57 protein-coding genes and 5 tRNA genes (1 of these 62 running past the window's edge) are annotated in these 57,671 nt (G+C 42.4%); 28 read left to right on the forward strand and 34 right to left on the reverse strand.

Translation table 11 applies throughout. The annotated features are described in order from the left end of the window. Positions 1-85: 85 nt before the first annotated feature. The 7 genes from EAG18_RS10420 to dnaQ form a co-directional block, all read right to left on the reverse strand. Positions 86-162: transfer RNA gene (locus tag EAG18_RS10420), tRNA-Asp, on the reverse strand. Between the two features lie 49 nt (positions 163-211). Beyond that, a tRNA-Asp gene (locus tag EAG18_RS10425) sits at positions 212-288 on the reverse strand. A 32-nt stretch (positions 289-320) separates the two neighbouring features. Continuing rightward, a tRNA-Asp gene (locus tag EAG18_RS10430) sits at positions 321-397 on the reverse strand. Between the two features lie 32 nt (positions 398-429). Beyond that, positions 430-506, reverse strand: a tRNA-Asp gene (locus EAG18_RS10435). A 30-nt stretch (positions 507-536) separates the two neighbouring features. Then, positions 537-613, reverse strand: a tRNA-Asp gene (locus EAG18_RS10440). Between the two features lie 110 nt (positions 614-723). Next, a complete protein-coding gene (locus tag EAG18_RS10445; RefSeq protein WP_125252322.1) occupies positions 724-2,094 on the reverse strand; it encodes a TIGR03503 family protein in 1,371 nt (456 codons plus the stop codon). Positions 2,095-2,144: 50 nt separating this feature from the next. Further along, positions 2,145-2,855 carry a DNA polymerase III subunit epsilon gene (gene dnaQ / locus EAG18_RS10450; RefSeq protein WP_125252323.1) on the reverse strand — a complete coding sequence of 237 codons (711 nt, stop codon included), beginning with the start codon at positions 2,853-2,855 and terminating at the stop codon, positions 2,145-2,147. Between the two features lie 69 nt (positions 2,856-2,924). Between dnaQ and rnhA the strand changes: the two genes are divergently transcribed. Beyond that, positions 2,925-3,395, forward strand: a complete 471-nt coding sequence (rnhA, locus tag EAG18_RS10455) for a ribonuclease HI (protein ID WP_125252324.1) — start codon at positions 2,925-2,927, stop codon at positions 3,393-3,395. Positions 3,396-3,457: 62 nt separating this feature from the next. Here the strand turns inward: rnhA and EAG18_RS10460 are convergent, their stop codons facing one another. After that, positions 3,458-4,207 carry a class I SAM-dependent methyltransferase gene (locus EAG18_RS10460; RefSeq protein ID WP_125252325.1) on the reverse strand — a complete coding sequence of 250 codons (750 nt, stop codon included), beginning with the start codon at positions 4,205-4,207 and terminating at the stop codon, positions 3,458-3,460. Between the two features lie 52 nt (positions 4,208-4,259). On the opposite strand from EAG18_RS10460, the gene gloB reads away from it, so the two are divergent. Continuing rightward, positions 4,260-5,027, forward strand: a complete 768-nt coding sequence (gene gloB, locus EAG18_RS10465) for a hydroxyacylglutathione hydrolase (RefSeq protein WP_125252326.1) — start codon at positions 4,260-4,262, stop codon at positions 5,025-5,027. Positions 5,028-5,250: 223 nt separating this feature from the next. Then, positions 5,251-6,825, forward strand: coding sequence for a LysM peptidoglycan-binding domain-containing protein (locus tag EAG18_RS10470; protein ID WP_125252327.1), 1,575 nt, complete (start codon positions 5,251-5,253; stop codon positions 6,823-6,825). A gap of 49 nt (positions 6,826-6,874) precedes the next feature. Here the strand turns inward: EAG18_RS10470 and EAG18_RS10475 are convergent, their stop codons facing one another. From EAG18_RS10475 to EAG18_RS10485, 3 genes are read right to left on the reverse strand one after another with little or no spacing between them, the layout of a single operon-like run. Further along, complete coding sequence (locus EAG18_RS10475) at positions 6,875-7,318, reverse strand: flavodoxin (RefSeq protein WP_125252328.1); 444 nt, start codon at positions 7,316-7,318, stop codon at positions 6,875-6,877. Continuing rightward, positions 7,318-8,052: a tRNA pseudouridine(65) synthase TruC gene (gene truC, locus EAG18_RS10480; RefSeq protein ID WP_125252329.1), complete on the reverse strand. Its 735-nt coding sequence runs from the start codon at positions 8,050-8,052 to the stop codon at positions 7,318-7,320. Before truC ends, EAG18_RS10475 begins: the two co-directional genes overlap by 1 nt. Next, complete coding sequence (locus tag EAG18_RS10485; RefSeq protein WP_275557268.1) at positions 8,052-8,399, reverse strand: YqcC family protein; 348 nt, start codon at positions 8,397-8,399, stop codon at positions 8,052-8,054. Before EAG18_RS10485 ends, truC begins: the two co-directional genes overlap by 1 nt. Positions 8,400-8,525: 126 nt before the next feature. On the opposite strand from EAG18_RS10485, the gene EAG18_RS10490 reads away from it, so the two are divergent. Continuing rightward, a complete protein-coding gene (locus EAG18_RS10490) occupies positions 8,526-9,554 on the forward strand; it encodes a DUF3549 family protein (RefSeq protein ID WP_125252330.1) in 1,029 nt (342 codons plus the stop codon). Continuing rightward, a complete protein-coding gene (locus EAG18_RS10495) occupies positions 9,555-9,860 on the forward strand; it encodes a DUF3301 domain-containing protein (RefSeq protein ID WP_125252331.1) in 306 nt (101 codons plus the stop codon). Positions 9,861-10,826: 966 nt separating this feature from the next. Here EAG18_RS10495 and EAG18_RS10500 read toward each other — a convergent pair. Further along, positions 10,827-11,459, reverse strand: a complete 633-nt coding sequence (locus tag EAG18_RS10500; RefSeq protein WP_125252332.1) for a GNAT family N-acetyltransferase — start codon at positions 11,457-11,459, stop codon at positions 10,827-10,829. Positions 11,460-11,957: 498 nt separating this feature from the next. On the opposite strand from EAG18_RS10500, the gene EAG18_RS10505 reads away from it, so the two are divergent. The 3 genes from EAG18_RS10505 (at position 11,958) to EAG18_RS10515 (ending at position 13,310) form a co-directional block, all read left to right on the forward strand. After that, a complete protein-coding gene (locus EAG18_RS10505) occupies positions 11,958-12,185 on the forward strand; it encodes a DUF2789 domain-containing protein (protein ID WP_125252333.1) in 228 nt (75 codons plus the stop codon). Positions 12,186-12,276: 91 nt separating this feature from the next. After that, entirely contained in the window at positions 12,277-12,537 is a 261-nt protein-coding gene (locus EAG18_RS10510; protein WP_125252334.1) for a hypothetical protein, read from the forward strand. Further along, complete coding sequence (locus tag EAG18_RS10515) at positions 12,537-13,310, forward strand: Zn-ribbon-containing protein (RefSeq protein ID WP_125252335.1); 774 nt, start codon at positions 12,537-12,539, stop codon at positions 13,308-13,310. The genes EAG18_RS10510 and EAG18_RS10515 overlap by 1 nt, the downstream gene beginning before the upstream one ends. A gap of 43 nt (positions 13,311-13,353) precedes the next feature. Here the strand turns inward: EAG18_RS10515 and syd are convergent, their stop codons facing one another. Continuing rightward, positions 13,354-13,905: a SecY-interacting protein gene (gene syd, locus EAG18_RS10520; RefSeq protein ID WP_125252336.1), complete on the reverse strand. Its 552-nt coding sequence runs from the start codon at positions 13,903-13,905 to the stop codon at positions 13,354-13,356. 115 nt (positions 13,906-14,020) lie between these two features. Between syd and queF the strand changes: the two genes are divergently transcribed. Then, positions 14,021-14,866 carry an NADPH-dependent 7-cyano-7-deazaguanine reductase QueF gene (gene queF / locus EAG18_RS10525; RefSeq protein WP_125252337.1) on the forward strand — a complete coding sequence of 282 codons (846 nt, stop codon included), beginning with the start codon at positions 14,021-14,023 and terminating at the stop codon, positions 14,864-14,866. Between the two features lie 106 nt (positions 14,867-14,972). On the opposite strand, the gene EAG18_RS10530 is transcribed toward queF, so the two are convergent. The 4 genes from EAG18_RS10530 to EAG18_RS10545 are packed head-to-tail and all read right to left on the reverse strand — an operon-like array spanning position 14,973 to position 22,052. After that, a complete protein-coding gene (locus EAG18_RS10530; protein ID WP_125252338.1) occupies positions 14,973-15,836 on the reverse strand; it encodes a peptidylprolyl isomerase in 864 nt (287 codons plus the stop codon). Between the two features lie 2 nt (positions 15,837-15,838). Continuing rightward, complete coding sequence (locus EAG18_RS10535) at positions 15,839-16,660, reverse strand: transporter substrate-binding domain-containing protein (RefSeq protein ID WP_125252339.1); 822 nt, start codon at positions 16,658-16,660, stop codon at positions 15,839-15,841. Beyond that, on the reverse strand, positions 16,657-20,316 hold the full coding sequence (locus tag EAG18_RS10540; RefSeq protein WP_125252340.1) for a translocation/assembly module TamB domain-containing protein: 3,660 nt from the start codon (positions 20,314-20,316) through the stop codon (positions 16,657-16,659). Before EAG18_RS10540 ends, EAG18_RS10535 begins: the two co-directional genes overlap by 4 nt. Continuing rightward, positions 20,316-22,052: an autotransporter assembly complex family protein gene (locus EAG18_RS10545; RefSeq protein ID WP_125252341.1), complete on the reverse strand. Its 1,737-nt coding sequence runs from the start codon at positions 22,050-22,052 to the stop codon at positions 20,316-20,318. The genes EAG18_RS10540 and EAG18_RS10545 overlap by 1 nt, the downstream gene beginning before the upstream one ends. Positions 22,053-22,291: 239 nt before the next feature. On the opposite strand from EAG18_RS10545, the gene EAG18_RS10550 reads away from it, so the two are divergent. Beyond that, positions 22,292-22,621, forward strand: coding sequence for a ribonuclease E inhibitor RraB (locus tag EAG18_RS10550; protein ID WP_125252342.1), 330 nt, complete (start codon positions 22,292-22,294; stop codon positions 22,619-22,621). Positions 22,622-22,777: 156 nt separating this feature from the next. Here the strand turns inward: EAG18_RS10550 and EAG18_RS10555 are convergent, their stop codons facing one another. From EAG18_RS10555 to pyrC, 3 genes are all read right to left on the reverse strand, one after another. Further along, complete coding sequence (locus EAG18_RS10555; protein WP_275557269.1) at positions 22,778-24,544, reverse strand: DEAD/DEAH box helicase; 1,767 nt, start codon at positions 24,542-24,544, stop codon at positions 22,778-22,780. 78 nt (positions 24,545-24,622) lie between these two features. Next, complete coding sequence (locus tag EAG18_RS10560; RefSeq protein WP_125252343.1) at positions 24,623-24,931, reverse strand: H-NS histone family protein; 309 nt, start codon at positions 24,929-24,931, stop codon at positions 24,623-24,625. Between the two features lie 167 nt (positions 24,932-25,098). Continuing rightward, positions 25,099-26,136, reverse strand: coding sequence for a dihydroorotase (gene pyrC / locus EAG18_RS10565; RefSeq protein ID WP_125252344.1), 1,038 nt, complete (start codon positions 26,134-26,136; stop codon positions 25,099-25,101). A 191-nt stretch (positions 26,137-26,327) separates the two neighbouring features. On the opposite strand from pyrC, the gene EAG18_RS10570 reads away from it, so the two are divergent. The 4 genes from EAG18_RS10570 (at position 26,328) to EAG18_RS10585 (ending at position 31,338) form a co-directional block, all read left to right on the forward strand. After that, the gene (locus EAG18_RS10570; RefSeq protein WP_125252345.1) at positions 26,328-28,706 is read left to right on the forward strand and encodes an EAL domain-containing protein; all 2,379 of its coding nucleotides are present in this window, start codon (positions 26,328-26,330) and stop codon (positions 28,704-28,706) included. A 284-nt stretch (positions 28,707-28,990) separates the two neighbouring features. Next, complete coding sequence (locus EAG18_RS10575) at positions 28,991-29,878, forward strand: LysR substrate-binding domain-containing protein (RefSeq protein ID WP_125252346.1); 888 nt, start codon at positions 28,991-28,993, stop codon at positions 29,876-29,878. 181 nt (positions 29,879-30,059) lie between these two features. After that, positions 30,060-30,824, forward strand: coding sequence for an ElyC/SanA/YdcF family protein (locus EAG18_RS10580; protein ID WP_125252347.1), 765 nt, complete (start codon positions 30,060-30,062; stop codon positions 30,822-30,824). 145 nt (positions 30,825-30,969) lie between these two features. Beyond that, positions 30,970-31,338, forward strand: coding sequence for a hypothetical protein (locus EAG18_RS10585; protein ID WP_125252348.1), 369 nt, complete (start codon positions 30,970-30,972; stop codon positions 31,336-31,338). Between the two features lie 115 nt (positions 31,339-31,453). Here EAG18_RS10585 and EAG18_RS10590 read toward each other — a convergent pair whose 3' ends face one another. From EAG18_RS10590 to EAG18_RS10610, 5 genes are all read right to left on the reverse strand, one after another. Continuing rightward, on the reverse strand, positions 31,454-33,079 hold the full coding sequence (locus EAG18_RS10590; RefSeq protein ID WP_125252349.1) for a methyl-accepting chemotaxis protein: 1,626 nt from the start codon (positions 33,077-33,079) through the stop codon (positions 31,454-31,456). A 199-nt stretch (positions 33,080-33,278) separates the two neighbouring features. Beyond that, on the reverse strand, positions 33,279-33,470 hold the full coding sequence (locus EAG18_RS10595; RefSeq protein WP_125252350.1) for a hypothetical protein: 192 nt from the start codon (positions 33,468-33,470) through the stop codon (positions 33,279-33,281). A gap of 39 nt (positions 33,471-33,509) precedes the next feature. After that, positions 33,510-33,677 (reverse strand): DUF1328 domain-containing protein, encoded by a 168-nt coding sequence (locus EAG18_RS10600; protein ID WP_125252351.1) that lies wholly within the window; start codon positions 33,675-33,677, stop codon positions 33,510-33,512. 10 nt (positions 33,678-33,687) lie between these two features. Next, positions 33,688-34,134 (reverse strand): PA2169 family four-helix-bundle protein, encoded by a 447-nt coding sequence (locus EAG18_RS10605; RefSeq protein WP_125252352.1) that lies wholly within the window; start codon positions 34,132-34,134, stop codon positions 33,688-33,690. 173 nt (positions 34,135-34,307) lie between these two features. Next, complete coding sequence (locus EAG18_RS10610) at positions 34,308-35,192, reverse strand: mechanosensitive ion channel family protein (protein ID WP_125252353.1); 885 nt, start codon at positions 35,190-35,192, stop codon at positions 34,308-34,310. A 236-nt stretch (positions 35,193-35,428) separates the two neighbouring features. Between EAG18_RS10610 and EAG18_RS10615 the strand changes: the two genes are divergently transcribed. The 5 genes from EAG18_RS10615 (at position 35,429) to EAG18_RS10635 (ending at position 38,435) form a co-directional block, all read left to right on the forward strand. Continuing rightward, a complete protein-coding gene (locus EAG18_RS10615) occupies positions 35,429-35,992 on the forward strand; it encodes a BON domain-containing protein (RefSeq protein ID WP_125252354.1) in 564 nt (187 codons plus the stop codon). Positions 35,993-36,053: 61 nt separating this feature from the next. Continuing rightward, positions 36,054-36,629 carry an outer membrane beta-barrel protein gene (locus EAG18_RS10620; RefSeq protein WP_125252355.1) on the forward strand — a complete coding sequence of 192 codons (576 nt, stop codon included), beginning with the start codon at positions 36,054-36,056 and terminating at the stop codon, positions 36,627-36,629. 801 nt (positions 36,630-37,430) lie between these two features. Further along, entirely contained in the window at positions 37,431-37,760 is a 330-nt protein-coding gene (locus tag EAG18_RS10625) for a DUF883 C-terminal domain-containing protein (protein WP_125252356.1), read from the forward strand. After that, complete coding sequence (locus EAG18_RS10630) at positions 37,760-38,197, forward strand: hypothetical protein (RefSeq protein ID WP_275557270.1); 438 nt, start codon at positions 37,760-37,762, stop codon at positions 38,195-38,197. The genes EAG18_RS10625 and EAG18_RS10630 overlap by 1 nt, the downstream gene beginning before the upstream one ends. Beyond that, positions 38,181-38,435, forward strand: a complete 255-nt coding sequence (locus EAG18_RS10635; protein WP_125252357.1) for a hypothetical protein — start codon at positions 38,181-38,183, stop codon at positions 38,433-38,435. The genes EAG18_RS10630 and EAG18_RS10635 overlap by 17 nt, the downstream gene beginning before the upstream one ends. A gap of 20 nt (positions 38,436-38,455) precedes the next feature. On the opposite strand, the gene EAG18_RS10640 is transcribed toward EAG18_RS10635, so the two are convergent. The 6 genes from EAG18_RS10640 to EAG18_RS10665 form a co-directional block, all read right to left on the reverse strand. Further along, the gene (locus EAG18_RS10640) at positions 38,456-40,414 is read right to left on the reverse strand and encodes a response regulator (protein WP_125252358.1); all 1,959 of its coding nucleotides are present in this window, start codon (positions 40,412-40,414) and stop codon (positions 38,456-38,458) included. Between the two features lie 57 nt (positions 40,415-40,471). After that, the gene (locus EAG18_RS10645; protein ID WP_125252359.1) at positions 40,472-40,921 is read right to left on the reverse strand and encodes a response regulator; all 450 of its coding nucleotides are present in this window, start codon (positions 40,919-40,921) and stop codon (positions 40,472-40,474) included. Further along, positions 40,911-42,395: an ATP-binding protein gene (locus EAG18_RS10650; protein WP_275557271.1), complete on the reverse strand. Its 1,485-nt coding sequence runs from the start codon at positions 42,393-42,395 to the stop codon at positions 40,911-40,913. The genes EAG18_RS10645 and EAG18_RS10650 overlap by 11 nt, the downstream gene beginning before the upstream one ends. Then, the gene (locus EAG18_RS10655) at positions 42,392-42,607 is read right to left on the reverse strand and encodes a histidine kinase (RefSeq protein WP_125252360.1); all 216 of its coding nucleotides are present in this window, start codon (positions 42,605-42,607) and stop codon (positions 42,392-42,394) included. The genes EAG18_RS10650 and EAG18_RS10655 overlap by 4 nt, the downstream gene beginning before the upstream one ends. Before the next feature lie 16 nt (positions 42,608-42,623). After that, positions 42,624-44,027, reverse strand: coding sequence for a sigma-54 dependent transcriptional regulator (locus tag EAG18_RS10660; RefSeq protein ID WP_125252361.1), 1,404 nt, complete (start codon positions 44,025-44,027; stop codon positions 42,624-42,626). Between the two features lie 154 nt (positions 44,028-44,181). After that, a complete protein-coding gene (locus tag EAG18_RS10665) occupies positions 44,182-45,789 on the reverse strand; it encodes a diacylglycerol kinase family protein (RefSeq protein ID WP_125252362.1) in 1,608 nt (535 codons plus the stop codon). Between the two features lie 361 nt (positions 45,790-46,150). Between EAG18_RS10665 and EAG18_RS22355 the strand changes: the two genes are divergently transcribed. Continuing rightward, complete coding sequence (locus EAG18_RS22355) at positions 46,151-46,390, forward strand: hypothetical protein (RefSeq protein WP_125252363.1); 240 nt, start codon at positions 46,151-46,153, stop codon at positions 46,388-46,390. Positions 46,391-46,495: 105 nt separating this feature from the next. Further along, positions 46,496-47,077 carry a DNA endonuclease SmrA gene (smrA, locus tag EAG18_RS10675; RefSeq protein ID WP_125252364.1) on the forward strand — a complete coding sequence of 194 codons (582 nt, stop codon included), beginning with the start codon at positions 46,496-46,498 and terminating at the stop codon, positions 47,075-47,077. A 63-nt stretch (positions 47,078-47,140) separates the two neighbouring features. Here smrA and EAG18_RS22360 read toward each other — a convergent pair whose 3' ends face one another. After that, entirely contained in the window at positions 47,141-47,272 is a 132-nt protein-coding gene (locus EAG18_RS22360) for a hypothetical protein (protein WP_263972618.1), read from the reverse strand. A 100-nt stretch (positions 47,273-47,372) separates the two neighbouring features. Continuing rightward, the gene (locus tag EAG18_RS10680) at positions 47,373-48,299 is read right to left on the reverse strand and encodes a glyoxylate/hydroxypyruvate reductase A (protein WP_125252365.1); all 927 of its coding nucleotides are present in this window, start codon (positions 48,297-48,299) and stop codon (positions 47,373-47,375) included. A 115-nt stretch (positions 48,300-48,414) separates the two neighbouring features. Here EAG18_RS10680 and EAG18_RS10685 point away from each other — a divergent pair, with 115 nt between their 5' ends. The 6 genes from EAG18_RS10685 (at position 48,415) to EAG18_RS10710 (ending at position 55,514) form a co-directional block, all read left to right on the forward strand. Beyond that, positions 48,415-50,136: a lysophospholipid acyltransferase family protein gene (locus EAG18_RS10685; RefSeq protein WP_125252366.1), complete on the forward strand. Its 1,722-nt coding sequence runs from the start codon at positions 48,415-48,417 to the stop codon at positions 50,134-50,136. A gap of 82 nt (positions 50,137-50,218) precedes the next feature. Then, positions 50,219-50,701 carry a TlpA disulfide reductase family protein gene (locus tag EAG18_RS10690; protein WP_125252367.1) on the forward strand — a complete coding sequence of 161 codons (483 nt, stop codon included), beginning with the start codon at positions 50,219-50,221 and terminating at the stop codon, positions 50,699-50,701. 109 nt (positions 50,702-50,810) lie between these two features. Further along, positions 50,811-52,874, forward strand: a complete 2,064-nt coding sequence (locus EAG18_RS10695) for a TonB-dependent receptor (protein WP_125252368.1) — start codon at positions 50,811-50,813, stop codon at positions 52,872-52,874. Positions 52,875-52,934: 60 nt separating this feature from the next. After that, the gene (locus tag EAG18_RS10700) at positions 52,935-53,213 is read left to right on the forward strand and encodes a peptidylprolyl isomerase (protein ID WP_125252369.1); all 279 of its coding nucleotides are present in this window, start codon (positions 52,935-52,937) and stop codon (positions 53,211-53,213) included. Between the two features lie 92 nt (positions 53,214-53,305). Beyond that, entirely contained in the window at positions 53,306-53,569 is a 264-nt protein-coding gene (locus tag EAG18_RS10705; protein ID WP_125252370.1) for a GrxA family glutaredoxin, read from the forward strand. Between the two features lie 130 nt (positions 53,570-53,699). Further along, positions 53,700-55,514 (forward strand): DEAD/DEAH box helicase, encoded by a 1,815-nt coding sequence (locus EAG18_RS10710; protein WP_125252371.1) that lies wholly within the window; start codon positions 53,700-53,702, stop codon positions 55,512-55,514. Between the two features lie 216 nt (positions 55,515-55,730). Here the strand turns inward: EAG18_RS10710 and EAG18_RS10720 are convergent, their stop codons facing one another. Beyond that, on the reverse strand, positions 55,731-56,561 hold the full coding sequence (locus EAG18_RS10720) for a M90 family metallopeptidase (RefSeq protein WP_125252373.1): 831 nt from the start codon (positions 56,559-56,561) through the stop codon (positions 55,731-55,733). Between the two features lie 111 nt (positions 56,562-56,672). Here EAG18_RS10720 and EAG18_RS10725 point away from each other — a divergent pair, with 111 nt between their 5' ends. After that, positions 56,673-57,671, forward strand: the 5' portion of a protein-coding gene (locus EAG18_RS10725) for a DEAD/DEAH box helicase (RefSeq protein ID WP_125252374.1). The gene runs 1,338 nt beyond the window's last position; 999 of the gene's 2,337 nt are visible here — the first part of the coding sequence; its start codon is at positions 56,673-56,675; its stop codon lies off the right edge, out of view.

Here is a 57,671-nt window from a genome sequence, read left to right on the forward strand (position 1 = left end):
CCGGTATTCTAACCCGGTATTCTAACCAACTGAACTACCACTCCGCAGAGATATCTTAATGACATTATTTCACTCGTTTTGGTGTTGGCGGAGTGGACGGGACTCGAACCCGCGACCCCCGGCGTGACAGGCCGGTATTCTAACCAACTGAACTACCACTCCAGCGAGTAAACAAGCTGTCATAAAGCTTGAATATAGTTATGCGATACATTGGCGGAGTGGACGGGACTCGAACCCGCGACCCCCGGCGTGACAGGCCGGTATTCTAACCAACTGAACTACCACTCCACTGAGTATTCGCATTTTTTGCTTCGAAGCGTTGGCGGAGTGGACGGGACTCGAACCCGCGACCCCCGGCGTGACAGGCCGGTATTCTAACCAACTGAACTACCACTCCATAAGAAGCAAATGCACGTTTGTAATAAGTATTGGCGGAGTGGACGGGACTCGAACCCGCGACCCCCGGCGTGACAGGCCGGTATTCTAACCAACTGAACTACCACTCCAGCGCGACTTATTGATACTACAAAGAAATTTGGCGGAGTGGACGGGACTCGAACCCGCGACCCCCGGCGTGACAGGCCGGTATTCTAACCAACTGAACTACCACTCCGCGTCATATTCTTGCAGTGTTTGCTGTAAGGTGTGCTCCCTGACAGCGGCGTGAATAATACGAATGACCCCCTCATGAGTCAACCGTTTTTTGAAAAAAAACCGTGTTTTTTAGTTATCTTTCATCGAAAGGTTCAAAATATCACCTGATTTATCATTTTTTGAACCATTTGCAGCTGTGTTATTTTCATCTTCCCCCAAATCATTCAGATCAATCACTTCTTCTGTTTTCTTAAAAGGGTTCTTTAGTGCGGGTAATTTAATCTTTATTGGTTTTTTCTGAACAAAAACTCGGATCGCAAGCCAACCAATGAGTAAAACCACAAGGTTACCTGCCACAATAATGCTAATTAATAAGCCTGTACTGATTGTTGGTTCTGGCTCAGGCTCAGGTAGTGCTGTTTGCGGTAATTGCGGCGCTTCTAATTCTGGCACCTTTTCTATCGGTCTTTCTATTTCAAAATTATAGCTTGGTAATGTCGCCATAAACTCACGACCATTGATGTTTTCTCCAAATGCTGAAATCTCAACGCTATATCGTCCCCAATCATAGTTTTTTATTGCAAGCTGGCGATACAGACGTTCTTGTTTGTCTAAAGTGAACATCTGCTCTTCACCGTTAGGGTAAAAAATCTTACCTTGCAAAATGATTGTTTCTGGCTTCACCACCGACTCATCAATAGAGATGGTGAGGCCATGTTCAAACTCATTCTCTCCCGCTAACATCAGTTCAAAATTAAATGGTGGCTCTGCAATTATAATTGGGGGTTTAATGACTCTACGTTTGAGAATGGGAGTTTCTATAAAAAACTCAGGTTGCCACTCGCCTGCCGGAAAGTTAAGTTTAAACTCCCCAGTAAAAATACCGTCTAGTGGTCTTTCGTCGAACTCTCGACCATCATCTTTAAAATCCGTTACGCTTTGTGTACCTGCACCAAAGTTTGCATATTCATCATTATTGGTGCTAGAAAACTCAACATATAATGTAACGACATCCCGAAAATAGCCAACTTCAATTGGCTTGTCGTCATTGGTAACACGCCCTGTTACCTTTAGTACTTCACCACGAAAAAGAAGTGGCGGTAACGCCTCTACCTCAAGCTCAATATCTCCAAGTACCATGATCCGACTGTTTTTTTGAATTTGCCCAATCACTTGCCAAGGGCCCGGAGTGGGGTTTTTTAAGATGATCAGATCATAGCTAACTTCGTCATACCACTGTAAGGCATCGTTATCCAACGAGCTTGTTGCATAGTATTTGCTACCATCTGGTTTTACCAATACAACAGCTGGCGTACCGGGAGCTCGAAAAAATAGCAATGTTATTTCTTCAATGTTATGGTCAATTCGAAAGCGGTTATCTAGCAGCGGAATCTCATTTGCCTTGCCATCTCGCTGTAACATGGTAATTTGCGGTGTTTGCGCACTCACCACCATACTGACAAACAAAATAAGCACCAAAAAAAGCCGATGTAAAACCATGCATTAACCTTAATATCACTTTGGTGGAAAAGTTGACTGTATCTCTATCGCTATTGTTGCCACAGACTTTGCCCGCAAGCTTTATTGACCAGCTCCAAGCGCTCTGAATGTGCTAACTCTTCATCGGCAGAGGCGCGTAAAACTTTAAGTGCAGGGCGATTACTATCCAATCGAATAATACTTCCAGCTGAATTAGCTTGGTTACTTTTGTTTTGGTTTGCCAAATTCAGCTTTTTTTGTCCTCCCGTCATCGACAGGTAAACATCTGCTAAAATCTCGGAATCCAGCAAAGCGCCGTGTAGTGTACGCTTTGAGTTATCGATATCGTAGCGTCGGCAAAGTGCATCAAGGCTATTTTTCTGGCCTGGGTGAAGATCTCGTGCCATAACGAGAGTATCTAGCACTTGGCAATATTCATGGGTTGCCGGAAAACCTTGGTTTAGTTTAGCAAACTCGTGATCCATAAAGCCGACGTCGAACGGTGCGTTATGAATGACAAGCTCTGCCCCTTTAATATAGTCAAAAAACTCTTGAGCAACTTGATGAAAAAATGGCTTGCCACGTAAAAACTCATTGGTAATACCGTGAACGTCAATGGCTTCTTCTTCAATGTCACGTTGGGGGTTAATATAAACGTGGAAATTATTACCCGTTAGTCTGCGATTAACCAGCTCAACACAACCTATTTCAATGATCCTATGTCCTGCTTTCGGATCAATACCTGTGGTTTCTGTATCCAGTACTATTTGCCGAGTGTGCATATCGTTGCTCGCTTAACTTTGCTATTATTTTACCCTATTCGCACATTTTACATAAAAATAGGCAATTCAGTGCAAAAAACCGTAGAGATTTATACCGATGGCTCATGTTTAGGCAACCCAGGTCCTGGAGGTTATGGTATTTACCTTTCCTATCAAGGGCATGAAAAAGAAATGAGTGAAGGGTATAAACTCACCACCAATAATCGCATGGAGATGCTCGCCGCTATTGTTGCACTTGAAACACTAAAGCGCCCATGTGAAATTACCTTGTATACGGATAGTCAGTATGTGAAGCAAGGCATAGAGTCGTGGCTAGAAAACTGGAAAAAACGTAATTGGAAAACCGCGGCGAAGCAACCGGTTAAAAATGTAGATTTATGGCAGCGGTTAGATGCTGCAACCAGCCGCCACACAATCCAGTGGCGCTGGGTAAAAGGTCACGCAGGAAACAAGTACAATGAACGGGTTGATGACTTAGCGCGAGAGGCTGCATCAGGTTCTAATCTACTTGTAGATGAGGGCTACGAAGCCAGTATTTGATACGCCCTCAGGAGCAGTGTTCCCTGTACCTGCTCCATTAATAATTAACTTGAATCACAAAGCTACTCTTTATCTTGACAAGTTTGTCTAAGCCCAGCCCCTTTGACTGCTGGTGTCCACTTAGGTTTGACGTGCCACTTAGGTTTAATGGGCGTCAGAGGCATTACTCGCTTTCTGGCCACCAGCATATATACACTACCCATCGGCTTTAAGTAATGTCGACAAAATCGCCGCCAAGGGGCAAAACGAGATAATCTCGACCCACGTGCCAACGAAGCATGAATAAAGCGCTCATCAGCAACGATTTCAAAACCAAGTAAATCTAGCCAGTCTTTTACTCGCGATGGCGTAAAAAAGCGTCCTGACCAGGGCAGCTTCTCTTTGCTGAAGGGCAACATTTGCGCTACGCCACAAAGACTGAATGGGTTAAAGCCTGAGATAACAATATAGCCACCAGGAATTAATGTGCGATGGGCTTCTCGTAGAATATGATGTGGGTCGGAGTGATACTCTAAACATTGACTCAAAATACACGCATCTACCGAATTCTCATAAAATGGTAGCTCATCAATTTCAGCAAAGACCCCCACATGCTTACCTTGCGGCGCAACACAAACTTGATGTTTAATGGGACTTGCAGAGGTGTCCATTTGACCACTCAAACACCCCAGCTTTAGCATGTGATAGCCGAACATTCTCGGTAACCATTCATCCAGTCGTTTTTGGATCCCTACTTTTAAGTAATCACCGTGAGGGAAGTCATGCCACTCATCCGGTTTAGGTCCTTGTAAAAAACTTAACGCTGGTTTCATTTACTAAGCTCGTTATACTGATGTTATTAATCACTTTATAGAGCATTGCGTTATGGTGCAAGTCGATGCAATCAAAGCATTTGATGATAATTATATTTGGGTGATAAAAGACCCTACCAGCTCAAGCTGCTGGGTCGTCGACCCCGGTGACGAAAAACCTGTTTTAGATTATTTAAATCAACAAAACCTTACCCTTGAAGGCATCTTGGTTACCCACCACCATTGGGATCATACTGATGGCATCGCACCACTGCTCACGAGTTTTCCACACCTTCCCGTGTATGGGCCAAAAAACGGCAAGTATCAAGGGATCACGCGTCCACTCGTAGAGCACGATACGATTACCCTAGCTGGTATTACCCTAAAAGTTATCGCCACACCGGGACATACGTTAGATCATATTTGTTATGTTAATAACGAGGTCGCCTTCACTGGAGACACTCTGTTTAACGCAGGATGTGGCCGGTTATTTGAAGGGACGCCTGAGCAAATGTGGCACTCATTTAATAAACTCCTCTCTCTCCCTAACTCATGCCAAGTTTACTGCACACATGAGTACACACTAGCTAACTTAGCATTTGCCCACGCCGTTGAGCCAAATAACCTCGCACTCACTGAGTATCATCAACAAGCGCAAAAACTGCGCCAAGCTGGTAGAAGCACTATTCCGACTACCATTGGTCAGCAAAAAGCCATAAATCCATTTGCACGCGCGGCTAAAGCTGACATTCTTGCATATACACCTAGAGAGTTTATCAGCAATGACAGCACACCCGAAGCTCACTTTGCTGCTTTGAGAAAGTGGAAGGATAACTTTTAACATATTCAACAGTGACTCAATGTAACGTCAATGGCTAGCTATTTGGCGTTACCTTGCTTTATCTCCACTGGAAAACCATTTATTTCTCGCGCTCACTACGAAGTGCTGCTTGCGTCATATTTAGACGGCTATAAAGAAAATAGCAAAGAAGCTTTAAATGCAGATACAAACTCGGTAGTATTGCCGAGTTTTTGTCCGAACCTCCAAACGAAAGAACGCATTTATGAAAAAGCTCGCCCTCGTTGTTGCATCTGCAACAATTTTAAGTGGTTGTGAAATCACCCAAGAAACTCCCTTAGAGACTGCAACAGAGCAAGTTAAGCAGGCTAATTTAGACCATGCGAGCCCTTATGATATCTCTCAGACACTGAGTGCCTCATGGCAAGATGAGGACGAAGAAGTTGCCCCTGTATTTGACGATGTATGGGAGCGGATCCGCTATCAGCTCTCTATCGAAGTACCACAAAACCGCCCAGTAGTTGCTGAACGTAACTATTATCAACGCCACCAAGCTTACTTAGACCGTATAGCTAAACGCGCAGAGCCATACCTTTACTACATTGTAGAAGAAGTAGAAAAGCGCAACATGCCAGTAGAAATTGCTTTGCTCCCAATAGTAGAAAGCGCTTTTGACCCTTTTGGATATTCTCATAGAACCGCTTCTGGTATTTGGCAGTTTATGCCCCAAACAGGTGAGCGCTTCAACTTAAAGCAAAACTGGTGGTATGACGGTCGCCGCGATATTGTTGCCTCAACACAAGCAGCGCTTGATTACCTCACCTATCTACATAAAACATTAGAAGGTGACTGGCTCAATGCCATTGCAGCCTATAACTCAGGTGAAGGCAGATTGCTAAGAGCCATCAGAAAAAATCGAAAAAAGCACCTTCCTACTGATTTCTGGTCTCTTGATTTACCAAGAGAAACCACCGCATACGTACCAAAGTTACTCGCTTTGTCAGACCTGCTGAAGCGCTCAGATGAATTCAAAGTGACTTGGCAGCCGATTATTAATGCACAAGTTGTAGATACCGTTGAGGTAGGCTCCCAAATCGACTTAGCTCTGGCGGCAGAAATGGCAGACATATCTTTAACCGAACTTTATCGCTTAAACCCAGGCTTTAATCGCTGGGCAACCGATCCTGATGGTCCGCACCAATTGCTATTACCGATGGAAAAAGTCGATGCCTTTAAAGATAAGCTAGCAAAAACCGAAGTTAAAGATAGATTACGCTGGCAATATTATACGGTGCAAAAAGGCGATAGCCTGTCGGTCGTCGCAACTAAGTTCAATACCAGCATTGGCGCTATCCGCTCACTCAATAATGTAAACGGAAACATGATACGTGTTGGCCAAAAGCTCCTTGTGCCACTGAGTGACGGTGAATTACAAAGCGAACATTTACCACCTGAAGTACGCCTAGCAGCTAATAAAGTGACGAAGCAAAAGCTAAGTCATACTGTGAAACCTGGCGATACCTTGTGGGATATTAGTCGCGAGTACGATGTCACTGTGAAGCAGTTGGCCAGCTGGAATAAGTTAAAAACTAATGCGGTACTACGCTTGGGTCAAAAGCTCACAGTGTTTAAAAGTGAAAAAGCACCTCGCCAAACAGCACTCGTTGATACACAGCGTACAATTACCTACAAAGTGCGAAAGGGTGACTCGCTTGCCCGTATTGCTACTAAGTTTAATGTAAGCGTCAATGATATTGTAAAATGGAATAATTTAGCTGGGCAAAAGTACCTTCAGCCGGGTCAAAAACTAAAACTAACCGTACAAACTAAACGAGTGTAATACCCGTTTATAAGCAAAGATAGAAATAGAGCCTACGGGCTCTATTTTCTTATAGTTTGTCGGCTAGTGACTGTAGCCAAGGCTTAGCTGGTTCCCATGGCTCAAAATGCTCACAAGCATCGATATCCAAACGTGCTTGCACCCGAGTGGCATTTAATTCCTCGACCAAGGCGTCAATCTGCTTTCCTGCGCCACAATAGGTATCACCGTAACTCCTATCCCCTAACGCAATCACTGCAACTTGCTTACCAGTGAGCATCGGAAACTCACTTTGCATCTGCAAAAACAGAGGTAATAAATTATCCGGAATATCACCTGCGCCGGTTGTCGACGATATAAACAAAATATTCTCGGCTTGTTTTAGATCTGCTAAGGTTGCAGGCTCAACCACATGTGCTTCATGTCCAGCTTGGTTCAAAAGCTCAGCGCTATCGTTTGCCAAGTTTTCAGCATTACCATACATACTACCCACAAAAATAGAAATTTTTGCCATTATTTATAATCCTTCTCATTGTCTGACCACCCTAGGCGAGAAAATACAGCGAGCGTATCTTCTCCGAGATCGGCGGTAATTGAAATCTCAACGTTGGTGTAAGGATGAACAAATTCCAGCCGTGTTGCAAATAACATCAAACGACGTAAGCCAAAGTGTTCAACGAAAAAATGATTATGCTTGTTATCACCGTGGTTCACATCACCAATAATGGGATGTGTTAAGTGATTTAGATGACGCCTGATCTGATGCTTACGCCCAGTATGTGGAAAACACTCAACCAAAGAGTAACGAATACTCGGATATTTACCAAAAGCAATTGGCAATGTAGCTTGCGCCAAACAGTTGACCTGTGTTTGGGCTTCTTGCGGCGCTTTATTCTGATCGGCAAATTTGTCCGCTATCTTATCCAACTCTTCTTTTAGCGGCTTATCAACAAACTTAGAGTCAGGTGCAAAGCCACGTGTTAAGGCCAAATAACGCTTTTTAATTTTACCTGCAATAAAGACTTCGTTCATCGCTCGTGCGGCCTCTGAACTCAATGCAAACAACAGTACACCAGATGTAGGTCTATCTAAACGATGAACAGGAAAGACATGTTGATCGAGCTGATCACGTAGCATCTGCATTGCAAATTGGGTTTCACGTTTGTCTAAAAAAGAGCGATGAACGAGTAACCCAGATGGTTTATTGATGGCAACATAGTGTTCATCTTGATACAAAATTTCAAGCATTAGCACTCCTTTGCAAATGTACTATCTAAATTTTTCAAGCATTGATGCACAGCATTAAAATATAGGTGGTCACTTAATACCATTTCAGCCATTGGTGCAATGGCCATGTTGGTCGGGAGTGCCTCGCCTTTTTCCACCATATCCCGTATTTTGTTCAAAAATACAAACTGCAACCACTGCTCGAATGTCATGGTATCGCAGCAAAATGGTTCAACAGAAGACAAGGCTTCTGTTGAAATCGGTGAATCTTGCCAAAGACCAGCCGCTTTCAAACACGCTTCTAGTTCGTCTAACTGAATTAATACTTCCGAGTTCATCGGTACTTTCTCATTTTCAATTTTAGACATTATAACTATATGCGTGATCACTCAGCCAGCCAATTCTCGCATCTGCCCTTTTTATGAGACTTATCAGTACCAATAAAAACCGCTATAATTGCCGCTAATTTCAGTATCAGTAACAACAGAGTATTCATGACAGCGCAAATCTCTACTTTAGGTGAACTATTAACTAACGCCGGTACACAGTGGCGTGTATACGACATAGGCCGTCGCATCACAAAAATCGACAAAAAACAATTTGCGCAAATTGAAAATACTCAAGCCCCTTACCCATACCCTTTAGCTGGCCACGCTATCATGGCGATTCAGTTTTGGGATAATCAAGCAACTGTTGACCCCTATGTTTGGTTCTTAAAGTTTCCACTGGATGAACAAAGTAAGTTGATCATCGCCAGCAGAGATCATTTTGCTTCAATGGTGATCGAAGCCTTGGGCACTCAATTAACCGGAGAGGCCGCACAAGGGAAACTGGACAACAACCCCTATGTTTTTACCCCTAACGCGAACAAACTCGCTGCGTTCAATGCACTATTAAAGCGTGATCTTAATCGCCCAGCCTCTCAATATTACGAGCACGCCGAACTCTACTTTTCTGGCAAGCTTGGATTCGATCGTTGGCAAGAGATAGCGCTACAAGGTATTGCAGACTTCGCTCTACGCCTAGACCATGGCCAAAACTCACGCAACCTGCAACAGGCATGGCCTATTTTGCCTGTAGAAGTTAAGACCCCATTAGCCGCCATGCTTGAACACGTTACTGTCTCAACAACACAAACCGAAGACTTTTTAGCCGTTTTAGCTCACGCCTGCCAAGAACAAAATAAGGATGCCGTAGTCACTAATTTACGCGCGATGTCGGGCAGTCATGCACTTGGTTTAATCGCACAGGCAGTAGATACGATTTTAGCTTCTGAACTGGCCACCGATGCAGACTGCTTGCTCACTATTGCAGGTCGTACTTGGGAAACACTCACCGATCAAAATAGACTACATAGTTATTTGGAGAAAGCCGCTGAGCACGATCAAATTGATGGTCTTTTCAGCAGTATTTTCGCAGATTTAGTTGCAATCCCAATGTTACGCCCACATGTTTTAGGAATAATTAGGGCAGAGAATCGTAGTGATACTTTGTCACGTGCAATTGGAAGGCTATTTTCTTAAATGACAACACTCTGGCTTTTTATCATCGTATCATCTGTTATCGCGCTATTTTGGTATAGTCGTCAAATCGCAGAAGCCGCAACTAGACACGCCCAGCATCAAGCTGAGAGCTTGCAAGTGCAATTATTAAGTGTAGCTTGTACAAAACGTAGAATTGGTGTGTTGAAAAACGGCAAACTAGGTATAAAGAGTCAGTTTATGTTCGAATTTAGCTCTGACGGTGAGTCAGCCTATCAAGGTAAGCTTTACTTAGAAAATGAAAGGTTGGTACGAAAAGAGTTGCCAGCGTATAGGGTCACCAGCTAATTTTGCATTTACGATTGTTGACGTATCGATAGGGAGTTTTTACAAAAATAAAAAAACCAAGGCGCCAGCCTGTTTGCCGCGCCTCAATCCTGACGTTTATCCCAAGAGGTATCCAATTCCTCTGCTTTACCACTGAAAAGCAATCCGCCAATTTTTCATCCCCTGAACGGGTATGTACTCCGACTTACCCTTGCCTCATCCTTGTATCGTCCATTCGCACTTCCAGTGCTGTTTCCTTTTAGCCACCTTGGCCTCCACTTCGCGTCCTGCGCTCCTACGCCAGCTTGGCTCCACTTCACACTATCCTTATGTGCTCCATTTATAACATCCTATGTTACTTATCCACTTCGTAGTCATCCTGACCACGCTCCCTCATCCTAAAGCCTTGCTCATCCTTATTTATCTTCCTTGTTCCACTTCGCTTCCCGCGCTCCTTGTCATTCCTTATGACTCCTTATCCCTAATGAAGCTCCGCTTCACACTCTCTTCCTAGAGTTCCATCCTTCCTTGCCTTATGTACTACTTCCTTCTGTTGTTGTCATATTCCTTATCCTTTGACGCTGAGCTCCTGCTCTTGTGTTTCCTTACATTGTTAAGTTTACGGGGTTCTTAATTTTTTGGCAGATAGGCTCAGACAATCTTTTTGCTGTAATTTTAAAGCAAAAAACACAATTTCATTTATAAACAAAAAGATAGAGTTTAAAAACACACCAAACTCGGTATGACAAAACGCCTTTACCCACATTACCGTAGGAGATATCTCACACAACAATTTCCGTTGTTGCTATTTCACTGAAACTTAAGGCATGACGTTGTTATTTACACTTAAGAAGCTTGACGCAAGTTCGTAGTTGTTTCTTGATATCAGAAATGTGTTTACAACAGCTAAACCATTGCAAACACATTCAATGAAGGTAATAAGGCGTACAATAACCAGAAAGGAAAGGTGTAATCCAAATGCAAAAGTTACTTTTTCTTAAACAGCAGCGTCCCCTCAACACTACTAAATACAAAGTTTTTTATAATGTGGTAGTCATGTGCTGTGAATAACGCTAAGTGGTCTTGCTGCGTGATAAATACAGCCATACCTGTGGTCTTATCATGCTGCGATAGCAAGTCATCTAAGGCTGTTAGTAAGTAATGTCCATACCCCAACCCTTGAACATGCGGGTCAACAGCAATAAAAGATAAGAAGTGATACGGCTCATGAGCTTGCAACTCCTCTCTAATTACTCTTTCCTTTTCAATAAGCTGTTGCGTCTGTAAGTACCCAGCACTCATCATCAGCCTAAGTCGCCAATGCCATTGCCGACTCGCTTCTAATTCATTACTATCGGCGATAACACAGGCCACCGCCATCAGCCTAGCTTGGTTATATAACCCTACTAAAGGTTGGCCGGTGTGACCAAATGCGGATAGTTCCTCTCGTATTAGCGCTCTGAGCTTTTTCTCAAAGCTAGCTTCGTGCTTTGCTTGCAACACATGCTTTAGCAAAGGGTCATCATGATACGCTTGGTACAATACGCTTGCTGCTACATTTATGTCTTCTGGGCTTAAGAACTTTACTGCTAAATTATCCATTTTAGTTTGTACTGACATAGCCGAACCTTATTATTGATTATTGACACAGTTGACCAGCTGAAGCCGACTTCAACAGCGTTTACGCTATGATTGATTTGACGCAAGTCATGCTTTATTCAGCCATAAGCGGTTATATTGTACTCTCTTGGCTTACTAGTTGATCAATTCGAAGGAGTAACCTTCACTAAGAATTACTTTTTAAAACAGCTAAATAGCGAGTTTTAACCTTGTCGAAATCGCCACAAAAATATTGCTGTGCGCAAAATATTGTCGCGGGCCTATAGACAAGATTGACCGCCTTAAAGGAGGCCACTTAAATTAAGCAAATTGTTATTAGTTGCGATATTCACACCATGACTTTTTACCCATGATGACTTGCTAAAGGGTTGGCAACCACCTTTACTATAGTTAACCAAAACTTGGAATGACAACTTGTACTTTCACAACGGTTATACCAACAGTAGTAAGTTTAATAAGCCAAAGTAAGTAAAACTCAATTAAATGAGGGAGTACGATATGGATACAAGCCGCCACACAATGAGCACATTATTTGCCCAATTAGGGCTAGATAATGATCCTAAATCAATCGATGGTTTTGTTAAGCAGCATCGCCTTCCTGACGAGATGTTACTGAGTCAGGCACCATTTTGGAATGAAGGCCAACGGCATTTTATYGAAGAGTCGTTGCGGGAAGATGCGGACTGGAGTGAAGTGATTGATGAGCTTGACGCTATGTTAAGGTAACCTCTTGTTATTAACTTGGGTGCCTGGCAAATAGCGCCCAGCATCACATGGTGATATGATCTCTTTCTTGTTTCTGGACTCAGGAAGATTTATGCACCCAGTTGTTGCCAACGCCATTAAGAAGTTAGTAGACAGTGGAATCACGCCAACCGTTGCGTTGACCAAGAGTAAACTAACTCAAAGTGTTGCAATGCCCGATATCATTGCGGGTATTGCGGCTTATAAACAAGATCCCACTTGTATAGAAGACTCTCAAGCAATTGACAAGCCCACAGCCCCTGCTTCTCAGAGCCAATTAGACCGCATAGAAGCAAAACTGGATAAGCTTATCGAATTATTGGAGAAGTCATAGTGTTTGTCATTGATCTCATCTTTGATTGCTACGAGGAAACTACCTTAGATGCCGCCGAACAAGCAATCAACCGTGTTGTAAATGCGCTGCGCTTCAATGGTCAAATTATCGGTGATGAGTTCCCAACAGTACTCAAAGAGGGATATTTCATCACTCGAGTCATGTGTCCTGAGGAAGACTCACTACACCCGCTCAATCATAGTCCTTTCGTGAAATTTGCCATTGATGAGCTCCAAAAATCAGGCTTACTTGCACCTAAAGTTAAGGTGATTGGTCAAGACATCCACGCCAATAGTGCCGACGCTTGCCAAACACCGTCTAGCTACATCCTCTATACGACTTATGTTCATACCTGTAGTCCGTTATATTGTGGCGATGATTTCTTACCTGTACCGCTCTATAAAATCCCAGCCATAGCCAATGGCGACTACAAGGCGCTGATAAAATGGAAAGAGGATTGGCAAGCCTGTGATCAGATCCAGATAAATGGTGCTACACGCTGTGAGTTTGCTGCGCTTGAGGAAATATCTAGTACCGACAGTGACCTATACAGAAGAGGAATGGATTTAAGTAAGCGTATTCGCTACCTCACTCAAAAGCCAGTTTACTACTATCTTTATCGAGTAGGTGGAGAAAGCCTTGCGACTGAAAAAGCACGAAAGTGCCCAAGTTGTAATGGTGAGTGGTTATTGGAGTCTCCTTGGTTTGGGCTGTTTGATTTTCGCTGTGAGACGTGTCAATTAGTTTCCAACATCTCTTGGGACTTTCAGTAATACCATATGTGGCATAAGGAGCCTAGGCTCCTAGCTCGTTAATTTACTCTGGATAATTCGCAATCAAGCAATCTACAAACTCTGCGATTGAGTCTGCCAGCACATGATGTTGTTTTTTCCCAACAAATTCCAGCCCAACTTGCCCCGTCGACACATCCACTGACACCAATAAGTCATCAGCTTCGGTTAATCCAATAAATACTGTATCTGGCTGCTTGAGTCTGCGTTTCATTAAGATGTGCCCTGTGATATTTTGCTGAAGTCTATCAAAGTCATCCGCATTCCACGCCTGAAGTAACTCAATTTTTTTACCATCTATGAAGGCTGTTATATTACCTGAAAAAAAATCCCCATATAGTGTATTCAAACCGTCAGGAAATTGTGTTTCAAGTGCATTTGCTAACTCGTCAAAAGTACCCTTAGGATTACGTTCGACAGCTTGCCAATAAATCTCATTGAGTTTATTAGGCTCACCTTGCTCGCACGGGCTTGGCCAGGCTTCGTCATATTCTGTACTGGGTAATGCTTTAACTGTGCGTTGATAATAATCCGCATGGGCTTGATGAAGGCATGCCATATTCACAGGCTGAGTCATAAGTAAAGCTCTCTTTATTTTCTGTCCACATTCTTAGGTAATACCGTCAAGGGGGTATTAATCCTCTAGTGAACATTCGCTATAATATGAATATTGTAACGAGATTTGAGTTAACATGACAGACTACAACAATTCACCAGAGCTGCAATCTTCTGTGCTTGGTAAAACCACAGAATATGCCAGTATTTATACCCCGAGTTTACTTCATCCAATTGCACGAAAGCTTAATCGTGACCAAATTCACGTAGACGAAACTGAGCTACCATTTAAAGGTGAAGATACGTGGACAGGTTATGAGTTATCTTGGTTAAATACTAAGGGCAAACCACAAGTCGCCGTTGCCACCTTTGTTTTTCCTTGCCAGAGTTCTCATATTATTGAGTCAAAGTCATTCAAACTTTACTTAAATAGCTTTAATCAAAGCCGATTTGATTCAATGGAAGTGGTGCGTCAAACACTGACAGAGGATTTATCCGCAGCTTCAAACAGCGAAGTTAACGTCACACTTTTTGGCGCTGGTGAATTTGATTGTATTCCATTCTCATCATTACCTGGTGAGTGTATTGACTCTCTTGATATAGAAGTTGACACCTACACACCAGACCATAATTTACTTAAATTAGCGTCTGATAAAGTAGTGCAAGAGACGCTTCACAGTCACTTGCTCAAATCAAATTGCTTAATCACTTCACAACCTGATTGGGCGAGTATCGTCATTAGTTATCAGGGCAAGCAAATTGATAAGGCCGCGTTACTTAAGTATCTGATTTCGTTTCGTGATCATAACGAGTTTCATGAGCAATGCGTAGAGCGTATTTACTGCGAGCTATGGCGCACATTTAATCCTGAGAAACTCTCGGTATATGCGCGCTATACTCGCCGTGGCGGATTGGACATCAATCCATACCGCTCAAACGAGCAAAATAAGACACCTTATGCCGTGCGAACTAACAGGCAATAATACCAACTCCATTACGCAGTTTGCGATAGGTGCAAACTGCGTAATGGGCACCGACTAAGATAAAAAACAGCAAATAGCGACGCTTTATCCCAAGCTATAGGTGATCTTAATTTGCCGCCTCTTGCATTTCTACAGGGACGGGCACCGAACATACATCAGTATGATTTGGAGTATCGACAAACCACTCACCAGCTCTATTTTTACGCGCTGATATTAACTCTGCAAATACCTCGGTGTCCGTTCTTAGTCGCTTGAACGTTGGTGCATTTTTTACATCAGCAAGTACTGAGACACCTTCGATCACATTATAAGCTTGTCCCGCCACTGGCTGGCGCTTTAGCTGCTGTACATGTTCCATCCCAGATAACAACTGACCAAATACGGTGGTATTTTTGTCAAGATAGCGCTGCGGTGTGAGGGTGATATAAAACTCAGTACCGCCACTGTTTACATCATTGCTTCTTGCCATTGCAAAAGCACCAACACAGTGGGTCATCCACGTTTTTGTACCAGATTGATTTTGTGCCACCGCAAATCCATTTCGAAAGCCTGTACGAGGAGCGTAACCATCTACAGCCTGCACAGAGGTAATCGGTAACCCTGTGTCGGTGCTATGGTAAAACTCCGCAGCGATCGTCTTTTTTCCTTTTTGGGGAATTTTTTTATCCGACATGTCTCCCCCCTGTGCAACAAAATTTTCGACAAACCGATACATATTTAAATTGGTATAAAACCCTTCTCGCGCTAATGCCTTGATATTTGCTACATGGTTAGGTGCAAGTTCAGAATTTAGTGAAATGTACACCGGCCCCGTTTGTAATTTAATTTTTAAGATATTTTGAGGGTCTAACTCCTGCCAATCCGACTTTTTTGCTCCCGCAACAACTTCTGATGGTGACTTTGTATATGGCGTTGCCGCCACGATGGATGAAGCAGTAATACATGCGGTGAGAATTAAGGCCTTTTTCATTATTATTTTCCTTGTGTGTGCCAGTAATGCGGTATTTCTAGCGGCGCGCTTGGTGGCAAAGTTGGATTACTCAATTCTATAATTGTTTTATTTTCGAGATCTAGTGCTTTGACTCGGCTAGAAAAGTGTTTTAAAAACAGCGCTTCAAACTTACCATCTTGTAGCGCTCGTTTTAGACCTTTTTTAAGCTGTTCATATAACAGCTGATCATCATGGGATACAAAAAAGTACACCGCAGAAGGGTAATAAAATGCGACATAGTGATCTGCGTGTAAGCGCGGATCACTGAGTGCGCTTTCAATACTGACAAAATCACTGGGTAAAATATCAAATCTTTTTTTAGCTAACATTTCATAGCCACTTTGCTCTTGCGAAAACGACATGACATGAAGCCCATTTTGCTCAAAAATTTCATGATCCGGCCAATCACTACGAAGACCAAACGTAAAGCTTCGTAAATCACCAATGTAACGTATAGCACTGAGTGCGTGGCGATTATCTCGATGTACTAGCGGGATCCGATAACCTAATAAACCTTTGACTAACGGAATACGAATGGCTCTTGCCGCTTTTTCACGTTGAGAGTTAGTCACCAGCCAACTAACATCTACCCCAGACTTTTTCCCAAGTAACCTGATAGCTCGCGCTTGCGACACCACATTGCGCACCGACACTATTTTGCTCGGCGTTTGTTCATAAGATAAAGCTAAGGTCAATAATTCGACAATATAAGGATCTGCGCCAATACTGATCCGTATCACCCTAGCTTCTTGAGCAACCGCTGGTAACCACAATAAGCTTAGTGTCAGTATCAACCACTTCATTGTTGATCCCAATCGAACTTATATAGAAAATCTATGCTGTTATATAACCCACTGGTTGCTTCCACATAAAACTTAGAAAAAACCCGATAGCGCAATGCAATTTCATTAATTGATTCAAACACACCCACTCGATAACTTATTTGTATATTGGGGGTAAGATAGCCTGACACTTCAACTTGTGTATCATCACCACTGCCTTTAGCTGATAAGTTAACGTCGGAAAAGCCGAGTGATTCACCAGCCTTGCTAAAAAAGCTTTCGCTTCGATCAATTCCTTGTGAGAGTAAAAATTGAGTGAGGAGCGCATTATTTGAAGTCTCTGACTTTCCTAGCGGTTGGCCGTTTAGTAAATATGATAATGCTTTAGCTTGATCCATGGTGGGCTCTGAAAACACAACTAAACGCGGTGAAGTAATACTACCGGTTAACTCTACTCCAGCGGTTACATCATTCGCTGTAGTCACTGGATTTCGGATCGCACGAATATTTAAATAGGGCTTATCTAACGCACCATTAAAGCCAATTTGCCCTGTGCGGATAAGTAAATCTTGGCCAAACGCTCGGTACTTTCCTTCTCTGAGTTGCAGCTCCCCAGTTGCTAACATCGGCGTCGTTATTTGTTTATCAACTTCGATAGCCCCAGTAACAAAGCTATCTAAGCCCAGAGCGTTAACCCTAAAGTTATCACCGACTATTAGCTCTAAATCTATTTCATGCTGGACAGGCACTGACATTTGCTTTTTTACCTTAGCATCGACAATAATTTCATCGTCGCTTGGTGAGGTTACGCCCGCAGGCAATGACTCGATATTCACTCGACCAAATGGCACTAAAATCTCTCCAAAGACACGTGCTACTTTGTCTTTATAAGACAGCGTTAAATCAGGATTTGCCGTTAACTCTATTCGCGAACTCGGCTGTAAATATAATTCATCCCCCTGCATACTCACTTTAGCGGATAATTCCGATGACCAATCAGCGTCACCTGTGAGTACTAATTTACCGCCTTTGGTAGCATTAAGCTCGGCCTTGAGCTGTGCAGACGTTGTATTAAAATCGAGATTTATACTGCCTTGGTCGATTTCTATCGGCAAAGAGTCAGATGACATAGATAAATGTTGAGCACTCAGCTTACCATTAACCTCAGGTGCCAATAGTGTGCCTGCAATATCTATATCTCCAGACACCGTGCCCTGAAGATCAAAGCTTTGATCTGTTACTCGATTTAATAAAGTAGACAACTTGGCCAGCACGATAGACTCGACTTTAATCTTTCCGGCCAGCGTTGGAGTCTGCTTATTTAGCGGTAGACGCGTCGTACCACTGAATTTACCTAGTGTCTCAGACATCATACGCCAATCGGCATTGAGTTGTTTGTTATCGGTTTTCAGCTGTGCTTTAAACTCAGAAATTGAAACTGTTTGACCATGTGTAGCAAGCTCTACATCAACGATATTTAGGTCACCATTTGCACGTATTATTTGACCACCTTTCCATGCAAGTTTTGCTGTAGCATGGGTTTGCCCATTCAACGCCAATTCATTTGGTAACCAAGCTTGTAATGTAGCCAGCGCTAATTTATCAAGTTTAAACTCTGCTTTTCCTTGTCCACTTTGCTGCTCGGCGGCAAAACACAGCGTGCTATCCGCCATTTTCCAGCACTGTGATGCAACACGCTGAGCAGATCCACTTAGCACAATTACAGCTGGGTTTTGGAGTGTTATCGTTTGGCCCGAAGCGGTGATTTCTCCTGACGATAATTCTCCATACCAAGCTGACTGCTGGGTCTTACCACTGACTTTTAGACTGGCAACGACGCGCTTATCACGAACATCCAATGCGATATTATGCTGCTTTTGATCTCCTTTCACCGTAAGGTGAATACCTTCAAACACTTCAGTGTCGATATGTAGGCGATCTAAAGTCAATTTCATTTGACCAGACAGCACATTGGCTATATCAACTTTTCCGTTTGCGGCCAAACCATGTAATGTTTTATCCTGATAGCGTAACAAATCAAAATACAGTTCAGTCTGAATGCTTGGCTTTTTATGATCACCCCGAATAAAAACTTCACCGCCACCTACAATATCCGCAGGGATCAGCGCGTTTGCTGTTTGCTCCAGCTGTAGATCAAGATGTAAATCTAGCTGCTGCCCAAGCTCACCACTTAAGATGAGCTTATTTTTGCCATAAGTTAAATGTGCATGACTCAGCTCGCCGAGCAGACTTTGGTCAACAGTAAACTTAACTTCTGCCTGTATTGGCGATCCAGCAAGCTGCCCTTCTGTTTTAAAGCGCTCGATATTAACCTGCCACTGCTCTGCGTGGCTGGAAAAGCCCAGAGCAAACTGGCCATTTAACACATCATCTTCGACCATCTCAACATTCGATGGTAGCAGGCTTAGCAACTTATCTATGGGCAGCTGAGTAAACTCTCCTTTAGCGCTGGCTTTCAGCCCTGTCTGCCAATTTATCTCTCCTGACACCTCGGCCTGAGCTTTGTTGAGTAAAAGCGCGCCTTTAGCCAAGATAAATGTGTCTATCCCTCCGTAACCATCAAGTGTAGCGCTAATATCACCAATAGACTGCGCATTAACAGCCAACGATGTAGACATTTTATAGTTTGTAATGTCTCCTTGTAGACTAAGGGTGGCACTTTTTAGCGCCATTGGCTTTGCAGGGGTAAGCCACTTTTCAACTTTTCCTTGCAACGTAAACGGCCAATTTTTTTGCGTTAAGTTTGCATGCGCTTGCATCGATGAAAACACCGCACCTTTGGTGTTCAGTGAGAGTGTTAAGTTATGCGGTTGACCTACTAGGCTGGCAGTTATTAGTCCTTGCGGCGCGCTCATCGTGGCATCTAATGTCATCGTCCAGTTATCTAAGGCGATGTCTGCCGCTGTCGATAAAAACCATTGCTGATAGTTGAGCTGCGCATGTTGCACTTTCACGCTCTCAGCCAGCTCGACTCCAGAGACTTTTATATTAGTGATTGTCTGTTCATCAATGGAGAGCCTGTTGAGTGTCAATTCACCTAGCATCGCTGTAAACGGTAACGCTACTTTTGGCAATTGCAGTGGCGCTATTTCACGTAATGATGTTGATACTTGAGCAGAAGCTGGCGGCTTAGCCACTTTGGTGTTTATCAGCACCGAGTCAATAGATAAAGCACTGACATCAATATGTGAGCCTGCTCCTGATAGCTGCGTATCAAAATTATGTATCTGTACATTAAGCTCAGGTGTCTTAAGTGAGAGTTGCTGAATTTGAGCCTGCTGAATAGCAAATGAAAATGGCAAATCAAGCATGCTGCTTTGGGAGGGTTGCGTATCACTTTTACTGATAGATTTTTGTTCTACTGCTATCGTCTTAGCATCTATAGACAGACACACACTTGCGCAGCTCCACCACGTCAGAGCTATCTTGGCGTCTTTGAGACGAACATCTATGTTTTCATTCTGGTAACGTAAGTTCAGATTTGCACCCGACAACAAACGTTTGTCTATCCCCTTTATCTCAAGGCCTGCAACTGATTTATTCGCGACCCAAACTAATAGCTGTTGCCCGGGTAAAGTAAAGCATAAGCAAACTAGCAGTATAAACACACTGATTGAGGCGGTGATAAGTTTGATTTTGAAGCTTCTAAACTGCATTAAATTTCAGGCCCTATGACAATACTAAGACGAGTACTTTTACTTTCTTTGGTAAGCCCCCACGCATGGTCTAGGCGGATTGGGCCTACTGGTGTTAGGTAACGAAAACCAAAACCAGCACCGACTTCCCAAGCATCGGAGAAGTCATTCGTTGCAGTCCCTGCATCAATGAATAACGCCGCTCTCCAACTTGGGTGAAATTGGTAATTGTATTCCAAAGTGCCTGTTGCCAGGTACTTACCGCCTAAGATCCGCCCCTCGTCATCTCGTGGACCGACTGACTCGTAGGCAAAGCCACGGATACTCTGATCGCCGCCTGCCAAGAAGCGGTGAGTGAAGGGTATTTTATCGATATCTTTAGTTACAATGGCACCCAGATCGATACGGCCAAAGAACAAATGTCTAGCCTCCACACTTCTTAGCCACTCATTGTTCCAACGCACTTTTAACATATTCGTCGAGGACAATAAGGAGTCAGCAGCTCCCTCTATGGAAATTAACCTTTTATTACCCCAATACGGCAGCGCGCCACCTTTACTCTCCTTTTTTAAATAGCTGACTCCTGGTATCAGCATTTCGGTTTTTTGCGTTTCATTTTTTTGCTCTGTAGATTCATGCTCACGCTTGATAAAAGCTGTTCTTATCCAATTATCATCGGTTAGCCACTGACGCTGTACCTGTACATTCCAGATCCGGCTATCAATACCCTCAGTAACATCATCTTGTAATTGATACCCTCCTAACACCCGCCATAAATCATCGTTTGGGTTTTCCACGGGAATAGTGTAGCTAGCTGTAATATCCTGTTGCTTCTGAGAGATCCTAAGGTTTGATTCAAAAGAGTGACCCGACTTTGTGATCCACGGTTTAACCCATTTAAAACGTGTTTTGGCGCCAACATCATCGCTATATCCTGCGCCTAACTCAAAGCTATTTGCAGGCTTGTCTTCAACGTGAACACTCACTGGAATTTGCCCACTGGCACGCGCTTTTAATAATGGGTATACCTTGATAGCGCTAAAATAGGGGGTTTCATTTAATGCTAGATTAAAATCAGATAGTAAACCTGCCTCAAACGGCTGCCCTTTGGAAAAAGGACTCAAAGAACGGATATAATCAGCAGCTTTGGTGCTTCGTTCAATCGTCAAACCACCAAACTGATAGCGTATTCCTGTGTCCAATAAAAGTCGAACTCCAGCGTATCGATTGCCTTGATGTATGATCAGCTTAGATTCTTGCCATTGATAGTCAAAATACCCTAGCTCCAGCAGTTCACTTTCTAAACGACTTTTCGTTGCTTGGTAATCGCTATGATCCACCTGTTTACCGATACGTACAGGCACATCTTCTATCAAAGCTAACAACTCAGCGTTTGCTTTGCCTTCACCGATGAGGTCAATATTCACCGTTTTCCATTTTAATGGTGCTTCGAGCTTTATAGTAACAGCAACGGCTTGGCTATCTTCACTAAACTGTATCTCAAAATGATAGTAACCCAAGGCATTTAACGAACGGCGTATATCCGCTCGCATAGACTTGAGGACTCGCGGTGTTTTTGCTTTACCTTCATACCCTTTCAAAAAACCCAATACATTATCTTTTACCGTGCTGTTATCTAGGTTAACCACAATACTAGTGATATGTTCTGCTTCTGGACGAGACTGGGTTTCTACCGCAAAAGCAGAGAAGCAACATGTTAACAATACAATTTTCAGACAAAGAAGAAACGGCTTCATTTAAATAATACGACCTAAATATAGCGACTCAACAACACAGGTAGTGTCATTGTGCTTGTGAAATTGGAGACTGTAAAACGACTTTTAAAATAAAGTGTTATTTTGCCGTCCTTAACCTGAACATCGGGTTTATTTTGTAATATTGCCATCGTTGCTATCACACATTTATTTACAATCATGCTTTTTATTTTGTTACAGATGACGGACAATAGCGATAATTGAACCTGCAGAGTAAAATTATGCAATTCCCAAATGATGATAATGGCGAGCTTCTTGCCGAGATTGCCGCTGCTGGCGTTGACTTAACGCAGATGCAGAATATTGACTTTTATATTCTCTTCGAAAAAGCAGATGATGCAAAACGCTTCATCGACACTATTGAAAAAGATGAACTAGCGCCTAAAACCCAACTACAAAAATGCCCAGATACCGGTGTGTGGGAAGTGGTCACAACAGTAACTATGGTGCCGCTACATGAACTGCTTAGCCAAACAGAGCAGTACCTAGAGAGCATCGCAAATGAGCATGAAGGCTATGGCGACGGTTGGGGATTGATGGCTGACGAATAGCAGGCTGTTATCCCAATTATCTTAAGTAAATATCTTGTCGATAACTACGATACCGCACCCTGCTACCGCCAAGGTACCTACATCGATGTAGCCTGAGTAACCAAGCACACCTTAAGGTTTTAACAACATTTAATAGGTGTGCTAATACCTAGACGACTAACTTTTATCTGCTTTTCTAAAACTTCCTTGGTAATCAAATAACTTTTCGGAAACCTGCCAACCAAACTTTTTATGTAATTTGGCGATAACAAAATCTGGCGCGATGAGATCTGTCGTCGTTACCTGTGCAGCAGATAGCCACTTTGCAGGCACAGGTGTTGACTTTCTTCGTTTTGCAAAAAGCTGGTGGAACACAAATACACTTTTTTGATTAGAAAAATCATACACCTCACTACAGCTGGCACCATCTTCATCAAAGTAAGTAACTTTTAACTTATTTTCGCTAAACACTTCCCCACTTAAGCCGCTACACCTTAACACCATCGCATGTTTTAAATTTAGGGCAGCACGGAGCTTATCATCTGGGTCAGCCATAACCCCGCCACACTGATGACATTGTCTTGCCGCAATATCGTTTTCAGCACCACATGCGTCACATTCTTTGAATTTGAAGCGAAAGTCACATTGTTGTGAATCCCCATCAATATCCTCCAACAGCCCCTGGCAGCGTCGCCCAAAATGCTCTATCACTTTGCCCTGCTCATCCACTTTCCCCCAAAATATGTTTGCAAAGCCACAGCCTGGGCAAAGTACCTGTACCGGTTCATTGTCATTATTCGGCTTTTTGCTGCCAACCTCTGGCGAAAATAAGTCGAAATCATTTCCCGCATAATCTAGAACCAGACAATCTACTTTATTGTCATCCAGCCTAAGTCCTCTGCCTACAATTTGCTGATACAGGCTTACTGATTCTGTTGGGCGTAAAATTGCGATAACGTCTACGTGGGGAGCATCAAATCCAGTAGTCAATACCGACACATTAACTAGGTATTTAATTTCTTTATTTTTAAATTTCTTGATTAAGAGATCACGCTCTGTAGATTTGGTTTCACCGGTAATTAGCGCACTACACTGCTCCGGTAAGTAACCTAACACTTCCTTTGCGTGCATGACGGTGGCTGCGAAAATCATCACCCCTTGTCGCTGTGTACTCAAATCTATCAAGTGCTCAATAATACTTTTTGTCGCACGAGTCTGAGCATTTAATAATGTATTCATGTCTGATGCTGAATAGCGCCCAAATGAATCTGTACTTAAACTGGAAAAGTCATAGTTTTCTACCGCAGGATCTATTTGATTTGGCGGGGTTAGGTAGTTGTTTTTGATCATATACCTAAGCGGCAACTCATAAATACAATGCTTAAATGGTGAATCAGCTTCACCTCTAACGAAACCATGATAATGTTTTTGGTATATCCACCCCATGCCCAACCGATAAGGCGTTGCAGTGAGGCCTAGTATTTTTAAGTTTGGATTTAGTGTCCGTACTTGCTGCAGGATTTGCTGATACTGGCTGTTATCCTCGCCGCTTACTCGATGACATTCATCAATAATAACGAGGGAATAGAATTGATCGAGCTGAGAGACATTTCTCGATAAAGATTGCACACTGGCAAACGTGACTTGATGCTGTAACGACTTTTCTTTTAAGCCAGCGGAAAAAATACTCGCCTGTAAACCATAACTTTTATATTTTTGTGCATTTTGTTCAACTAACTCTTTAACATGAGTTAATACCAGTATTTTATGTTTAGCAAGCTTTGCTAATTCTGCAATAACTAAACTTTTTCCAGCTCCTGTCGGTAATACTATGACAGCAGAATCATTACTTTTACGAAAGTGAACCAAGGTATTTGTTACGGCTTCTTTCTGATAAGGTCTTAATACGTAAATAAGCGCCTCAAATATAACTAATTGATCCAAAAAAGGCGTATCTATTGAGATACGCCTTTCATGTAGGCTTTATCAGTGCAATATCTAACTACACCAATAATCGGCTATTTATTCGATTAGATAATCATCTAAGTTAACACCTTGGAATACCTTAGGTGTTTTACCGCGACCCGTCCACTCTGTTACCTCACCGTCAATGATTATACGGTATTTAGGTTTTACTTTTGAGCGACGATCAGCTGCGCCTTCACCTACTAAATCATCAAGCGTAAGTCCTTTTTCTTTCAACATTGCCATTACTTCAGCTTTGGCTTGTTGTTGTTCCTTTTGCTCATCCAGCGCTTTTTGAATATACTCCAATGCTTTTTCTAAATCACTCGGACTTGCAGTTTTTACAAAAGACTTGATCTCACGCATTGACACTCTCTCATTTAAGCTAGTTTTAATATTAATATTGAATACTATATTAAAATTTTAAAAAAACAAATTCTATTCTATATACCTAAAGATTTTAACAAAAAAAAGCGCCATAATAGCGCTTTTGTATGTGATTTAAGAAATTTTAATTACATTTTGTTTAAAACTCAATCTACTTTCCAGTCAATTGTCCCACCTGCTTTAATAGGAACTACTGAGCCTGTGCCGAGTGTGTAAGAGTCAGGCACCACCCATGGTGATTTTGTTAATGTAATCGTATCTTGATYTCGTGGCAAATTATAAAAGTCAGGGCCAAAGTGACTTGCAAAGCCTTCAAGCTTGTCAAGTGCTCCCGCTTCTTCAAATGCTTCAGCGTAAAGTTCAATAGCGGCATGCGCCGTATATGCACCAGCACAACCACATGCGGCTTCTTTTTTGTCTTTTGCATGAGGCGCAGAGTCTGTGCCTAGGAAAAACTTTTTACTGCCACTCGTTGCAGCTGCAATCAAAGCCTGCTGGTGAGTATTACGTTTTAAGATTGGCAGGCAATAGTAGTGAGGACGAATACCACCAGCTAGCATGTGATTACGATTATATAGTAAATGATGGGCTGTAATTGTAGCGGCAACATTGTCCGGTGCATTGGTAACAAAATCAACAGCATCTTTTGTGGTGATATGCTCCAACACAATCTTTAAAGACGGGAAGTTGTCTACTACCTTAGAGAGCTTAGTTTCAAGAAACACTTTTTCTCGGTCGAAAATATCGATTGAAGAGTCTGTCACTTCCCCATGCACTAGCAGCAACATACCAACTTCTTGCATAGCTTCAAGTGCAGGATATACATTTTCAATATCCGTGACACCCGAATCTGAATTAGTCGTCGCACCGGCTGGATACAATTTAGCCGCAACAATGTGACCAGTTGCCTTTGCTTTTTTGATTTCCTCTGGCGTCGTATTGTCTGTAAGATAAAGCACCATTAAAGGTTCAAAATTACCTTGCGGATTAGCGCCTATGATCCGCTCGCGATATGCCAAAGCACTGTCGGTACATGTTGCTGGGGGCACTAAGTTAGGCATAATAATCGCTCGCCCCATGTAGCGACTAATGTCTCTTACGGTATCAACCAATACGTCACCATCTCGCAGGTGAACATGCCAATCATCCGGTCTTGTGATTGTTAGCGTTTGTTTGCTGCTCATTGCTCTCTTCCACTACTGAATTTGCCCGATCATAGGCCGCGATTTGGTGTTAGTAAAGTTTTTAAGACGAAGCTTAGTTTATTTCAACTCAGAGGTATGGCTCTCTGTAGCGCAATAAAACAAACACTTCAGTATTGGTAAATAAGTGCAAATTACGTTAACGTAATCATAGTCATTTATGAGAAATATGTATGCTATCTGAAAACCAAAAACTAGAATCAAAAACAGAGCAGCTTAGCATCATCAACCAGTTTTCCTCGTCATTGCTGCACCTGACCAAGCTCGATGAATTATTTGAATACGTTACAACACAAGTCGTTAGTAAACTTGGCTTTGTTGATTGTGTGATTTATCTTGCAGACCCTTATCAAGAATACCTTGAAGTAGCTGCAAGCATGGGCGTGTCGGAAAATAATAGCGACTATCGAGTGGCACAAACTAGGATAAAAATAGGCTCAGGTATTACCGGCCAAGTGGCAATGACAAGAACGCCCTTTATTTCTGGAGATGTCGCTTCTCACCCTATGTACATCGCAGATCTTCGCCCTGCTCTGTCAGAATTATGTGTACCGTTGGAATATGAAGACCACTTGATTGGTGTAATTGATTGCGAGCACCCTGAAGCGGATTATTTTACTGCTGCACACTTACAGATTTTATCAACCGTCGCGCATTTATTAAGTGCAAAAATACATCAACTTAGAACACTGGAAAATCTACAATCCACCATTGCTCAATTACATCAGGCTCAGAATCTAGAAAAGTCTTTGTTGAAAATTGCTAACATCACTTATCGCTTCGAGAATTTAGAAGCTTTTTATGATGATCTATATATGATCATTGCATCCCAACTAAGTGCGGAAAACTTTTTTATTGGTTTATACGATACCCAAGAGGACGTGCTAGAAATCGTTTACTTGGTTGAAGGTGCAGAAAAATGCAATGCGCACCAGCGAGTGTCAAAAGATCAAATAAAACATAGCGCATCTTATTTTATATTAAAAAATCAGCGACCACTTTTATGCGACCATCTCCAGTTTAACACGCACATAAAACGGGGACATTTTAAGATGATTGGCCGCTCGCCCCGCTCTTGGCTGGGTGTGCCATTTATTGTTAATAGCCAGTATCAAGGTGTAATCGTCCTACAGAGTTATGACAATGACCACGCCTTCGTCAACCACGACCTTTCTATTTTGACTTATATAAGCCGTCAAGTCAGCATGGCAATTGACCGGCAATTATCAAGGCAAGCACTTGAACACCGCGCGCTACATGACGACTTAACAAGTCTGGCGAATCGATATCTGTTATTAGAGCGGATAAAACATGCTATTTTACGACTCGCTCGAGGCTCATCTTCTCACATGCACTGCCTTATTTATCTAGATTTAGATAGGTTTAAAAGTATCAATGATTCGCTTGGGCATGATGTTGGTGATCACTTCTTAATTGCGATTGTGGAAAAAGTTGGTACTTGTATTCGTAAAACAGATACATTTGCTCGCCTTGGTGGCGATGAATTTGCAATTTTTTTAGAAAATGTGTCGGATAAAAAGCAAGTGAGTGTCCTCCTTGATAGGATCACAAAAGCAATTACCAAGCCCCTACATATCGACGGTCATGTGCTCCAGGCATCAGCAAGTATAGGTGTTGCCTTTACCGACAAAGACTCTGATAGCGCAATCAACCTATTGCAGCAAGCTGACGCAGCTATGTATGAGGCTAAGTCCTCAGGACGAGGACAAGTGTGTTATTTTAATAACGCGATGCGTAAACGCCTGAAACAACAAGCAGATATAGAAAATGATCTCCAGCATGGCATTAAAAATAACGAATTTGCTTTGTACTACCAACCGATATTTTCACTCAACACCGGAGCGATTGTTGGTTTCGAGGCATTAGTACGATGGTTTCACCCAAAAAATGGCCTTGTTTCTCCTGATACCTTTATTCAAATAGCAGAGCAAACCGGGCAAATCATCGAGCTGGACTTGCACCTTCTAACCCTAGCTGCAGCACAATTAAAGCGCTGGAAAGATCAAGGTCAACCGCCGATACGAGTTACCGTCAATGTCTCTTCTCGGCATTTTGCCAGCCTAGATTTTGTAGATACAATCAGAGAACTTTATCAACGTTATGAGCTGCATTCTGGCTCACTATGTTTGGAGATCACAGAGTCAGGGCTTATCGCCAACTTAGCGCTAGCGACAAAAATTATCCATGGATTGGCTTCCCTTGGCGTCAAACTTTATCTAGATGACTTTGGTACCGGATATTCAGCACTTGGCTATTTACACCAATTACCTATTCACGTACTAAAAATAGATAAAAGTTTTATTGATCAGCTCACTGAAAAAGAAAACCCGCTCGTAGATGCGATTTTAAAACTTGCTCAATCACTCAATTTGACTGTGGTGGCTGAGGGCATAGAGCAGCAGACGCAATGGCAGTTATTGAAACAAAAAGGCTGTCAGTTTGGCCAAGGGTTTATTGTTTCTCAACCGCTGCCAGCAGATCAAGCGATGGCTTTTGTTTTTAGCTACTCTGAAAACATAGGCAAAATTTAAAAACAACCAGCTCGTTCATCTTTAAGCCAAACCTTTGATTAACGCACCAAAGGTTTGGAGAAAATTTGACTTTAATTATATGAATAAAACTAAACTATAATTTTTTGCAATTTTTTTACAGAATTGGTGACAACGCTGTCATTTTTAGTGTTATAGTGGATTTGTGAATTTTTGAACAATTCACCATAGGTATTTAGACGTCTAGACATTGATAATAAATAAATAGAATCGTAATATTGAGTAAAGCTGAGATTTACTCACTTCAAATATGAGAACTGTTGATAATGATTGATATAAAGCACCTAAAAACTATCTCCACCTTGAAAGAAACTGGTTCTCTTGTGAATACAGCACGAGAGCTTTTCCTGACTCAATCTGCTTTATCTCATCAGATCAAAGATCTCGAGAGCAAACTTGACTGTCAACTATTCGAGCGAAAGACCCAACCGGTGCGATTTACACCTCAAGGTATGTTGTTGCTAGAACTTGCAAATGAGGTATTGCCAAAAGTTGAAGCTACTAAATGCCGTCTAAAAGAAAGCCTGAATCAACCGATTTCACAGCTAAGGCTCAGCGTCGAATGCCATGCTTGTTTTCACTGGCTATTGCCCACGATAAAAGAGTTCAATACGTTTTGGCCTGATATTAAAGTGGATTACGAGCGTGGATTTAGCTACGACGCAATTCCAGATCTCATGGATGATGAACTTGATTTGGTACTTACCTCTGATATTCGTGAACCAGAAAAACTAGAGTATGCACATTTATTCGACTTTAAGTTAAAGTTAATTGTCGCGCCAGATCATGAGCTTGCCAAAAAAGCCTATGTGACCGCGCTAGATTTAAAAGATGAAACTATCATCTCTTATCCCATACCTCGTGAAAGGCAAGACATTTTTAAGCACTTTATTCAAAACGCTCGCTTTGACGGTACACTCAAAAACGTAGATCAAGGACTACTTATTTTTCAGCTTGTCAGTGCTGGAATGGGAGTTGCCGCGTTACCTGATTGGTTGGTAACGCCATACGAAAGTCAAGGGCTAATTAAGTCAATCCCACTTGGTGCGCTTGGACTGAGCCGCCCAATGTATTTAGCCATGAAAAAAAGTATGAAAGACAATCCTGTATATCGACACTTTCTGAACACATGCAGAAAAACAACCGCACGATAAATAGTTGCGCGCTCGCTTGCTTTTTTGCTCTGTCATAGCGGTCGAAAGTCTCGTAGCCGTAGCTGGGCGTTTTTAAATAGGCGCAGAAGCGACGGCTGTAAATATGATGTGATTGATTTCTAGAACCCGCTTCTCATGCTAGCATACCCTCAAGTTACACATGCTAGCACAAGGATTTTCCATGTTTGAAGTGAAAAAGGTTCTCGGTCAACTACTCATGCCATTACCTTTGTCTTTAATTCTGTTGATGGGCTTATTGCTGTTTGTCGCAAAAACTCGAAAAGCACCATACATTTTTTGTTGGCTGAGCTTACTGTCTATTTGGAGTTTATCTACTCCCTATGTAGCACAGAAAATTATCGAAACAGATGCTCAAATGCTCACCGCGTTTGACCCAAGAAAACATCAAAGTATCGACAAGATTGTCGTGCTGGGTTGCGATTTATATCCAAATCAATCATTACCTAGTAATGCACAACTTGGCGGTTGTAGCCTTGCTCGCTTGGTTGAAGGTGTGCGTTTAGCGAACCTTTACCCTAGTGCACACCTATTTGTTTCAGGGTATGGTTATGGTCATGCCACTAGCGCAGGGTTAATGGCCAAGACAGCTCAAAGCCTAGGTATTGCAACTTCGAGGATAAAACAGAACCCAAATCCAAAAGACACCGCCGACGAAGCCAAAATGCTCGCACCTATGTTAATTGATTACAATGTAGCACTTGTCACCTCTGCTACACATATGCAGCGAGCGATGGATCTTTTCAACGCTCAAGGGGTTGAGACCATCCCTGCACCGACAGAATTTTATAATTTTGCTCAGCATCCATGGAGTCGACAGTTTATCGCCAACCATACCGCACTCGAAGTCGTAACTAGAGTTTGGCATGAACAGGTTGGCAAAGTATGGATAGCTATTCGTCGCGCGATTGACCCAGAAGCACTCTAAATGACGAAAAAGACAACAAAACAAGGCTAAATCCCGATAAATTGGCGCTGAAAAACGTAAAAAATTGAAAATTTACGCAAATATGGGTATAAATAGAGTTTAATCTTAACCCGCGTATCCGCGTACAACACGACTAGGATCTACGATGAGTAAACTAGATAAAACTGAAGTACTAAGCGCTTTCGAAGCTGCGTACGAAGCTGCACATGGCAAAAAGCCTGAAATCACTGCGAAACCAGGTTGGTATAGCATCGATGGCGGCAAAAACATGCGCCTTGCAGAGGTAGCGGCATTAACCGAAGAGCTAACTTCAGGGTCAGCTGTAGCAAGTGAGACAACGCAGGCGCCTGCTAAAAAAGCGAAAACGACTAAAAAGGCCCCTAAAGCAGCTGTAAAATCAGTAAGCTTTGCTGTCGTTAAAGAAAACGAAGAAGGCTTTAAAGCGGAAGAACAGTGGATTGCAGAGCTTGCTGCAAAAGACCATGACTGCCGCCTACCTCGTGGTGTTGTGTAACTGGCTTACACTTATCATGAATAAAAAAACCTCGCTCTGTCGAGGTTTTTTTATATCTGTAACAGTAAAATAGATTTACTCCTCCAAATTGAGCAAATATTAAGTCTAATCGGAATTACACCTTAAAAACGGAAACTTGCTTATTAAGGCGCTCCGATAAAGTCTGAAGATGGTTGCTGACATCAGCATTACTTTTTGCACTGTTGGTAATTTCAGAGATGCTACTGCTGAAATCGTTAATATTCTCACTAATTTCAGCAACCACCGTGGTCTGCTCTTCTGTAGCAGTCGAAACCTGAATATTCATACCAACAATTTCATCTACCGCTTGATTAATCTCAGTCATGAGTTTTGCTGACTCATTGGCTCGATTGACTCCTGATGCTGCACTACTTTGTGCTCCTTCCATTGAAGATACTGCGTGTTGCGCTGTACCTTGCAGCTTTGAGATCATCTCTCTTATAGATTCTGTTGCTTTTTGAGTGTTATGTGCAAGCTGCCTCACTTCATCAGCCACCACAGCAAACCCACGGCCTGATTCACCTGCCCTAGCCGCTTCAATCGCAGCATTTAATGCCAGTAAATTAGTTTGTTCTGCGACGCCTTGGATCATTAATACCACTTGATTGATTTCGTTTGATTGATCATTCAGTGCCTTTATTAGTTGTGCATTGTCTCCAACTTCACCAGCAAGCTTTTCGATGGTTTGAATATTTTGTGAGATAACCCCAACACCTTGTTTTGCCAACTCTCCTGAGACTTCAGCTTTATTCGCCGTGTTCATTGCACTGTGTGCAACCTCTTGAATAGCACTGCTCATTTGAGTGGTCGCGGTTGCAATCATTACCGTTTGTTGTTCCTGCTGCTGCGATGTCCCTACCATAGATTGACTGATTGTATTCAGTTCACAAGCCGTCTTGGACAAACTATTTACCATAGTGACTAAACTTTTAACTAAGTCATGTAAGCTGGAAATCATACTGTTAAAGTCGCGCCCAATTTCACTCAATTCATCGTTTCCTTCAATAATGACCCTCTGAGTCAAATCGGCATCCCTGGCAATGTTACCTATGCGCATCCGTAGCCGCGTAAGTGGCTTATTAATGGATTTAAAAATCAGCATTCCTATCGTTAACATCATAACAATAATGGCAACGGAGGAGATGAGCATAGCGGCCTTTGTGGCATCCGCTTCAGCACGTCCCATACTACGTAAACTATTTGCTTCTGTGAGCTGTAGTTCAATTAACGCATTATAGCTTTCACTTAATGGATCAAAAGCTGCGTACAAGTCATGGATAAATACATCATAGGGGATTGAGTTAAAGGTGTTTGCTCTAACCCTTGCGATGTAATCGTCGAGTAATCTCTCAACCACTTGCTCTGCCTTTTCAGACGCACTAACTAAATCTCGCTCCTGCTTTGTTAATCCTGTTTGAAGGTAGTTTTTCCATTCACCCTGCGCCGTATTTTTAGCTGCTTCTATTTGTTCAAGCRCGGCGCGGTCAGACAGTTGCTGGCCCCTTAACTTATGAAAGGTATCCACAATCACGACCGCGTAATTATCAGAAACCACTTTTATCTGCTTTAATGGCAGAACTCTATCGTCATATATGCGGTCAATGTAACTGGTTAGGTTTGAAAGGGTAGCGATTGTAAAAATGGTGGCAAATATAAAAAATATAGCGGGAATGCCTGAAAGCGACAACAACCTGCTTTTGACTGAGAAGCTATTTAACATCGACTTTTTCTTTTTGGCTAATACTAAGTTTTAGTATTACCCAATACTTTATTATTGCAATAAAGAATGTTATTTAACCAATGCTGGGTTGATTGAGGTCATTACTCAGGACAATATATAACCACGCTGACGCTAAAAGGGGAAGCAGCCATACTTAGCCGCTTCCCCTTTTACTATCCTAAATTGGATATATTGCGTTTTAACACTCTTCGTTTTCAGCATTAAGATTTTCTTTCACATCTTCACACGCATCTTCAACGCTGTTTTCAACTTTTTGTACTGCTTCATCAAAACGCTCTCCAGCTTCCTCTGCAGGGCCTTCACTACAACCAAAAAGTGCTAAAATTGAAATAAAACCAAACGCTTTTGCTAAAGTAATTACTGAATTCATAACCAAACTCCTACTACCTGTAATAAATTAATTTGTCCCTTACCTTGGTGCTCGAGCTTTACCAAAAATAAAAGAAATGATCATAAAGGCGATAAACACAAAAAATAGAATCTTCGCCATTCCCGCCGCTGCACCTGCTATTCCCGTAAACCCAAGTACAGCTGCAACAAGTGCTAAAAACAGGAACATAATAGCCCAACTTAACATAGTATCCTCCTTAGGCAGTTAACTCTTGCAACTGCTTCATTTGATCGTGACAAGCCTGCATTCGTACCTGGATCTGTAATAACGTGCTTTTACATTTTGGTGGCAGCGTTTTGCTTAACGCCTCATCCAGTTTTTTCAACACCTTATCTTCCACTTCTTCCAGTTGAGAAATGTAAGTATGCGCCTTATCTGTGCTGACCATGCCCACTAACTTTGTGTAGGATTCGCGAATATCTACGCTCAACGCTGTATCAGTCTCAATCTCACCCTCATCTATCAAAACAAATGGTTGCAGATCCGAAATAGCTTGTGCTTTATCTACAATCATTTGGTCAAATATTCTACTGAGTTCAATATCATCAAGCTTTTTCTTCGCTTCGGTGTAAAATTCAACACCGCCATTCAATACCTTAATAAGTGCCTTTACCGGCTCTAAATCATAATTAGACTCTGCCATGTAAAACTCTCCTTTCACTAAAAATTTACTCTGACTTGGGTGTGTTAAAACACTTTTTGTCATTGCCGACCTAACTAATGCAGTTTAGATGCCAAAAGTTAAATTATTGATTTATAAACACTTTAAAGAAATCCCCACCGTTGAAAATGAAAAGTTTACAAACCGCATGTAATTTATTCGCGTGATAATTGCGCACCAAGTTCGCTGCCGCCTTTTGCATTAAAGTCCAGTGTGCGAATTGGAAAAGGAATAAGGATATTATTATCAGCCAACACTTTATTAATGGTACAAATCGCGCGATGCCTGATAAGCATAAAGCCCGGCTCTTTAGGGTAGTCCACCCAAAACCATAGCAATAGATTTATCGAACTATCTCCAAACGATTCAGCGTAAACGTCACTCTCTTGCTTATTAACAACGAAATCCAGCTCGTTTATTGCCTCTACAATCACTTTTCTTGCATGCTCAGGGTCGTCTGAGTAGGAAATGCCAAAAGGTATTTCGATCCGCCTTTTGCCCAACTTGGTATAATTTTGTAATTCATTCTTAAATAGGATCTTATTGGGAATATATGACAACTGACCGTAAAAGTTCTCTACTAGGGTATTTCTCAAGTTAATTTTGCTCACGGTACCAAAACAATCTTTGGTCTTAATAATATCACCCACAACAAAGGGCTTTCTTACTCCCATTACAAATCCCGCTATCAAGTTTTCGGTCATATCTTGAAACGCAAAGCCAATTGCTAAACCAATAATCCCCGCCCCTGCGAGTAATGACATTACGGCGCCTGAGAGCCGGACTATATCTAGTGCGAAGAAAATACCTATGGCAATAATAGAGATTTTAAATATTGACGTGATAAGTGTTGCGACTTGATCAGTTTTTACCGCTTTACTAATCGCTTTTGAGAACCATACTGAGGCAACCTTAGCAAGCACTATAAATACTAGTAGCGTTGCTAGAGCTAACACCAAATTGGGAAGCAGCTGTACAGCTGCCTCAAGCCAAGAAATAAGCTTATCGTTAATTAATGTCCAAAATTTTTCTATATTCATTATCTGCTATTCCTATATAAAGAAGTACATAACAGAAAATGCAGTTTTCATTCCTTGTTTTATTAATTCAACATTCATTTAAAAAGTAATTTTTACAATATGAATTTCTTTTTTTCTCGGTAAATTCTTCTCCCCCTCATAACAAAAAACAAAAACAAACTAAAAATCAACAACTTAAATACTGGCACAGTAGGTGCATTATTCATTGCGACTACGAAATTAAAGGAGTTTAAATTATGAAAAAGACATTAATTGCAACAGTACTTGTATCGTCATTAACTACCGCTTCTGCATTTGCTACAGATAATTCTTGGGAAAAAGAAGCGAGTGACGCATGGATTGATGGTAAAGCGGAAGCAACTTTACTATTTAACGGCGAATTAAATAACTTCGACATTAATACAGACGTCAAAAACGGTGTGGTTGTGCTAACTGGTGAAGTTGAGCACTCTGTAGACAAAAAGCTTGCCGAAGAGTTAGTGCTTGGTATTGATGGTGTAAAAGACGTAGATAATGAACTAACCATTGTTGATATGTCGGATGAGCGTAAAAAAGAGCGCGATCATGACAGTGACACAGACTTCACTGATGCCAAAATCGCAACTGTAATTAAGTCGCGTTATTTGTTTGATACCGATGTTGATGGCACCGACATTGATGTCGATGTTGAAAATCGCGTCGTCACCTTAGAAGGCCACGTTGGCAGCGAAGCAGAGCGCGATTTAGCCGTACAGATCGCAAAAAATGCCAATGATGTTAAGGACGTAGAAGATAACTTACGTATCAGTAAAAAGTCATAAACACACTTACCTAGAGGGGGCACTTCCCCCTCAAATACTAATATTGATTTAAGGAGTAAAGATGAAACAACTAACTATCGCTGCAGCACTTCTAGCTTCACTTGGACTAGCCTCAACGGCCGCTCACGCAGACTCTGATTTTGGTTTAGATGATTATAAAATTTATACTGGTATTGGTTATGGTCAATACTCCTTCCAGTGGGAAGACCGCGAAAATGATACCTCGTTCGATGACGACTCATCGATGCTTAAAGCGTACGTAGGGACAAAAATTAACCCTTACTGGAGCTTCGAGCTAGCCTACGAAAATTTTGATGAAGCAAGTGATATTGATAATTCAGCGGAAATTGATGGCATATCTTTGTCAACTCGAATTTCCGCGCCATTAAACGAACATTTCTCTGTATACGCGAAAGGCGGTTGGCTTGAATGGGACGCAGATATTTATGCTGACATTCCAGCGGTAGGCCGCGTTTCTTCTAGCATGGAAGGTGGTGATTGGCTCTACGGGGCAGGTGTTGAGTTTCACCTAAATGAAAGCGTTAACGTGCGTTTAGAATACACTCGCTATGAACTCGAAGATGATATTGACCCAGATATGGACGTAGCAGCTGTATCTGTTGAGTATCAATTTTAAGCAACCTGAACAAAAATGGCTCTATACTAATTATCTTGATTAAGTGGTCGGTTTGAGACGAGCAAATCTTGTAGACAACGCAATAAGCGTCAGGTTCACTCCATCAAATTGAGCAAGTAACAGGGCTAATTGGTATTAATATAGCCTCCCGATTATTTCCCCTTTGACTCAGTCCTAGCTCTATTATTAAGAGCTTAGGTTTGGCGCTATCACCTGATAGCGCCCTTTTTGTACCTATTTCTTAATAAAGTGGTCTGTTTTGAGACGAAAAAACCTTGTAGACAACGCAGTGAGCGTCAGGTTCACTCCATCAAATTGAGCAAGTAACAGGGCTAATTGGTATTAATATAGCCTCCCGATTATTTCCCCTTTGACTCACTCCTTGCTGTATTATCAAGAGCTTAGGTTTGGCGCTATCACCTGATAGCGCCCTTTTTGTACCTATTACCTAAATCAAGTCATCTAGTTTGAAGTGAGACACCTTGTCAACAGCACCGCAGCACATCTTGCTCACGCCAAGCTACCTATATTCAGTAGACTAGAGAAACCTTGCTGTTTAGTTGTTACAAGATAAGCAAGTCTTAGCACAGTGAGCGTCAGTTTTCGCCTTCCAATCGAGTAAGTATTAATACTAGTCGGTAACTATACACACCATGTACTTCTTCCAGGCAATATTTACACAAATTGTAACTCCTACGCTTCAAACTTCAGAGCACATTTATAAACCACTGATTTTTAACAACTAAATAATGGCAAAACACTTGCAACTGTAACTGTGAATTAAATAAATAAGGAGCTGTTATGAGTAACCAAGCTAATCAATCAGAAGCAAAAAATACTAATGGGCCAAAAGCCAATGGCCAAGACTCAAGTCACCCGTTAACAGATCAGATTGCTGATTCTTTACATGCGTCCGTGGATTCACTCCATGCCTCAGCTTCACGTACGGAGACCACATTACGAGAAAAGAGCCATCACTCAGGTGAAACCATCGATGCTAAGCGCAAGCAGTTAACCCAAGCATGGAATAACTCTACTGTTAAAAAATATGCAGAAGAAAACCCGGTTAAAACTGCAGGGATCGCCTTCTCTCTAGGTATGTTGGCAACTATGTTACTGAGGAAAAAATAATGATGCAGGACCAAGCTCACACCAGAGATAGTCAAGCACCTCACGAGCGCGCTCCAGCGCTCGCTGAGTTAAAACAAGCTTTGACATCACTATTTTTAAGTTATCAGCATATTCTAGAGTCAAAGCTTAATCTATTTGGTGCAAAGTTTCGCGCCAATTTAAAGACCTTGTGTATCGCACTAGGGCTAATTTGCTTTTCACTAATACTTACCGCCATGGTATGGGCAAGCCTTCATGTATTATTTGCTTATGCACTTACTTATGCAGGTCTTAGTTGGTTTATTTCAGCCGGAGTGGTGTTAACTATTAATATTGCTGTGATCTACTACCTGATAGTCACAGGGCTAAAGCTCTTCAACAATAGCATCACCGAGTTGACTTCTGGATTTAATGTAACGCTCGCAGACACGGGAGGCAGCAATGACAAAACTCGCTGAGTTTATTGTCGACAAGCTACAACAAGACGTTGTGGCACAAAAGCGTAAACTGATTGATGCGAAGCAACGAGCCCGGCTCACGCAAATTAGGGTGGATAAGGCGGTGAGTGACACGATGAGCTCACCACAAGGCATGTTATCTGCATTTTTGTTTGGCGCGCTTAGCGCTAAATATGGACGAATTGGGGCGCTTCGAAAACTCGTTTTACTCCAAAGAGTGGCACAAGGATTAATTTAAGCCCAGTGCCACTTCCAAATTCATGGCAATTTTTCTTGAATCTCTTTCAAGTCGTTCAAGGTAATAGGTTTTAGCATGACATCATCAATTTTTGCTTCAGCTAGCTTTTCTGGTTCAGGGTCATAGCCACTGGCAATAACAATATACTGCTCTGGTGATTGCGCTTTTATTTCTTTTGCCAATGTCAGACCTGATTTGTCTGGCAGACCAATGTCCAATAAAATTGCATCAAAAAAACCTTCTCTATGACTACTAAACTCTTGCCAGCAACTATGGGCGCAGTCAGCTGATACCACATTTATTTGAAGTGAATTAAGCAGTAATGTCAGTAAGTTTCTGGTGTCACTATCATCTTCAACAACTAAAAACGTCAGCGCATTGGGAGGCTCTTTTATCTCGGCTGAAGAATTCCGCTGCTCGCCTGAGAGATACTCCGTCAGACACCGTCCCAAGTCAGATACATTAATAGGTTTACTCATCATGTCATCAAAGCCCAGCGCCACCAGCTCCTCTTTAGTGCCTTTTTGAGCAGCAGCGGTTAACGCAACAACGGGTAAGTTGATGTCTCGCTCACGCACGGCGACAATAGTATCGCGACCATCCATGCGTGGCATGTGTAAGTCCATCAAAACCAAATCGTATTTTGCAGCATCACGTTCTAACAAAGCGAGCGCTTCTACACCGTCGTTGGCAATATCCGCAGTCGCTCCCACTTGTCCAATTAAGGTACGCAATAACATTTGAATTTCACCAATATCTTCAACTATCAGAATATGTCCCTGTAAGTCAGAAGGAAGTGAACAGTCATTGTCATTGTGCATTTTATTCAATGACAGCGGTGCAAGCTCTAGTGTTTCATCAACATTGAGTGCAATATCAAAGCGAAACTTACTCCCTTCACCCAGCGTAGACTCTACATTGAGTGCTCCACCCATCAGTTTAATCAGAGCCGAACTAATAGCCAGCCCAAGCCCTGCTCCTTCATTGGTTCGCGTAGTGACATTTTGTACCTGCTCAAAAGGCTTAAATATCCGTTTTATTTTTTCTTCTGGGATCCCAATGCCAGTGTCAACTACGTTAAATTGCAACCTATGATGTTGCGTAAAAGTAACTTCTACAGTGACAAAACCTGAGCTGGTGAATTTGATGGCGTTGTAAATGATATTAATCAACACCTGCTTGAGCCTAGTTTTGTCCACCTCAATGTCTTGTGGCAGTGGTGTTGTCGCAACAATGCTGAAGCTTAACCCCTTCTTAGCAGCTGCCATTCTGAATAAGCTATACAAGTCGCTCAAAAAGCTATTTAAGCACGTGTTTTGCTTGTTTAGCTCAAGTTTATTCTCCTTCAATTTGGACAAGTCCAGCACATCATTCAATAAATTAAGTAAGTGCTCACTATTATTATTGATTATAGACAGCTCTGGTTTGATATTTTGTAGCTCTTCTCGCGATAGTAATAAATTTGTATATCCAAGAATGGAAGTTAAAGGGGTTCTCAACTCATGGCTAAGATGTGCTAAAAACCGGTCTTTCGCACGACTATCTGATTCAACGCGCAACCTTTCTAACCTTTCACGCTCCAGTTCTTTACGTGCTAAGGCATAACGAATAGAGCGAATAAAACGTGGACTACTGATTTCAGACTTAAGTACAAAGTCTTCAGCACCAGCTCGCAAGGCCTCATTATCCAGTATTTCATCAGATTGCCCTGTTAACATGATGATCGGCGTATGAACCTGACGCTTCCTCGCTTCCTCTAAAACACTTAACCCCGTCTGTGCACCTAGTTGATAATCAAGCAAACAAAGGTCAAACGTATTGCCTTCCAGCGCATCTAACGCTTGATGATATTGACTTTGCCATACCAAATTAAACTTAAAATTAGGAATACATTGTAAGTAGTCCAGCGTTAGAATGTAATCATCTTCATCGTCTTCGATAAGCAAGACATTGATTTCACTCACAGCGTCTTTAGTCATATCGCCCTCCACTGACATAATGCTAATTGCTCCAAAATAACAAATGTGCAATACAAATTAATTAGGCAATTCGACTATTTCAATCCAATACTTTCCTAAATTTTTCATAAGGTCGACCAAGCCATCAAAGTCTACCGGCTTGGTGATGTATGACGCGGCACCCGAGTCATAACCTCTAAGCTTGTCTTCTTCTTCTTTTGAAGTTGTCAATATCACCACTGGAATAGAGCGCAATTTGGGGTCTTTTTTGATCTCTTGTAATGCCTCTCGACCATCCATTCTGGGCATATTTAAGTCCAATAAAATAAGATTTGGTCTTGGGTACTTCACCTTGTCGGTAAAATCACCTTCATTTCTTAAATACTCTAAAAGCTCAACGCCATCTCTCACAAACTGAAAAGCATTTAACACTCGGCTTTCTTCTAAGGCGTCTTGAGCAAGTAGGCGATCATCTTCGTCATCATCTGCCATCAAAATATGAATTGGTTGCGATTTCTTATAGTTCATTTCTTAGTTCCTGGATCATTGGTGCGGGTTCGATAGGTAAAGTAATTGTAAATTTTGCACCTTTACCATTTTCACTGTTTGCAGCTATCACACCGCCGTGTCGCTCAACGATACGCCGACATACGGTTAAACCGATACCAGTTCCGGCGTATTGCTTGCGGTTATGAAGGCGCTGAAACGGCGAGAAAATCTTCTCCGCATATTCAGCTTCGAAGCCAACCCCATTATCTTCAATAATAAAGGTAAAAGCGTCCTGCGTCGCAAGTGCACTTTGCTCGACATCAATGGTGATAATTGGGTCACGCCCTTCCACTCTAAACTTAATTGCATTTGAGAGTAAATTTAAGAAGAGCTGATGGATCTGGCTTGCATCACATTTTATTGTTGGCAATGGCGCTACATTTAATATCACATTACTCTCTGTTATCGCTATTTCGAGGTCATCCAGCACAAACTGCATCACTTTGTTTAGGTCTTGTGATTCAAATGGCTCTGCACGGGTTGTTACTCGTGATAATTCTAACAAGTCTGTAATAAGCGTTGACATGCGCTTTGCTGCGCTTGTCATTCGAGCTAAGTAGTCCTTACCTTTTTCATCAAGCTGCTCGCTGTGGTTCTTCTCGATTCTGTCACCAAAGGCACGAATTTTTCGCAGTGGCTCTTGAAGATCATGCGAAGCAACAAAGGCAAAGTCTTCCAGTTCTCGGTTACTTCGGTTCAGCTCTTCGGCATAATGCTCTAGTACATCTGTTCTTGCCTTAACTTTCTCTTCTAGTTCACTATTTGCTTTCTCAAGCTCCACTTTTGCTCTTTTAGCACTGCGTAAGTTAACAATAAGCAAAGTCAGGATAGCAAATATCATCACTGCACTGAGTAAAGTGAACACTACGATGTTAATTTGCGCTTCTTTACGTACCCGTTTGAGCTGATTGAGCTGCACTGTTCTAATATCTGCCTCAGCAGACATAATGTCTGTGTACGCTTCTCGCAATGCGCCACCCGACTCTATGGTGCGCCCAAGTAAGCGAGACTCATTCACTTCCGCTGCACTGCGCGCGACCAATATTGTGCTTCGCAATGCGGTAAAGCGCTCTTTCACTCCATTTACGTACTGATTAATTTTTTGTTGTTGCACTTCACTTTCGGAGCGGCTTTGAGCGACCTTAAGTAGGCTGCTATCTAAATCAGATAGCGCACGCTTAAACGGCATTAAATCGCTTTCTTGATTTGAGATTAAAAAAGCGCGCTGACCCGCTTCAGCATTCAACATCGCGATATGTAGCCGGTCCAACGACATCATCACTTCACTGGTATTGCGAATACTCTCTTGGACGAGGTTTAGCTCTTTTACATTGTTAAACCCTATCATCGCATTAGATGCAACGACGCCTACACTTGCTAAAACAGCGACCCAAATGAACCCTATTCTGTTACTTAAATTCATCAAGCGGCCTGACTTGTCAGTTTTGTTCACTCATCACTTCCTTGCTCCACCAGCATCTGCAATAATTCACTACACTCTTTTGTCGCTTTGATAATGGTGTTAGCTATATCAATTATCTGTTGCTCCGAGTTAGGCTGAGTAACTATCAACTTAACCAACTCCGCATTCATAGAGATCTGATTCAAAGGTTTGCGCGCATCATGTACTACTGTGGCAAGTTCGCTTCGATCAAGTGGTTTCATTATTCCTCCTGCTCATTTACGCTTGTGCTTCTCCCTCGTAGGCATTCAAGCGGTTATATAGTGTTTTGGTACTGATCCCTAACATTCTGGCGGCTAATGTTTTATTGCCATCAACCGACTCTAGGGTCTGGTAAATAAGCGCCCTTTCAACTTCTTCAATTGTTTTACCTGGTTTCACCTCTGGTGTAGGCATCGCTGCACTGTGCACTCGGCTAGAGCTGCCGACTTGTGGTGGCACCGAAGTTTGATTAGCTTGGGCATGCTCAACCATGCGTTTAGCTTGCGCAAACGGTGAGGCAAAATTGGCATCAAAAACGAGATAGTGCTCGTCCAAATCAGCCATAATATAGGCTCGATGGATTGTATGCTTTAGCTCCCTTACGTTACCCGGCCAGTCATATTCAACCAACCTATCCATGTCGGCTGCTTTTATCACAAAGTTGCTATTCCCTTTCTTATTTAGCCCTTGAAGAAAGTGCTCTGCCAGTAGCGGTATGTCCTCTTTTCTGTCTCTTAGGGGGGGGATATGAATAGGAAATACCGCCAGTCGAAAATAAATGTCCTCACGAAGCACATCATTAGTAGCGATATCTTCAACACTTCGGTTGGTTGCCGATATAACTCTACACTGCACATCAATTGGTTTGGTCCCACCTACACGCGTCACGGTTTGCGTCTCTAATACCCGTAATAAGTTGGGTTGCTGCTCTATCGGCATTTCTGTCAATTCATCGAGAAATAACGTGCCGTGTAATGCCTGTTCAAATACCCCAACCTTTTGCGCATTTGCCCCCGTGAAGGCGCCCTTTTCATGACCAAACAGTTCACTACCGATAAGATCTTTGGGAATTGCTCCACAATTCACATTGACTAGTTCACCGTCAACTTCACTCGCATTGTGAATTGCTCTGGCGAACATTTCTTTACCGACACCGCTTTCCCCCATTAACATGACGTTGGCATCTGTACGCGCTACTCGCTCAATCATTTTATAAAGATGCTGCATTGTTGCTGATTCACCCAACAACACACCAAAATGTGCTTGGCTTTCACTGCGTTTTACTTTTTGCTTCACCGGACTCAGCGCATTTCTAAAGTCGTCTGCATCGACTGGTTTTGTTAGGTAATGCAGACCATCATGACACAGTTGTGACAACGCAGTTTTAACAGATGGGTGCCCAGTAACCATAGTGATTGGTGTGTTTATGCCAGCGGCTCTCACCTCATCTACTAGGTGTAAACCACTACCGTCTGGTAGCATAAAATCTAAGAAAATATGATCAAAGTGCTGGCTTTCAAGCCATTGCCTAGCTGCGGCAAGGTCACTGGCGACACAGGCTTGATGGCCAAGGTACTCTACTATCCGACATGCCAAATCGGCAAAGTCATGGTCATCATCAACTAATAATACGGTTTTCAATTGAGTCCCTCTCTCTACTGCTCAAATGCTGATCCCACAAAGCCTCGTTAATCACGCCACATCTGACGGCTCAAGTAACTATTTTGAATTACCGTAACAATACCTTATTTTATACTTTTCATCATGCTAGTTAGAATTACACGTTTTTTACTGCTTAAGGTACCGTTACGTCTAGTGCATGCTTGTGGATCTTAATTTCAATGTCTTTTGCACTTAATATTTCGCCATCGAGCGCATAATGCTGCTCCGTCGCAAATGCGATATTTATTTTTTCACACTGAGCTGTGCGTATATTAGATGATGCGTCATCTAATTTTGGAAGAATGAGCTCAGCGACAGTTAAATTCTGAGCGCCTGAGGGCTCAGCAGGTAAAATGGTAACATCTAACAGACCATCATCGTAAATAGGCTCGCCATGACCCTGAGCGAGTATTGTCGTTTTTGGCGCGGCATTAGCAACGACTAGACTAACACACTTCATCGCAAAGTGCTCACCACCATCAAAACTCACTTGACATTCAAAGGGTTTATTTTCGCTGACGGCTTGCCACAAACCACGAATGTACGCCAGTTGACCCGAGTGATTCTTTTCCTCGCGGCTTGCTCTTTCGATCATTTCCTGACCAAAACCAACTGCAGCAACTAATAGGGCGGCTCTGCCATTACAGTGCATGATATCAATCGCTTTGGTTTTCCCCGCTAAAATGGCTTCACACGATTGATTAACAGGGTCAAGCTTTGACATCGGACCAAGTAACACGGTTGCCAAAGAATTTGCGGTGCCAAGTGGTAGAATGCCAAACAAGGTATCTTGTTGATATATACCATGAGCGACACTGGCTAATGTTCCATCTCCGCCGCCTGCAATAACAATGTGGGGCTGAACCTGTGACACCAAATCTTGGGCAAGCACTGAAACATCAGTGTCTTTTTCTGTAAGACTAATCGACAGGCGATATTTTTCAGTCAGCATGCCAACTATCTCATTTTCGTATTCAGACCATTTTCCTGAGCCCGATACAGGGTTAACAATTAACACTGCACTTAACTCATGAGAGAAGTTTTTGCTTTGATGGAGCTTTGTCAGCCCTCTTAGTTGCTGCTTGTTTAATCGCGCAGTTTCCCGTTGGTTTTGAATTTTTTCTRAAGCTTCACGAACACTATATTGTGGGTTGGTCAACAACAAATATGCCGTACAAAAAAACACTGAGCGGCCACGACCAAGCGCACAATGCACCACAACTTTACGATTGAGTTTATGTTGCGCCTCTATCCATGCCATTGCGTGAGCTAATTGCTCTGGTGTTGGTACTTGATGATCGAGCACGGGGATATTTAAGTAGTGTAACCCTTGTTGCTCTGCCGACCAGTTTAAGCCGTCGAATTCGGCTGTTACATCTAAAATTGCTTCTATACCCTCCGCTTTGAGCATATCCACATCACTTGGGAAAAGTCGACAAGCAACAAAAAGATCTTCTGTTAGCGGTTGAAATGTATCTACAACATCCCTGCCGCGCTCTATTGCATTATACAAGTGCACAAAACCAAGATAAGGCCAGAAAAGCCAAGTGACATACCATGGAATAGTTCCTGTTCCATGCTTTCTAAATATATGTGGATAGTTCGTCGCATAAGCAAAAGTGACTAACGACACTGACACAGTAAACCAAGCTAATGGTAGCATTAGCCATGATCCCAAACTGTATATTGTCAGCGCAGCCAGTACGCAGCTAGCTAACAAATAGTACTTGAGCATTTTCATTGCCTTTCCTTAATTATTTTTTATAGCGCTCAGCTTATTCTGCTCACGCTTCAGGGTTCTATAATACACTCTCGTAATTAAACCTTAGTATATATATTCATATATTAATCCACGCTGATAAAAAGTTTTTTCTATTACAATCATAGTCATAAAAGCAAATCCACACGTTATCCTTGCTCAACCCCTTACACCTAATAATACTTTCAGCACGACTTATGCAAAATTGTGTACATAACTATTCAGCAGACGTTAATTCATAAAAATTTCTAATGCGATAATTATAAAATTTATCAGTTGAATGAAGCATTATTGATCACCATAATGGCGATCCTTTAGACATATTTGGAGAACCAAACAGACAATGGCAAACGAGCTCGACTGGCTACTTAACTTAGTATTACTGACTTTAGGTTTTGGTGCCTTTTTTATTAACCATAAAATGCTACTAAGAGTAGCTGCTGTGTGCGCATGTGGCGTACTTTTTATCTCGTTTAGCCTTGATCTGATGAACACTAGTGTGATTTCTAACCTTAGCCTGATTCTGATAAATACATTTTATCTTTTTAAAGTCTATACTTTCGGTCAACTAGAAGTTCACTAGTTCCTAGCGACTAGTTCCCAGCGACTAGTTCCCAGCGACTAGTTCCATAATTTAATTTGGTGCGCTAAAATCATGGCTATCATTGCTTGTTAATGGAGAAGCAGTATGGCCATGACTGATGAAGAGCTATTTTTGGCATCCATGGGCGACGTAACTCCGCTCGCCCAAGATAAAAAAGCACAATTGCGCCGTATCAAAAACGAACCTACCATTTCACAACTCGCAAAACGAAAGGCAGCAGAGCAAGAACTTGAGTTCGATCCCAACTACCTCTCTACAGAATATGTTGATCTTCTCGATCCTCATGACCTGCTCGCATTCAAAAAAAGTGGGGTGCAGGATGGGGTTTATAAAAATCTTAGATTAGGTAAGTACCAAATTGATGCGACTTTAGATCTACATGGCAAGCCATTTCATGAGGCTCGCCAAGCTTTATTTAATTTCGTTACTGACTGTCATACGAAAAGCATTCGAGTGTTATTGATAAGACACGGGATCGGTTTAAACAGTAAGCCATTTCCAGCCGTGTTAAAGAGCTACACCAACAAATGGCTGCAAGAAATTCCACAAGTGCTGGCCTTTCATTCCGCTTTAAAATGTCACGGCGGCAGTGGTTCTACTTATGTACTACTCAGAAAGAGCGAAGAAAAGAAACAAGAAAACAGAGAGCGTCACGCCAAGCGCTAAAGCCCAAATAGCCGAAGAGCTTCGGCTATTTGCCTCTGAGACAGATGCTGTTCCTCATCTCTGTCATTTTCCCAAGGTAACAGTCTCTCTTTGAAGCTCACTGGCACCTGCTTGATTAAACCACGCAGATACCCCTAACAAAATAACCGAAACGACGACTATTGATAGTTTCGCGCCACCTTGACTTTGCTTCATGGACTAGACCTTTTTATTATTGTTTTTTTGTTAAATTAATGCATCATTCATAAACTCTCAAGATGTTTTTTTATACAGTGTTATCCGTGTCTTCAGCTCTCTAGTAGCCCTTTTTCTTTTGCACTATGTGCATTAACTCCCTACCCTCTGTCATCGCAAGATAGTTATTTGCAATTTGCAGTGCAGCTGTAGATAAACTTGTTAATGCAGCAACGTGAGGAGTCACGGTAATGTTAGGGTGTGACCAAAAAGCATGCCCTGTTGGCAAAGGCTCTGTTTCAAATACGTCTAAAACAGCTCCACCAAAAGTCTCTTGAGTGATAGCTGTAAGTAAATCCGCCTCATTTAAGTGCAGGCCTCGAGCAACGTTTATTAGTACGCAATGAGCTGGAGTGGCAGCAAAAACTTTGGCATTGAGGATACCTTTTGTTTGTTCCGTAAGTGGCAATAAACAGACGAGATAATCTAAGTCCTGTAAAAATGCACCTAGCTCAGCGTCACCGCAAAAGTGTGTTATCCCTTCAAGACTTTTCACCGAGTTCGACCACCCCTTTACGGTAAATCGATTAGCATTCAGTTTATCAGCCACAGCTAAGCCAAGCTGACCCATTCCCATAATACCTACCGTTCTGCCTGACTTGGCTCTACGGGGCTTCCACGCTTGTTGAGCCTGTTGCTTAAGATACATATTGATACCGAGCTTGTGACTCAAAATGTGACCAAGCACATATTCGCCCATATCATCAGCTAGGTTTGGATCAACAATACGTGCAACCTCTACGTGCGGTGGTAATAGTTGTACCGGAATACTATCAATGCCTGCACCATAGGAATGCACCACTTTTAGATTAGGCAGCTGCGACCATAATGCCTCAGGCGCATTCCATGCCAACACAAACTCAACCTTCGCTAGTAAGCTTGCATCATCAACAGGCCACTGGAGTATCGTTTGTTTTGGCAAAAGCTCGCTCAGTTTAGCGATTAATTTGTCATTGTTGCGTCCAGTAACACAGATAAGTAAAGCCATATGATTCCTTTTTGTTATTACACACTATCACTGCAAAGTAAATGACATACCAATGCAACATGCTTGTCATTAATAGTTTTTACTCTTGCAAAAAAGCGCCAACAGGTGATGAAAAATGATCAGTGTAGATAAAGTCATTGAAGCAAATCTTCCGCAACTTGAAAACTCCCCTAAAGTAAAAGGTTTAGTAAAAAAAGGACTTGGTTATTTATTACATGAACAAGAATTTGTCGCTTTTGCCGACACATACCCTCACCTTGAGGGTCTCGAGTTCGTTGAACAAGTCCTCGATGAATTAGATTTCGATGCTCGCTTTAAACCAAAACAAATTGAGCACATTCCCAGCGAAGGCGCTGTCGTAATAGTTGCAAATCATCCGATTGGCTCTTTGGATGCCCTTGCCCTAATAAAAGTACTTGCACAGATACGGCCAGATCTTAAAGTAGTTGCAAATCGCATGCTGATGTCGGTTACACCAATGCACCCTTTGCTATTGCCCGTGGATAACCTATCTGGTGCCAGTAAAAAGCAAGAGCTTGCAAATATCCAAAATCACCTAAAGTCTGAAGGAGCACTACTTATTTTCCCTGCAGGGGAAGTTTCTCGTTTGAGTCCAACAGGCATTAAAGACTGTAAGTGGAACTCAGGCTTTCTGCGCATGGCTAAAAAAGCCAATTGTCCCATTTTACCTATTTTTATTAAAGCTAAAAACAGCCCGCTGTTTTACGGCACAAGCATGATTTATAAGCCTTTAGCCAGCTTGCTACTGGTAAAAGAGATGTTTAAACAAAGGCAAAAGTCATTAGAATTTGAAATAGGTGCAAGCATCCCCCCTGAGTCTTACCTAATTGACAATCTCAAAGACAAAGAAATTGTCGCACTGATCCGTAAGCAGCTTTATCGGCTAGCGAGTAAAAAGCCCCTTCCACTCAAAACTCAAACACCGATTGCGATGCCAGAAAATCGTAAAGAGCTTAAAAAGGCGGTGGAAGCCTGTGAATGTATAGGAGAAACCCCCGACGGGATGCAAATATATGTCTATCGCTATACTGGTAGCTCAGTGGTATTTAGGGAACTTGGGCGCTTAAGAGAAATCGCGTTCAGAGCAGTAGGAGAAGGGAGTGGAAATCGTCGTGATATCGATAAATACGATATGCACTACCACCACTTGTTGTTATGGGATACAAAACAACTCGAACTCGTTGGTGCTTATCGCCTTGCCAGCGCTAAACACGTTATAGAAGAGCATGGTCAAGCAGGACTTTATACAGACAGTCTATTCTCATACAGCGAAGCCATGACTCCTTATTTTGAAAAAGGGCTAGAGCTTGGTCGCAGTTTTGTACAGCCAAAATATTGGGGACGAAAGAGCTTAGATTATCTTTGGTATGGCATTGGTGCATTTGTTAAGCGTTACCCTGAGCACCGCTACATGTTCGGTGCGGTAAGCTTATCAAATGCGTTACCTGATGAAGCCAAAGCGATGCTGGTATATCACTACCAACATTACTTCTGCAATTTAGAGGGCATCGCCACGCCTAACAATGAGATGAAACTAACTAGCGATCAACTTACACGCTATCAGCAAATATTTTGTGGCAGTGATATTAAAGAGGACTTTGCTGAGCTCAAACATATTCTCGCGAATATGGGCGCGCAAGTACCGACCTTATTTAAACAGTATACTGAGCTGTGCGAAGCGCAAGGGGTCAACTTTCTGAGCTTTAGTATAGATCCCGACTTTAATAACTGTATCGATGGTCTGGTACTCGTTGACTTAGCTAAATTGAAAGACCAAAAAGCAAAACGCTATCTGGGTGATAACCCTTACGGTTAACCCCAAAACGTTGGTCCTATGCAATAAAGGTCGCTACACTGCGGTCTTTATTGTCGTATGTTGTTATCATGGGATCATGTATATGCTCAAACTACTTGGCCAAGCTTTCGTCATTGTGCTGGTGTTTTTCGCCGTTTCAGCCTACCAAGAAAGAAACATGCTGCCCGACTCAGGAGCGCAAATGGCACCGCCATTTCATCTTCCCATGTTGCAGTCCAAGCAAACTTACTCCTCTATTCAACTCAAAGGGCAACAAAGCGTCGTGTATTTTTTTGCACCTTGGTGTGGCGTATGTCGGGTGAGCATGCCGAATATTGACAAATTACATCAGCAAGGCAAAGTCAAAGCGGTGGCGATTGCACTGGATTATCGCTCGACTGAAGAAGTAACAAAGTTTGTCAGCGACCTACAATTAGAGATGCCAGTGTTACTCGGTGATCAGGCCACAGCAACAGACTATAAAGTACAGGCTTACCCTACGTATTATGTACTTGATGAAAATTTTATGATCACCGAGCGCTCGGTTGGCTACTCTTCTGAGATAGGGATCCGAGCGAGATTGTAAGAAACGTCGGCAAACCTCTTACAGTTAATTACAACTCTCTGAAGCTAATCAACATTTATTTCATTTAGGCTAACGCACATCTTAACAAAGGATGAATAGGAAGCCTACCATGCGCCACGCTCCACACTTTACGCTCAGCAAAATTTCACTCCTGGTGCTCTGCACTACCCTCGCAAATAGCGCAATAGCACAGGAAAATAAAATTGAACACATTGAAGTTATCTACAAACGCAGCTCCGTTATTTCAGAAATTACCGAAGATGCACAAAAACTTGTAGATATGCCAGGAGCCATGGGCGACCCTCTCAGGGCAGCATTTGCCTTACCTGGTGTGGTTGCTGCAGGTGGCTCTATGGGCGCACCTGCGGTGCGGGGCTCTTCACCTGATGATAATATCTTTGAAGTGGACTTTATGCCTGCTGGGTATATTTTTCATGATTTTGGCAGCTCCATTTTCAACCGCAATACAATTCAAGATTTTCAGCTAAACTCTGCTGGGTTTGGTACCAGTTACAGCAATGCCACTGGTGCCGTGTTTGACGTCACGCTGCGTAATCCAAAATACCAAGATATTGCCACCACACTAGATTTAACCATGTTTAACGCTGGTATCTTCGTTGAGGGTAAAGCAACGGAAAATTCAGCATTCTATGTCTCAGCCAGAAAAAGTACCCTACCGCTTTTTTTCAATGATGGCGAAGAGCTGGAGGACGATGATGGCAAACCGACGGGAATAACCATTAACGATCCACCTGATGACCACGATTATCAAGCGAAGTGGCTGTGGGATATTAACGCAAATAATTCGGTCACGATAAATATCAATGGTGCAGAGGACTCAGTAGCCGCTGGATTTTCAGGTGCATCGCACCTTGCACTTAAAACCCCAGAGTATCAAGGTGACGCTCGCTACACTCGTAAATTCAACAGCCAGAACATACTGTGGGATCATTACGCTAAAGATCTACACATTCGTACTGGGGTGGGGTATTTGAATCATAAAGCCATAATGCGATATGGGCAGCGTGCGACGCTATCTGATGGCTACTTTGAAAATTTTGAAGAAGAGCAGCTCAGCTATAAAATTCGCGCAAATTATAAGCTTAATAAAGAGCATCGCCTAATAGCAGATGCTGGCTATTACGACAAAAAGTCCACTTACCGCTACGACGCTTTTAATTATGTTTGCACCGAGTTTGACCCCGACTGCGACCTAAATAAAGGTGAAAGAATTAAGGGCACATCGAGTGCTGGAACAGATTCTGCCTTTATTGGGCTTAATCACGTTTGGCAGTTTTCCCCAAAATGGCAAAGTGAATTAGGAATAGTAGGCGAATATTATGACTACAGTGATGAGACCATTGTCCATCCGCGCCTTGCGCTCAATTACTTCTATAACGATGACACAGTGATCTCAGCCAAGGCAGGCACCTACAGCCGCATTCAAGACCTTGAATATATTTTACCTGTGGTTGGTAACCCAGACCTTGAAGCCCAACGTTCAACGCACTATACCTTAGGCTTCAAGCAGGAACTTAAAGATGAATGGTCATACTCTATTGAGACCTATTATAAGACCATGGATGATCTGCCTAAAAGTGCTCCTTTATCTCAAGTAAACTACATCAATGGGACTTCCGGTACAGCCTACGGTGTTGATTTTATTGTTAACAAAAACAAAACCGATGACTGGTATGGTTGGGTTGCTGTCAGTCTCGCAAAAAGTGAGCGTGAGGATGAGTTAACCGGCATTAAGCGTGACTACTATGCCGATACCCCTTTTATTCTTAATGCCGTGCTTCACTATGACTTTGGCGAAAAGTGGTCTGGAGGCTTTAACTTTACCGCACGCAGCGGTCAAGCCTACACCCCGATTGTGGGAGTAAAAGAGAACCCTGAATTTGCGAACCGCTATTTGCCCGTGTATGGCGACCCATTTTCAGAGCGCTTTGACACTTATCACCGCCTAGATATTCGCTTTGAGCGTAAGACGACATTATTTGGCCTTGATGGCAAACTCATCTTAGAGCTAATGAACGCATACGGACAAGACAACACCGCCTATGTCGACCTTGATTATGACAAAGTTAACTCAGTCAACGACTTAGTAATCGAAGAGGAAAATGATGACTTTGAAATGCGCCCCTCTATCGGCTTTAGTGTAACATTTTAACTTGCCACAGGCGCACAAGCCCTGCATGATCGCTTTTATTTTTACAATGAGAGTCTTTTCATGCCTAAAGCGTGCGCCTATCACATCCTAGTCAAAACCGAAAAAGAGTGTTTAGCGATTAAAGCCAAACTTGCCAAAGGTGCTGACTTTGGCAAGTTGGCTAAACAACATTCCCTCTGCCCTTCAAAAAAGCGTGGTGGTGACCTAGGCGAGTTCAATAAAGGAGAGATGGTAAAGGCCTTTGACGATGTGGTCTTCAAAAAGCCGTTATTTGAAGTACATGGTCCGGTAAAAACTAAATTTGGTTTTCACCTCATTAAAACGGTTTATAGAAGCTAATCGATTTTTTAGATTAGCACTATCACTTTAATACAATTTACCTTCAGGATGCTTCCTCTATACTGTAGTCATTCAATTAGAGGAGAAAGAATATGTTTACTGTTATTTTTGGTCGTGAAGGTTGCCCTTTTTGCGTTCGAGCTAAAGAAGTTGCAGAACGATTAACAAAAGAACGCGATGATTTTAACTTCCGTTATGTCGACATTATTAAAGAAGGCGTGAGCAAAGCCGACTTAGAGAAGTCAGCTGGTAAACCTTGCCCCACTGTACCTCAAATATTTATCGATCAAGATCATATCGGTGGCTTTACCGAGTTTGAAGCATACGCAAAAGCCAATTTAGGCCTTTATCAATAAACTTTGCAAACTTGATTAGGTTAAATTTTAACCAATATCAGTCACATATAAAATAGTGTGATTTTATGCAAGCATTTGCTGTGGCTTTCCTGTACAATGCGCGCCTCTTTAAAATAGTTGAGGCGCATTAATGTCAGAACCAGTTACGTTTGAATCTTTAGACCTTTCTCCTGCAATCTYAAAAGCAGTCGAAGAGCAAGGATATAAAACACCTTCTGAGATCCAAGCTCAATGTATACCGTTATTGCTAGAAAGAAAAGACGTACTGGGACTAGCGCAGACGGGTACAGGTAAAACGGCAGCATTTGCACTGCCATTGTTAAACCAAATAGACGCATCCGTTAAACAACCGCAAATTCTTGTGCTTACGCCGACGCGTGAGCTGGCTATTCAAGTTGCTGAAGCATTTCAGCAATATGCTAAATATACTAAAGGCGTTGAAGTACTCGCGCTTTATGGTGGTCAAAGCTATGGCATTCAGCTAAGTGCTCTACGTCGTGGTGCCCAAATTATTGTGGCTACACCAGGCCGTTTGATTGACCACATCAACCGCAAGACCATTGACCTTTCAGGTCTTAATGCGCTTGTACTTGATGAAGCAGATGAAATGCTACGCATGGGCTTTATCGATGATGTTGAAAGCATCATGGAAAAAACACCTGAAGAAAAGCAAACTTGCTTGTTCTCTGCGACTATGCCTAAGCAGATCCAATCAATCTGTAATAAGTATTTAGACAATGCCGAACAAGTTAAGATCACTCCGCGTAACTCTACAGTATCCACGATCGAGCAAGTTTACTGGCGTGCAACTGCACACAAAAACAAAGCGATCGTACGTTTCTTAGAAGCGGAAGATTACGACGGTGCTATCGTGTTCGTACGTACACGTAATGATACTGTTCAGCTTGCAGAGTTACTAGAGCGTGAAGGTTTCTCAGCAGCACCGCTTAATGGTGACATGAACCAACAAGCACGTGAGCGCACAGTAGACCGCCTTAAGAATGGCCTACTAGATATCGTTATCGCAACTGACGTTGCAGCACGTGGCCTTGACGTAGAGCGTCTAAGCCTTGTTGTTAACTACGATATCCCACAAGACTGTGAAGCTTATGTTCACCGTATTGGTCGTACAGGCCGTGCTGGTCGCCAAGGTAAGGCAATCTTGTTCGTTAAGAACAACGAGCGCTATTTACTTAAGAACATCATGCGTCATACGCGCTCAGATATCGCACAGGTTGAATTACCAAGTGCAAAAGTGGTTGAAGAAAAGCGTATTGGTGCATTAGAGACTAAGATTTCTGCAGCGCTTGAGCACAAAGACATTGAGTTCTTCTCAAAAGTGGCTTCAGGCCTTGCTCAAAAGCTAGAGCTGAGCCAAGAAGACTTAGCAGCAGCGCTATTATGTCTTGCACAGCAACAGACACCACTAAAAGTTGAAGATATTCAAATTCAACAACGTGAGCGTAGAGAGCGCGATGATCGTCGCGGCGACCGCCGAGATAGAGACGGTAACCGTGGCGAGCGTGGTGAACGCAAATCTCGTAGCCGTGATCGCGCAGCAGGCCCTATGGACACTTACCGTATCGAAGTGGGTCGTGAGCATGGTGTTCAAGTTAAGAACATTGTTGGTGCTATTGCGAACGAAGCAGATATCTCTAGCAAGTTCATTGGTGAAATCCGTCTGTTCAACGAACACAGTACGGTACAATTACCACAAAACATGCCAGCTGACGTACTTAGCCACTTCAAGAGCGTTCATATTTGCCAACGCCCTATGAACATGACCAAGAGCACCCACCCAGCCGATCAAGGTCAGGGCAGAGGTGAAGAGTCAAGAGATCGCAAGCGCAGCTTCAAAGACCCTCGTAGTGGCGGCGGTGATAAGCGTCGCTCAGAAGGTCAAAGAAGAGACCGACGCGAAAGAAAAGAAATTAGCTTTTCTTAATCTACGCTCTTAAGAAAAACCGCTCAACTGAGCGGTTTTTTTATTTAATACCAATTTTCTTAATTAAGTGGTCTATTTTGAGGCGAGAAAACCTTGTCGATAACAAGACAAAAATTTTGCTATTTAGTCGTTCTAAATAAGAAATTTTTAACGCTGTTAGCGTCAGATTTACTCCTTCAAATTGAGCAAGTATTAAGTCAAATTGGTATAAGTGCTTTAATATCGTTGCCAGTCCCTTGGCTCAAACTGATAGTAGTCTTTCAGCAAATTGTATAGTTCTGGGTTTTCCTGTTTGAGTTCATAGGGTTTTTCAATAAATGTTTCCGTTACCACGGCGAAAAACTCCGCTTCATTTGTTGCACCGTATGAATGAATAGCATGAGGCATATTGTAGGACAGCTGCATTTTTAAGTGCTGGTACGCCTTCGATAATACCCTGCCCCAATCCTGATAGCTTACCTTTGCTGGCAATATGGGTGTTCCATTGGTTACACCTGTCTGCTGATCCAATTGATGGGCAAATTCATGAAAGACTAAGTTATGACCATCTTCAGGTAATCTATTTCCCTCAAGTACATCGTGCCAACTCAACACTAAAGTACCTCCAGGCCAAGACTCTCCTTGACGAACCGTTTGATGAAAGCTGACCAAGCCTGCACCATCTCTTGAGGTTTGCGGGGCATAATAGCTACTTGGATATAGTAAAACTTCTTTGACGTTGGGATACAGTGGCCAAGCTTGCTTGAGCACGAGTAAGCACGCATCTGCCGCGATAATTAAACACATCAGCCGTGATACTACTAACCCATCTCTACCAAGTACGCGCTTTTCTCCCAGAAACCAGACAATATGCTTTTCTAACTGCTCACGATCGGCATCTGTCATATTGCGATAGATAGGCATGTACTTTAGTAACACCTGCTTGTCAGATCTGCTCAATGCTTGGTTTTGATATTTTTTTTGCCACCTGAATTGCTGAACTTTATCCCAGTTCCAATACAAGAAAACAAATAGAATAAGGCCAGTAATAAGCGCTATTTCTATCATGGTTTTTGGCCATTTTTGAATAAGTCTTCAAAGATAAATTGGTTCCGCCACCCGATTTTTCAAGCAAATTTTGTTACTATACCGAAAAATGTAAATAGCCAATAAGTAGTTATGTCCTTACCCATCGAGTCCGTTCAACCTCAATTTACTAAAACCTTAAGGGAACAAAATACTGTTGTTGTCTGCGCCACAACAGGCTCTGGCAAATCAACTCAACTGCCATTGTGGGCAACAGAGCATGGTAAGGTTTTAGTTATTGAGCCAAGGCGGATCGCCTGTACTTCTCTAGCTGAATATGTCTCGACTCAAAGTGAGTCTAAGCTTGGTGAAAAGGTTGGCTTTGCTATTCGCTTTGAAGGTAAGTTTTCAGAAGATTCACAGGTCATCTACGCAACTCCAGGTGTCGCATTAAGGTGGTTTTTTGATAATAAACTTGCTGACTTTACTGTCGTTATGCTGGATGAATTCCATGAAAGACGCTGGGATATGGACTTACTATTGGCCTTGTTAAAGCAAGCACAATCTCATAAATTAATTGTGACGTCTGCCACGTTAAATAGCCAAAAGCTTGCTACCTATTTAGACGCACAGGTTATTGAATCAGGCGGAGTGCTTTACCCTGTCGCCGAGTATTTTCATGCGCCAGAGCCTCGGGCGATGCCTCATAAAGAGCAGCTGGAGCAGCGCGTTTTTAGCGCATGCCAAGAGGCACTGATAAACTGCGACGGCGATATTTTAGTCTTTTTACCGGGCAAAGCCGAGATCCAAGCATGTTTATCAAAAGTGAAATCATTACCCGCTATTGCGATAGGGTTATATAGCGGCTGCAGTCCTAAGGCGCAGCAACTCGCGTTGGCAGCGCATAAGGAGCGCCGTATTATCTTGGCAACCAATGTCGCTGAAACCTCCCTTACTATTCCTAATGTCACTTGCGTAATTGACTCAGGTCTAGAGCGTCGCACACATTTACGCTTAGGCAAAACAGTATTAGGCTTAGATGCCATTGGCAAAGATTCAGCTAAGCAGCGCCTCGGCCGCGCAGGGCGTACACAAGCTGGTATGTGTATTAGGCTATATGGCCAGCACGCACCACTCATTGATGCGACTCCC

The organism is Pseudoalteromonas sp. J010 (genome assembly GCF_003934235.1).
GTDB lineage: Bacteria > Pseudomonadota > Gammaproteobacteria > Enterobacterales > Alteromonadaceae > Pseudoalteromonas > Pseudoalteromonas peptidolytica.

Coding starts and splice junctions, on each gene's coding strand:
- EAG18_RS10720 (WP_125252373.1), bottom strand. CDS start 56,561: ATGATAGAAATAGCGCTTATTACTGGCCTTATTCTATTTGTTTTCTTG.
- EAG18_RS10535 (WP_125252339.1), bottom strand. CDS start 16,660: ATGAAGTGGTTGATACTGACACTAAGCTTATTGTGGTTACCAGCGGTT.
- EAG18_RS10475 (WP_125252328.1), bottom strand. CDS start 7,318: ATGGCAAAAATTTCTATTTTTGTGGGTAGTATGTATGGTAATGCTGAA.
- EAG18_RS10580 (WP_125252347.1), top strand. CDS start 30,060: ATGTTTGAAGTGAAAAAGGTTCTCGGTCAACTACTCATGCCATTACCT.
- EAG18_RS10625 (WP_125252356.1), top strand. CDS start 37,431: ATGAGTAACCAAGCTAATCAATCAGAAGCAAAAAATACTAATGGGCCA.
- EAG18_RS10585 (WP_125252348.1), top strand. CDS start 30,970: ATGAGTAAACTAGATAAAACTGAAGTACTAAGCGCTTTCGAAGCTGCG.
- EAG18_RS10695 (WP_125252368.1), top strand. CDS start 50,811: ATGCGCCACGCTCCACACTTTACGCTCAGCAAAATTTCACTCCTGGTG.
- smrA (WP_125252364.1), top strand. CDS start 46,496: ATGGCCATGACTGATGAAGAGCTATTTTTGGCATCCATGGGCGACGTA.
- EAG18_RS10685 (WP_125252366.1), top strand. CDS start 48,415: ATGATCAGTGTAGATAAAGTCATTGAAGCAAATCTTCCGCAACTTGAA.
- dnaQ (WP_125252323.1), bottom strand. CDS start 2,855: ATGCACACTCGGCAAATAGTACTGGATACAGAAACCACAGGTATTGAT.
- EAG18_RS10605 (WP_125252352.1), bottom strand. CDS start 34,134: ATGGCAGAGTCTAATTATGATTTAGAGCCGGTAAAGGCACTTATTAAG.
- EAG18_RS10545 (WP_125252341.1), bottom strand. CDS start 22,052: ATGAAGCCGTTTCTTCTTTGTCTGAAAATTGTATTGTTAACATGTTGC.
- EAG18_RS10595 (WP_125252350.1), bottom strand. CDS start 33,470: ATGAATTCAGTAATTACTTTAGCAAAAGCGTTTGGTTTTATTTCAATT.
- EAG18_RS10495 (WP_125252331.1), top strand. CDS start 9,555: ATGACAACACTCTGGCTTTTTATCATCGTATCATCTGTTATCGCGCTA.
- gloB (WP_125252326.1), top strand. CDS start 4,260: ATGGTGCAAGTCGATGCAATCAAAGCATTTGATGATAATTATATTTGG.
- EAG18_RS10705 (WP_125252370.1), top strand. CDS start 53,306: ATGTTTACTGTTATTTTTGGTCGTGAAGGTTGCCCTTTTTGCGTTCGA.
- EAG18_RS10550 (WP_125252342.1), top strand. CDS start 22,292: ATGCAATTCCCAAATGATGATAATGGCGAGCTTCTTGCCGAGATTGCC.
- EAG18_RS10490 (WP_125252330.1), top strand. CDS start 8,526: ATGACAGCGCAAATCTCTACTTTAGGTGAACTATTAACTAACGCCGGT.
- EAG18_RS10540 (WP_125252340.1), bottom strand. CDS start 20,316: ATGCAGTTTAGAAGCTTCAAAATCAAACTTATCACCGCCTCAATCAGT.
- EAG18_RS10510 (WP_125252334.1), top strand. CDS start 12,277: ATGCACCCAGTTGTTGCCAACGCCATTAAGAAGTTAGTAGACAGTGGA.
- EAG18_RS10645 (WP_125252359.1), bottom strand. CDS start 40,921: ATGAACTATAAGAAATCGCAACCAATTCATATTTTGATGGCAGATGAT.
- EAG18_RS10560 (WP_125252343.1), bottom strand. CDS start 24,931: ATGCGTGAGATCAAGTCTTTTGTAAAAACTGCAAGTCCGAGTGATTTA.
- EAG18_RS10570 (WP_125252345.1), top strand. CDS start 26,328: ATGCTATCTGAAAACCAAAAACTAGAATCAAAAACAGAGCAGCTTAGC.
- EAG18_RS10575 (WP_125252346.1), top strand. CDS start 28,991: ATGATTGATATAAAGCACCTAAAAACTATCTCCACCTTGAAAGAAACT.
- EAG18_RS10655 (WP_125252360.1), bottom strand. CDS start 42,607: ATGAAACCACTTGATCGAAGCGAACTTGCCACAGTAGTACATGATGCG.
- EAG18_RS10445 (WP_125252322.1), bottom strand. CDS start 2,094: ATGGTTTTACATCGGCTTTTTTTGGTGCTTATTTTGTTTGTCAGTATG.
- EAG18_RS10680 (WP_125252365.1), bottom strand. CDS start 48,299: ATGGCTTTACTTATCTGTGTTACTGGACGCAACAATGACAAATTAATC.
- queF (WP_125252337.1), top strand. CDS start 14,021: ATGACAGACTACAACAATTCACCAGAGCTGCAATCTTCTGTGCTTGGT.
- EAG18_RS10460 (WP_125252325.1), bottom strand. CDS start 4,207: ATGAAACCAGCGTTAAGTTTTTTACAAGGACCTAAACCGGATGAGTGG.
- syd (WP_125252336.1), bottom strand. CDS start 13,905: ATGACTCAGCCTGTGAATATGGCATGCCTTCATCAAGCCCATGCGGAT.
- EAG18_RS10615 (WP_125252354.1), top strand. CDS start 35,429: ATGAAAAAGACATTAATTGCAACAGTACTTGTATCGTCATTAACTACC.
- EAG18_RS10500 (WP_125252332.1), bottom strand. CDS start 11,459: ATGTCAGTACAAACTAAAATGGATAATTTAGCAGTAAAGTTCTTAAGC.
- EAG18_RS10485 (WP_275557268.1), bottom strand. CDS start 8,399: ATGTCTAAAATTGAAAATGAGAAAGTACCGATGAACTCGGAAGTATTA.
- EAG18_RS22355 (WP_125252363.1), top strand. CDS start 46,151: ATGGCAAACGAGCTCGACTGGCTACTTAACTTAGTATTACTGACTTTA.
- EAG18_RS10620 (WP_125252355.1), top strand. CDS start 36,054: ATGAAACAACTAACTATCGCTGCAGCACTTCTAGCTTCACTTGGACTA.
- EAG18_RS10630 (WP_275557270.1), top strand. CDS start 37,760: ATGATGCAGGACCAAGCTCACACCAGAGATAGTCAAGCACCTCACGAG.
- truC (WP_125252329.1), bottom strand. CDS start 8,052: ATGCTTGAAATTTTGTATCAAGATGAACACTATGTTGCCATCAATAAA.
- EAG18_RS22360 (WP_263972618.1), bottom strand. CDS start 47,272: ATGAAGCAAAGTCAAGGTGGCGCGAAACTATCAATAGTCGTCGTTTCG.
- EAG18_RS10635 (WP_125252357.1), top strand. CDS start 38,181: ATGACAAAACTCGCTGAGTTTATTGTCGACAAGCTACAACAAGACGTT.
- EAG18_RS10530 (WP_125252338.1), bottom strand. CDS start 15,836: ATGAAAAAGGCCTTAATTCTCACCGCATGTATTACTGCTTCATCCATC.
- EAG18_RS10470 (WP_125252327.1), top strand. CDS start 5,251: ATGAAAAAGCTCGCCCTCGTTGTTGCATCTGCAACAATTTTAAGTGGT.
- EAG18_RS10690 (WP_125252367.1), top strand. CDS start 50,219: ATGCTCAAACTACTTGGCCAAGCTTTCGTCATTGTGCTGGTGTTTTTC.
- EAG18_RS10600 (WP_125252351.1), bottom strand. CDS start 33,677: ATGTTAAGTTGGGCTATTATGTTCCTGTTTTTAGCACTTGTTGCAGCT.
- EAG18_RS10700 (WP_125252369.1), top strand. CDS start 52,935: ATGCCTAAAGCGTGCGCCTATCACATCCTAGTCAAAACCGAAAAAGAG.
- EAG18_RS10640 (WP_125252358.1), bottom strand. CDS start 40,414: ATGACTAAAGACGCTGTGAGTGAAATCAATGTCTTGCTTATCGAAGAC.
- EAG18_RS10610 (WP_125252353.1), bottom strand. CDS start 35,192: ATGAATATAGAAAAATTTTGGACATTAATTAACGATAAGCTTATTTCT.